46 protein-coding genes are annotated in these 49,878 nt (G+C 71.8%); 32 read left to right on the top strand and 14 right to left on the bottom strand.

Going from position 1 to position 49,878, the window contains the following annotated elements; translation table 11 throughout:
• Positions 1–319: 319 nt before the first annotated feature.
• Positions 320–817 carry a hypothetical protein gene (locus AB0J87_RS42160; RefSeq protein ID WP_363975773.1) on the bottom strand — a complete coding sequence of 166 codons (498 nt, stop codon included), beginning with the start codon at positions 815–817 and terminating at the stop codon, positions 320–322.
• A gap of 184 nt (positions 818–1,001) precedes the next feature.
• Between AB0J87_RS42160 and AB0J87_RS42165 the strand changes: the two genes are divergently transcribed.
• The 3 genes from AB0J87_RS42165 (at position 1,002) to AB0J87_RS42175 (ending at position 4,334) form a co-directional block, all read left to right on the top strand.
• On the top strand, positions 1,002–2,309 hold the full coding sequence (locus AB0J87_RS42165) for a hypothetical protein (RefSeq protein ID WP_363975776.1): 1,308 nt from the start codon (positions 1,002–1,004) through the stop codon (positions 2,307–2,309).
• 311 nt (positions 2,310–2,620) lie between these two features.
• Complete coding sequence (locus AB0J87_RS42170; RefSeq protein ID WP_363975779.1) at positions 2,621–3,148, top strand: hypothetical protein; 528 nt, start codon at positions 2,621–2,623, stop codon at positions 3,146–3,148.
• A complete protein-coding gene (locus AB0J87_RS42175; RefSeq protein WP_363975782.1) occupies positions 3,141–4,334 on the top strand; it encodes an MAB_1171c family putative transporter in 1,194 nt (397 codons plus the stop codon). The genes AB0J87_RS42170 and AB0J87_RS42175 overlap by 8 nt, the downstream gene beginning before the upstream one ends.
• Here AB0J87_RS42175 and AB0J87_RS42180 read toward each other — a convergent pair.
• The gene (locus AB0J87_RS42180; RefSeq protein WP_363975785.1) at positions 4,285–4,728 is read right to left on the bottom strand and encodes an XRE family transcriptional regulator; all 444 of its coding nucleotides are present in this window, start codon (positions 4,726–4,728) and stop codon (positions 4,285–4,287) included. The genes AB0J87_RS42175 and AB0J87_RS42180 overlap by 50 nt on opposite strands.
• Before the next feature lie 158 nt (positions 4,729–4,886).
• Here AB0J87_RS42180 and AB0J87_RS42185 point away from each other — a divergent pair, with 158 nt between their 5' ends.
• The 11 genes from AB0J87_RS42185 (at position 4,887) to AB0J87_RS42235 (ending at position 17,434) form a co-directional block, all read left to right on the top strand.
• Entirely contained in the window at positions 4,887–7,109 is a 2,223-nt protein-coding gene (locus tag AB0J87_RS42185; protein WP_363975788.1) for a BTAD domain-containing putative transcriptional regulator, read from the top strand.
• A gap of 288 nt (positions 7,110–7,397) precedes the next feature.
• On the top strand, positions 7,398–8,711 hold the full coding sequence (locus AB0J87_RS42190; RefSeq protein WP_363975791.1) for an extracellular solute-binding protein: 1,314 nt from the start codon (positions 7,398–7,400) through the stop codon (positions 8,709–8,711).
• A gap of 7 nt (positions 8,712–8,718) precedes the next feature.
• Positions 8,719–9,618, top strand: a complete 900-nt coding sequence (locus AB0J87_RS42195) for a sugar ABC transporter permease (RefSeq protein WP_350735945.1) — start codon at positions 8,719–8,721, stop codon at positions 9,616–9,618.
• Positions 9,615–10,496, top strand: coding sequence for a carbohydrate ABC transporter permease (locus tag AB0J87_RS42200; RefSeq protein ID WP_363975795.1), 882 nt, complete (start codon positions 9,615–9,617; stop codon positions 10,494–10,496). Before AB0J87_RS42195 ends, AB0J87_RS42200 begins: the two co-directional genes overlap by 4 nt.
• A gap of 18 nt (positions 10,497–10,514) precedes the next feature.
• Positions 10,515–11,882, top strand: a complete 1,368-nt coding sequence (locus AB0J87_RS42205; protein WP_363975798.1) for a carboxylesterase family protein — start codon at positions 10,515–10,517, stop codon at positions 11,880–11,882.
• On the top strand, positions 11,882–13,021 hold the full coding sequence (locus AB0J87_RS42210; RefSeq protein WP_350735937.1) for an ROK family transcriptional regulator: 1,140 nt from the start codon (positions 11,882–11,884) through the stop codon (positions 13,019–13,021). The genes AB0J87_RS42205 and AB0J87_RS42210 overlap by 1 nt, the downstream gene beginning before the upstream one ends.
• Before the next feature lie 25 nt (positions 13,022–13,046).
• Entirely contained in the window at positions 13,047–14,591 is a 1,545-nt protein-coding gene (locus AB0J87_RS42215) for a GMC oxidoreductase (protein WP_363975801.1), read from the top strand.
• Positions 14,588–15,196, top strand: a complete 609-nt coding sequence (locus tag AB0J87_RS42220) for a nucleoside deaminase (RefSeq protein ID WP_363975804.1) — start codon at positions 14,588–14,590, stop codon at positions 15,194–15,196. Before AB0J87_RS42215 ends, AB0J87_RS42220 begins: the two co-directional genes overlap by 4 nt.
• A complete protein-coding gene (locus AB0J87_RS42225; RefSeq protein WP_363975807.1) occupies positions 15,193–16,152 on the top strand; it encodes a sugar phosphate isomerase/epimerase in 960 nt (319 codons plus the stop codon). The genes AB0J87_RS42220 and AB0J87_RS42225 overlap by 4 nt, the downstream gene beginning before the upstream one ends.
• A 109-nt stretch (positions 16,153–16,261) precedes the next feature.
• Positions 16,262–16,588, top strand: coding sequence for a hypothetical protein (locus tag AB0J87_RS42230; protein ID WP_350735925.1), 327 nt, complete (start codon positions 16,262–16,264; stop codon positions 16,586–16,588).
• 3 nt (positions 16,589–16,591) lie between these two features.
• Positions 16,592–17,434 (top strand): hypothetical protein, encoded by an 843-nt coding sequence (locus tag AB0J87_RS42235; RefSeq protein ID WP_363975810.1) that lies wholly within the window; start codon positions 16,592–16,594, stop codon positions 17,432–17,434.
• A 17-nt stretch (positions 17,435–17,451) separates the two neighbouring features.
• Here the strand turns inward: AB0J87_RS42235 and AB0J87_RS42240 are convergent, their stop codons facing one another.
• Together AB0J87_RS42240 and AB0J87_RS42245 are read right to left on the bottom strand one after the other, a co-directional pair.
• Positions 17,452–18,399 carry an aldo/keto reductase gene (locus tag AB0J87_RS42240; protein WP_363975813.1) on the bottom strand — a complete coding sequence of 316 codons (948 nt, stop codon included), beginning with the start codon at positions 18,397–18,399 and terminating at the stop codon, positions 17,452–17,454.
• Between the two features lie 9 nt (positions 18,400–18,408).
• Positions 18,409–19,638, bottom strand: coding sequence for a cytochrome P450 (locus tag AB0J87_RS42245; RefSeq protein ID WP_363975816.1), 1,230 nt, complete (start codon positions 19,636–19,638; stop codon positions 18,409–18,411).
• Between the two features lie 247 nt (positions 19,639–19,885).
• On the opposite strand from AB0J87_RS42245, the gene AB0J87_RS42250 reads away from it, so the two are divergent.
• Genes AB0J87_RS42250 through AB0J87_RS42270 form a run of 5 tightly spaced genes read left to right on the top strand, consistent with a single transcriptional unit; the run spans position 19,886 to position 28,330 of the window.
• Positions 19,886–21,421 (top strand): FAD-dependent monooxygenase, encoded by a 1,536-nt coding sequence (locus AB0J87_RS42250; RefSeq protein WP_363975819.1) that lies wholly within the window; start codon positions 19,886–19,888, stop codon positions 21,419–21,421.
• Complete coding sequence (locus AB0J87_RS42255) at positions 21,418–22,290, top strand: phytanoyl-CoA dioxygenase family protein (protein WP_363975822.1); 873 nt, start codon at positions 21,418–21,420, stop codon at positions 22,288–22,290. The genes AB0J87_RS42250 and AB0J87_RS42255 overlap by 4 nt, the downstream gene beginning before the upstream one ends.
• Before the next feature lie 36 nt (positions 22,291–22,326).
• A complete protein-coding gene (locus AB0J87_RS42260) occupies positions 22,327–23,376 on the top strand; it encodes a ketoacyl-ACP synthase III family protein (protein ID WP_350735908.1) in 1,050 nt (349 codons plus the stop codon).
• 47 nt (positions 23,377–23,423) lie between these two features.
• Positions 23,424–24,482, top strand: a complete 1,059-nt coding sequence (locus AB0J87_RS42265) for a ketoacyl-ACP synthase III family protein (RefSeq protein WP_363975825.1) — start codon at positions 23,424–23,426, stop codon at positions 24,480–24,482.
• Entirely contained in the window at positions 24,482–28,330 is a 3,849-nt protein-coding gene (locus tag AB0J87_RS42270) for an acyltransferase domain-containing protein (protein ID WP_363975828.1), read from the top strand. The genes AB0J87_RS42265 and AB0J87_RS42270 overlap by 1 nt, the downstream gene beginning before the upstream one ends.
• Before the next feature lie 47 nt (positions 28,331–28,377).
• Here the strand turns inward: AB0J87_RS42270 and AB0J87_RS42275 are convergent, their stop codons facing one another.
• Positions 28,378–31,512 carry a type 2 lanthipeptide synthetase LanM family protein gene (locus AB0J87_RS42275; protein ID WP_363975830.1) on the bottom strand — a complete coding sequence of 1,045 codons (3,135 nt, stop codon included), beginning with the start codon at positions 31,510–31,512 and terminating at the stop codon, positions 28,378–28,380.
• Positions 31,505–31,654: a hypothetical protein gene (locus AB0J87_RS42280; RefSeq protein ID WP_319719248.1), complete on the bottom strand. Its 150-nt coding sequence runs from the start codon at positions 31,652–31,654 to the stop codon at positions 31,505–31,507. The genes AB0J87_RS42275 and AB0J87_RS42280 overlap by 8 nt, the downstream gene beginning before the upstream one ends.
• Before the next feature lie 227 nt (positions 31,655–31,881).
• Between AB0J87_RS42280 and AB0J87_RS42285 the strand changes: the two genes are divergently transcribed.
• On the top strand, positions 31,882–32,163 hold the full coding sequence (locus AB0J87_RS42285) for a LacI family DNA-binding transcriptional regulator (RefSeq protein ID WP_363975834.1): 282 nt from the start codon (positions 31,882–31,884) through the stop codon (positions 32,161–32,163).
• A 261-nt stretch (positions 32,164–32,424) separates the two neighbouring features.
• Here the strand turns inward: AB0J87_RS42285 and AB0J87_RS42290 are convergent, their stop codons facing one another.
• Positions 32,425–33,198: an SDR family oxidoreductase gene (locus AB0J87_RS42290; RefSeq protein ID WP_363975837.1), complete on the bottom strand. Its 774-nt coding sequence runs from the start codon at positions 33,196–33,198 to the stop codon at positions 32,425–32,427.
• A gap of 131 nt (positions 33,199–33,329) precedes the next feature.
• Here AB0J87_RS42290 and AB0J87_RS42295 point away from each other — a divergent pair, with 131 nt between their 5' ends.
• The 4 genes from AB0J87_RS42295 (at position 33,330) to AB0J87_RS42310 (ending at position 36,925) form a co-directional block, all read left to right on the top strand.
• Positions 33,330–33,875 carry a helix-turn-helix domain-containing protein gene (locus AB0J87_RS42295; protein ID WP_363975839.1) on the top strand — a complete coding sequence of 182 codons (546 nt, stop codon included), beginning with the start codon at positions 33,330–33,332 and terminating at the stop codon, positions 33,873–33,875.
• A gap of 112 nt (positions 33,876–33,987) precedes the next feature.
• Complete coding sequence (locus AB0J87_RS42300) at positions 33,988–35,517, top strand: AMP-binding protein (protein WP_363975842.1); 1,530 nt, start codon at positions 33,988–33,990, stop codon at positions 35,515–35,517.
• A gap of 134 nt (positions 35,518–35,651) precedes the next feature.
• Positions 35,652–36,356 carry a hypothetical protein gene (locus tag AB0J87_RS42305; protein ID WP_363975844.1) on the top strand — a complete coding sequence of 235 codons (705 nt, stop codon included), beginning with the start codon at positions 35,652–35,654 and terminating at the stop codon, positions 36,354–36,356.
• Positions 36,356–36,925, top strand: coding sequence for an XRE family transcriptional regulator (locus AB0J87_RS42310; protein WP_363975902.1), 570 nt, complete (start codon positions 36,356–36,358; stop codon positions 36,923–36,925). The genes AB0J87_RS42305 and AB0J87_RS42310 overlap by 1 nt, the downstream gene beginning before the upstream one ends.
• Here AB0J87_RS42310 and AB0J87_RS42315 read toward each other — a convergent pair.
• Both AB0J87_RS42315 and AB0J87_RS42320 read right to left on the bottom strand, forming a co-directional pair.
• The gene (locus AB0J87_RS42315) at positions 36,900–37,223 is read right to left on the bottom strand and encodes a LysR family transcriptional regulator substrate-binding protein (RefSeq protein WP_363975846.1); all 324 of its coding nucleotides are present in this window, start codon (positions 37,221–37,223) and stop codon (positions 36,900–36,902) included. The two genes, AB0J87_RS42310 and AB0J87_RS42315, sit on opposite strands and share 26 nt — an antisense overlap.
• Entirely contained in the window at positions 37,184–37,363 is a 180-nt protein-coding gene (locus AB0J87_RS42320) for a hypothetical protein (protein ID WP_363975908.1), read from the bottom strand. The genes AB0J87_RS42315 and AB0J87_RS42320 overlap by 40 nt, the downstream gene beginning before the upstream one ends.
• A 22-nt stretch (positions 37,364–37,385) precedes the next feature.
• Between AB0J87_RS42320 and AB0J87_RS42325 the strand changes: the two genes are divergently transcribed.
• Both AB0J87_RS42325 and AB0J87_RS42330 read left to right on the top strand, forming a co-directional pair.
• Positions 37,386–37,625 (top strand): hypothetical protein, encoded by a 240-nt coding sequence (locus AB0J87_RS42325; protein WP_363975848.1) that lies wholly within the window; start codon positions 37,386–37,388, stop codon positions 37,623–37,625.
• An 83-nt stretch (positions 37,626–37,708) separates the two neighbouring features.
• Positions 37,709–38,875 carry an alpha/beta hydrolase gene (locus AB0J87_RS42330; protein WP_363975851.1) on the top strand — a complete coding sequence of 389 codons (1,167 nt, stop codon included), beginning with the start codon at positions 37,709–37,711 and terminating at the stop codon, positions 38,873–38,875.
• Between the two features lie 61 nt (positions 38,876–38,936).
• Here AB0J87_RS42330 and AB0J87_RS42335 read toward each other — a convergent pair whose 3' ends face one another.
• From AB0J87_RS42335 to AB0J87_RS42345, 3 genes are read right to left on the bottom strand one after another with little or no spacing between them, the layout of a single operon-like run.
• Positions 38,937–40,139, bottom strand: coding sequence for an MFS transporter (locus AB0J87_RS42335; RefSeq protein ID WP_363975854.1), 1,203 nt, complete (start codon positions 40,137–40,139; stop codon positions 38,937–38,939).
• A 43-nt stretch (positions 40,140–40,182) separates the two neighbouring features.
• The gene (locus AB0J87_RS42340) at positions 40,183–41,088 is read right to left on the bottom strand and encodes a hypothetical protein (RefSeq protein WP_363975857.1); all 906 of its coding nucleotides are present in this window, start codon (positions 41,086–41,088) and stop codon (positions 40,183–40,185) included.
• 45 nt (positions 41,089–41,133) lie between these two features.
• Positions 41,134–42,096: a helix-turn-helix domain-containing protein gene (locus tag AB0J87_RS42345; RefSeq protein WP_363975860.1), complete on the bottom strand. Its 963-nt coding sequence runs from the start codon at positions 42,094–42,096 to the stop codon at positions 41,134–41,136.
• A 70-nt stretch (positions 42,097–42,166) separates the two neighbouring features.
• Between AB0J87_RS42345 and AB0J87_RS42350 the strand changes: the two genes are divergently transcribed.
• Positions 42,167–43,603 carry a pyridoxal-dependent decarboxylase gene (locus AB0J87_RS42350; protein WP_363975863.1) on the top strand — a complete coding sequence of 479 codons (1,437 nt, stop codon included), beginning with the start codon at positions 42,167–42,169 and terminating at the stop codon, positions 43,601–43,603.
• 100 nt (positions 43,604–43,703) lie between these two features.
• On the opposite strand, the gene AB0J87_RS42355 is transcribed toward AB0J87_RS42350, so the two are convergent.
• On the bottom strand, positions 43,704–46,073 hold the full coding sequence (locus AB0J87_RS42355) for an ExeM/NucH family extracellular endonuclease (RefSeq protein ID WP_363975866.1): 2,370 nt from the start codon (positions 46,071–46,073) through the stop codon (positions 43,704–43,706).
• Positions 46,074–46,393: 320 nt separating this feature from the next.
• Here AB0J87_RS42355 and AB0J87_RS42360 point away from each other — a divergent pair, with 320 nt between their 5' ends.
• Positions 46,394–46,612 (top strand): hypothetical protein, encoded by a 219-nt coding sequence (locus AB0J87_RS42360; RefSeq protein WP_363975869.1) that lies wholly within the window; start codon positions 46,394–46,396, stop codon positions 46,610–46,612.
• Here AB0J87_RS42360 and AB0J87_RS42365 read toward each other — a convergent pair.
• Positions 46,588–46,740 carry a hypothetical protein gene (locus tag AB0J87_RS42365; RefSeq protein ID WP_363975872.1) on the bottom strand — a complete coding sequence of 51 codons (153 nt, stop codon included), beginning with the start codon at positions 46,738–46,740 and terminating at the stop codon, positions 46,588–46,590. The two genes, AB0J87_RS42360 and AB0J87_RS42365, sit on opposite strands and share 25 nt — an antisense overlap.
• 43 nt (positions 46,741–46,783) lie before the next feature.
• On the opposite strand from AB0J87_RS42365, the gene AB0J87_RS42370 reads away from it, so the two are divergent.
• From AB0J87_RS42370 to AB0J87_RS42385, 4 genes are all read left to right on the top strand, one after another.
• Positions 46,784–47,470, top strand: a complete 687-nt coding sequence (locus AB0J87_RS42370; protein ID WP_363975875.1) for a dihydrofolate reductase family protein — start codon at positions 46,784–46,786, stop codon at positions 47,468–47,470.
• 67 nt (positions 47,471–47,537) lie between these two features.
• On the top strand, positions 47,538–48,491 hold the full coding sequence (locus tag AB0J87_RS42375) for an aminoglycoside phosphotransferase family protein (protein ID WP_363975878.1): 954 nt from the start codon (positions 47,538–47,540) through the stop codon (positions 48,489–48,491).
• A 23-nt stretch (positions 48,492–48,514) separates the two neighbouring features.
• The gene (locus AB0J87_RS42380) at positions 48,515–49,315 is read left to right on the top strand and encodes an AraC family transcriptional regulator (protein ID WP_363975905.1); all 801 of its coding nucleotides are present in this window, start codon (positions 48,515–48,517) and stop codon (positions 49,313–49,315) included.
• A gap of 57 nt (positions 49,316–49,372) precedes the next feature.
• The coding region (locus AB0J87_RS42385; protein ID WP_363975881.1) for an NADH-quinone oxidoreductase subunit H at positions 49,373–49,878 on the top strand (506 nt) is incomplete at its 3' end.

Genomic DNA, 49,878 nt, shown 5'->3' on the forward strand with positions numbered 1-49,878 from the left:
GGGACGGGCCCCGGAGGAATCTGTGGCGGCTCAGGGGTATTCATGCGCCGCTCCGCGAGGTAGTCGTCCGGTTCGACAGGAGACGGCCCGGCGGCGGACAGCGCCACCTGCCCTGGTCGGTCGCCATGCCGCCGACGATACGCCGCGCTGACGGCCCGATCGAGAGGGACCCTGGCGGCGGGTGTTCAGGTTCGTCATGCCCGGGCCCCGGCGCGTCGGCGCACGATGAGGCGCTCTCGACCGCCTTCGTCGCCCCCGTACAGGGACGAAGTGCGGGCCGGGCCGGATGCGACCGAGGCGGCCCGGCCGTTCATGGCCACTAACGGATGCCTCGTTGACGATTGGGCCGCCTGCCGCAGTCGCCGAACGATCCCCAACCGCCGGAGGCTCGGATCGCGGATCCGGGAGAGCTGATCGTCCCCTGGAACCTGACGCACTTGCCGTGGGCATTCGCCTTCACCGGCCCCGCGTAGTATTTGAAGTTTCCCGAATCCTCGTATTTGAGGGGGCCGGCGAAGGCGATGTTCTTCACGAGGAGGGTCGCCGTGGTGTTGGTGGGCGTGCCCACGAAATCGGACTTGCTGGTGACGACGCAGTGCTCCCCGGTGGACGCGTTGTAGAGCAGGTGGACCTGGCCCCGGACGGTGTTCGTCTGGTCGGTCACCGGCATGGTGCCCAGCGCCACCCTGCGGAAACCGCTGCCGCACACCTGCTCGGGGGTGGAGCCGCTCGCGGCGCCGGCGGGCGCCGGTAACCCGGCGAGTGCGGTGGCGAGCAGGGTCGCCGAGGCGAATCGCGTGATGACGTTACCGGTCATGGATTTCCTCACTCGGGGTCGGCAGGACAGCGGCGGATGGTGATCACCCGGCGTCTTCGAGGCTGGCGGGTCCGGCGTTTGTCCGGAAGCAGCCGATGCGAAATCCGGACAATGAGTTGTCCGCGGACAATGCGTTCTGTTGACTTGATCATCGGCGGAGGATGCGGGGGAGGGGACGGCCGCGATGAACCGCAAGGCGGGCAGGCCCCAGGGCGGCCCCCGTGGCAGCACGCAGCAGGCGAACGCGCTGGCGGAGTTCCTGCTGACGCTCACCGTCGGGATGACCGTCCGCGAGCTCGCCGCGCGGTATCACGTGGGCAAGACGCTCTGGGGCGAGTACCGTTCAGGCCAGAAGATCATCCCCTTGGAGTTGCTGAAGCGGCTGGTCCAGGACCACACGCCGGACGAACGCACCCGCCACGTTCACCTGGAGACCGCCGCCCGGCTGCACGCGGCGGCCCTTGAGGCGGCCCGCCACGAGCCCGCCCCGGCGGCCCTCGAACCGGCGATCGCACCGGAACCAGCGGCTCTCGAACCGGCGGCCGCGCCGGAACCAGCGGCTGCGAACCCCGGGGCGGCGCCTGCGGGAAGGCGGCGTCCACGTCCCCTCCTGCTCGCCGGCGGTGGCACCGCGATCGCGGTCCTCACGCTGATCGTCCTGCTGGTCGGATGGGGTCCTCCACGCGGGGACGCCGTGTTCGCCGTGGGGCCGGACGGCGCCGGCATCTTCCGCTGGGACGGCGCGGACGCGGCCGGGTGGACCAGGATCGGAGACGGTGCCAAGCGCCTCTACTCCGGGCCCGCCGGCCTGTTCGCGACCGGGATCGACGATCGGCTCTACCGGTATGAAGGCCGCCCCGGCCGCTGGTCGCTGATCAGTGAGCCGGGCGGCGATTTCGCGATCAGCGGCGCGCACATCTTCCGGCTGGCCGCCGACCGCCAGTCCGTCGACGTGTGGAACGGGCAGGGCACGTCGTGGACCAGCGTCGGCGGCCCGGCAGCGCGGTTGTACGGCGGCGAGCCGGGCCTGTTCGCGACCGATCCGAAGGACGGCCGGATCTTCCGATACTCAGGCCCCTTCGACTGGGAGTGGATCGGGACGGCGGGAGCCTCGTTCGCGCTCACCGACCGTGACCTGTACGGCCTCACCCCGGAACGCGCCATAGTGAACCGCTGGCTCTCGGAGGAGACATCGCCACCCTGGCCGCCCTGGATCTACGCGGCAGGCCCGGCGGCAGAGCTCTACGGAGGACCCGCCGGGCTCTTCTCCACCGACCCCTCGCGCGTACGGCTGCGCGTCCTCGCGGACTCGTCGACCGCCGCCGTGAGCCAGAGCTGGCAGGACATCGGCCCGACGGGCGCGGAAGTGGCGGTCGGCCGGGAGGCGGTGTACGTCCTGACCGAGGACCGCTCGCGGATCCTGCGCTGGTCCGCCGGCTCCGGCACCTGGCAGTACATCGGCGGACCCGCCCAGACCCTGACGGCAGGCTGATGCCCGGCCTCCCGACCCCTTCAAGGTCTTCTGGCCCATCGGGACAGGGCGCCGGCCAAGAACGCGGCGCCTGCGGGATGCCGATCATGTACGGGTGGGCCGTGTCCCAGGCGGTGAAGTCGAGCCGGAGCCCGGCGAAATGTCAGCGACACAGCCAACGCCTCCTGCGCTCCTGGTGAAGGGAGCGGGCGTGGTGATGAACGAGGAGATCACTCCGCGGTCGTGCCGGTGCGCGACCCCGCGCCGTACGGAGCAGAATCTTTGACAAGCCCGGATAACGTCGTGCGGTTGAACCGGTCAAGAAGGAGACCATGGATCTGGCCCGCGTGCGAGACCGTTGTGAGCAACAGATTCGGCGCCTGCGGATCTCGTCGCCGTTGAATGTCGTCGCACTGTGCGAGGACCTGGCCAGGGAGCGCGACCGGCCGATCCGCCTTCTCCCGCTGTCCTCGCGGCCGTCGAACCCCTCCGGCCTGTGGGTGTCCGCGAAGACCGCCGACTACATCTTCTTCGAGGAATCCGCCGGCTCGGTGCATCGCGAGCACATCATCCTGCACGAGATCGGCCATCTGGTGTTCGGCCATTCGGGCGTCGCGGACCTGGACGACCTCACCGCGCGCCTGCTGGCGCCGAACCTGGATCCGAAGGTCGTGCGGCGGCTGCTGTGCCGGGGCAAGTATGACGACGTGGACGAGCAGGAGGCCGAGCTGTTCGCCACGCTCGTGCTGCTGCGGGCCGATTTCCAGGTCGTTCCCGTGCGGGGCCCGGACATCATCGACGATCCTTCCGGGGTGCTGGCGAAACTGAAGGCCGTGCTCGGGGGAGACGACCATGCTTAGGGCCTTCCACCTCGCCGTGATCGCGCTGGCGTGGATCGGCGTCGGCTACAAGCTCATCGACCTGCGCCGCAGGCCGAACGACCTCGGGCGCCTCGCACTCTGCGCGGCGCTGCTGTTCCTCGCGTTGGCGTTGACGGTCGGGCTGCCGCCGCTGTACCAGCGCATCCCCTTGTTCGCCGGGTCCCCGAGCCTGGTCCGGCTGGTCCAGCACAGCCTGGTCGTGCTGGCCGCCTTCTCGACGCAGCTGCTCGTCGTCCATCTGGCCTCGCCGCCCGGCCGGACGGCGGCCAACGTCCGGGTACGCGCGGTGGTCATGGCGGTCTTCCTGACTGCGATGATCGTCTTGTTCGCGGCGGCGTCGCCGGGTGACGCCGCGGAGGACTTCGTCGCCGCGTACGCCACGTGGCCGTTCGTCACCGAATACCTGCTGACCTTCCTGGGCTTCGTCGCCGTGGTGATGGCGGACATCTTCCGGCTTTCGCTCCGGTTCACCCGCCGCGCCACGGCGGGGTTCCTCCGGGCCGGGCTGTGGTTGTGGGCCGGGGCGAGTTCGGCGGGCTTCGCGTTCGCGGCGCACAAAGCCGCCTACGCCCTCATGACGCGCTTCGGGAACAAGCCGCCGTGGCCGGAGGGGCCGGTTTCCACCACGCTCGCCGGCCTGGTGCTGGCCCTGTTCGTCGCGGGGCTCACCGCGTACGGCTGGGGCCCGCGGATCGGCGCCGCGGGACTGTGGTGGAGCCGTTATCGGACCTATCGCGCGCTTCTTCCGCTCTGGAAGGCGTTCTACGAGGTCATGCCGGACATCGTGCTGAGGTTGCCGGCCACCCGCCGTGCCCCCGTCGATCTGCGGCTCTACCGGTGCGTCATCGAGATCCTCGACGGACGGCTGGCGCTGCGGGCCTACTGGGACGGCGAGGTCGCGCGGGCGGCGCGGGAACGAGCCATGGCGGCGGGGCTGACCGGGCCGCGGCTCGATGCCGCGGCCGAGGCCGCCGCGCTCGCCGCCGCGCTGGAAGCGCGCGAACGCGGCCACGTGACCGGGCAGGAACCGCCGGTGATGCCTGATCTCGGCCCTGATGCCGGCATGGCAGAGGAGATCCGCAGGCTCGTCCTGACGGCCCGCGCCTATCGCCGGATCACGACTCGTCGCGCGGGGGAAGCCCTTCCAGCGTCCGTACGCGCTTGATCACCTCGGTGATCGTGTCCAGGCTTTCCACCGACAGCCCGGACGCGCGCAACGCGACATCCCGGACCCCGGCGTCCCTCAGCGCGACGACCAGGGCGAGCTCGCCCTCCACCTCGTCGCGGATCCGCTCGTCGAAGAAGTAGGCGGGGGGCACTCCGAAGAAGGTGGCCAGCGCGGTGAGGTGCTTGAGGGTCGGGTTGTCCCGCTGGCCGGTCCGCAGATACCAGATGTAGGAGGCGGAGATGCTCACGTCCTGGTCCCGCGCGATGGCGGCGGCGACCTCCTCGTTGCTGTATTCCCGGCGGCCGGGCTCCCGGACCGTGCGGAACAGGTATTCCAGCTTCTCGGCCAGGCTCCGTTGCGATGCGGGCTCTTCTGCGCTGGAGCTCTCCATTGTCCACCTACTCGCTTGACTGCTGTGGACGTAACCACGGCGATCTTCACCACCGTTGACAGTGGCGCAGGGGTTGAGTTTAACTGACACCGTCTTGACTGGTGTGGATCGGACGGGGACTTGCCATCCACATCAGTCCAACGGGGTTGGGGGAGCTGATGGTTGTCCGGTTCCGGGTTCTGGGGCCGCTGGAAGTGGTGAGGGACGGTGGGGCGCCGATCCGGCTGCTTTCCGGAATGCAGCGGATCGCGCTGGCGACCCTGCTGCTGTATCCCAATCAGCCCGTGGTCGCCGACGGTCTGATCGAGCGGATGTGGGGGGACGACACCCCCGATGACCCTCGCGGGGCACTGCACACGCATCTGACCAGGCTTCGGCGTACCCTCTCCAAGGACCTGATCGAGAGCAGCGGAGGTGGTTATCTCCTTCGCGCCGACGAGGATTCGCTGGACCTGATCAACTTCCGTGATCTGGTCGCCCGGGGGCGGCGGGACGGCGCCGCCGAGAAGAGCCTGCTCACCCAGGCGCTGGCGCTGTGGCGGGGGCCCGCGCTGGCGAACGTCGACTCGGACGCCCTTCATCGTGACGAGGTCGCCGCGCTGGAGGAGGAGCACCGGCACGCGCAGGAACGATGGTTCGAGCTCGCCCTGCGGGCGGGGGAGGGGCCGGCGATCATCAGCCGCCTCAAGGCGGCGGTCGTGGCCTCCCCGATGAGCGAGCGGCTCAGCGGTCAGCTCATGATCGCGCTCTACCAGGCCGGTCGCCAGGCGGAGGCCCTGGAGGTGTACGAGGGACTGCGGGTGACACTGCGGGACGAGCTCGGGCTGGAGCCGGGGCAGGGGATCCGGCAGGCGCACGCGCAGGTCCTGAGCCAGGACGTACCCCGGCTCGGCGGGGATCTGCCAGGGGATCGCGAGCAGGTGGCCGTCGCTCATGTGCCCGTACCGGCGGAGCTGCCGGCGAAGGTGGCGACTTTCACCGGGCGGCACCACCAGGCGCAGGCGCTGCTCGACTCGCTGCGCGACGGGCGCGCGACGGTGGCCGCCATCTCGGGGCCGGGCGGCATCGGCAAGTCGGCGCTGGCCCTGCACGTCGCGCACCGGCTCGCGGCCGGTTTTCCCGACGGGCAGCTGTACCTGGACCTCAACGGCTCCACCTCCGACGTCCCTCCGCTGGAGCCGGCGCAGGCTCTCCGGCGGCTGCTCCGCTCCCTCGGCGTCGTGCCGGCCGCCGTGTCCGCGGAGCCGGGGGAGGCCGCCCGGCTGCTGCGCTCGCTGACCGCCGGCCGGCGCATGCTCTTCCTGCTGGACAACGTGCGCGACGTCGCCCAGGTGCGCGATCTGCTGCCCGGCGGCGCCGGTTGCCGCGTGCTGCTCACCAGCAGGCGGCTGCTCGCCGACCTCGACGGCGCCGAGCACGTCCAGCTGGACGTCTTCTCTCCTGAGGAGTCGTACGAGTTGCTCGAACGGCTGGTCGGCGGGGCGCGCCTGGCCGCGGAGCCGCAGGCCGCCGCCCAGGTGGTGCGGCACTGCGGCGGCCTGCCGCTCGCGGTGCACATCGCCGCCACCAGGCTCGTCTCACGCCCGGCCTGGCCGATCTCGGTCCTGGCCGACCGGCTCGCCGCCCAGCACCGGCGCATGAACGAGCTGAGCGCGGGCGATCGTGCCATCCGGGCCACCTTCACCACCAGCTACCAGCAGCTACAGACCGAGCGCCACGGTGCGGCGGCCACGCGGGTGTTCGACCTGCTCGGCCTGTTCGACGGCGCCGACCTCGGCACCGACACCGTCGCCGCCCTGGCCGGCCTGCCCGCCGAACGCGCCTGGGAGTTGCTCGAACTCCTCGCCGACGTCCGGCTCCTCCAGACCCATGAGCCCGGCAGGTACCGGATGCACCACCTGGCACGCCTGTTCGCCCGCGAACGCGCGGCAGCCCGTGGCCCCGACGCCCTGCAGGCCGTGCGGCGGGTCCTGCATCACTTTCTGGCCACCGCCCGCCGGGCCGTCCGGTTGCTCAACCCGCATCCCGAGTGGCCGGTCGCCGTCGCTCCCCTGGCGGCTGTCCACGCCGGATCGCAGCTGGCCGGCCCCCGGGCCGCCCGGGAATGGGCCGACGCCGAGGCGCCCAACCTGGTGGCGGTGGTCCGGCAGGCGGCCGAGAGCGGCGACGACGGCCTCACGATCGGCCTGGCCTCATCCTTCTCCCACCTGATGCTGGACCGCGGCCGATGGGACCAGGTGCGTCAGATCCGCCGGGTGGCCGCGCACGTGCTCCAGCATCCGGCGGCCGAACGGGCCGGCCTCGGCGTCCCCCTGTCCTCCAGAGCCCACCTCGCCGTCGCGTCGCGCGTCCTCATGCCGGACAAGGCGTCGCTGGGCTGATCGCCTCGCCCCGAACGTCACTCAGCGTGATTCCGGCGCCCGTGGCTGATCGCCGACCCTGATCGACCAGGCAGGCGAGTGGAAGACGGCCGCCACCATGCGTGATCAACCTATTTTGCTACAAGTTCCGAAATTGTTCCGTGACGGGTCCGCTGCACGGCCGAAACACGCCCTACCTACCGTCCTGAACAGCTGCATAGGCGCCATCCGGCCCCTCTGATTAAAAAAGCTACTTTCGCCGGAAATCCCCCCACTGTGATCAGCGCCTTCGTGTGACAGGAGCCCCGAGTGTCCAACCTCTCCCGACGCGGTGCCCTAAGGCTGACCGCCGGCATAGCTCTCAGCCTCACCCTCTCCCTGGCAGGCTGCGGACGCAGTGACGACGCCGCCGCGACCGACGCCGCCGCGACCGGCACCGCCAAGCCCATCGACGCCTCCCCGGCCACCGGCACCATCAACGTCTGGGCCGCCCAAGGCGACGCCGACGTGCTCGACAAGGTCATCGAGCCGTTCAAGGCCGCGAACCCGGATGTCACCGTGAAGTTCACGCTGATCCCGAACGCCGAGTACTACACCAAACTCCAGTCGGCGATCGCGGCGGGCAAGGGGCCCGATGTCGCCCAGTTCTTCCCCGAGTCGCAGGCGCAGTTCCTCGATCCGTCGATCCTCCGGCCCGTGCCGGACGGCCTCGTCGATTCCGGCGGCTTCTTCAAGAGCCTCTGGGACGCGGGCGTGGCCAAGAACGTCGCCTACACGGTGCCCTGGTACGCCTACACGTACGCGCTCGTCTACCGCTCCGACCTGGCGGAGAAGGCGGGTGCCAAGGCACCGGCCACGTGGGACGGCATGGTGCCGTTCCTGAAGGCGCTCCAGGGCGCCGGCGCCGGGCACGGCCTCGGAGCCGACATCGGCTGGGACATCTTCAACGGCCAGGACGTCGCCATGTACGCCTGGCAGGCGGGCGGCTCGCTGCTCTCCTCCGACGGCAAGTGGACGCTCGACACGCCGGCGATGGCCGACGCGCTCAAGTACAACGCGTCGTTCTTCACCTCGGGCGTCGCCGACCCCAGCGGGCCCACGTTCCTCGACTCGCAGCCGTACTTCGTCGACGGCAAGACCGCCGCCATGATCACGGGCCCGTGGGTCATCGGTCAGCTCGACACCGCCGCGAAGAAGCCCGGCTGGACGGCGTCCCACGTCGCGACCGCACCGCTGCCGGCCGGGCCGTCGGGCGGCACCTCCTTCTCCGCGGGCGGCAGCTGGGGCGTGCTCGCCACCAGCGGCAACGCGGCCGCGTCGTGGAAGCTCGTCCGGCACCTCTCGCAGCCGGGCACCCAGGTCGCGCAGTACAAGGCGTACAGCTCGCTGCCCGCCGTCATGTCCGCCTGGGAGGACCCCGCCATCAAGGGCCAGCCGCTCCTCGGCGCCTTCCTGACCCAGCTGAAGAACACCCGGACGTTCCCGCAGGTGAGCACCTGGCAGCAGGTCGCGACCCGGCTGGGGAAGGAGATGGAAGCAGTGGCCAAGGGCAAGGGCACCGCCGAGCAGGCCGCCGCGAGCGTCCAGGCGTACGCCGAGAGCCTCGGCACGGGTACGCGGTGAGGCGCACATGACCACCACCGTCGCACGCCGGCCCCGGGGCTCCCGCCGGACGGGTGTCGCCTGGCTGTTCCTCGCGCCGTTCGCCATCGTGTTCCTGCTCTACACGGCTGTCCCCACCGTCGCCGCGCTCGGGTTCAGCCTCACCGACCTGCGGGGCACGGATCTGCGCGATCCGTTCGCCGTCGACTTCACCGGCCTGGAGAACTATCTCCGCCTGTTCCAGGACGAGAGCTTCCTGCGGGACATCCTCAACACCGCGCTCTTCGTGGTGGTCGGCGTGCCGCTGACCATGGGGATCGGGTTCGCCCTGGCCTTCGCGCTCAACACCGGCATCCGGCGGCTGCGCGGCGTGTTCCGCGTCGTCTTCTTCGCACCGGTCGTCACGAACATCGTGGCCGTCGCGCTGATCTGGCAGTACGCCTTCAACGCCGGCGGCACCGTCAACAAGGTGCTCGGCGCGGTCGGATTCGCCGGACCGAACTGGCTGGACGACCCGAATCTGGCCATGCCCGTGGTCATCCTGCTCGGGATCTGGCGCAACTTCGGCACCGCGATGGTGCTGTTCCTCGCGGGCCTGCAGGCGGTCCCGCAGGACGTGTACGAGGCCGCCGCCCTCGACGGGGCCGGCCGGTGGCGGCAGCTGAGGAACATCACCCTGCCGCTGCTGCTGCCCACCACGCTCATGGTGTCGGTGCTGCTGACCGTCTTCTACCTCCAGGTGTTCGACGAGCCGTACCTGCTGACGAACGGCGGCCCGCTGGGCTCCACCGAATCGGTGGCGCTGTACACCTACCACCAGTTCGGGTCGGGGGCGCTCGGGACGTCCTCGGCCGCGTCCTTCGTGATGCTCGTCCTCGTGATGCTGGTGAGCGTCGTCCAGTTCCGGCTGCTGAGGCCCCGCGCATGAGCACCATCGCCACGGTGCGGGACACCGAAATGATCAGCGCCCGGGTCGCCGTGCGCCGCCGGTCCGTCACCCGGCCCCTGCTGTACGGCGCGCTGGTGCTGTGCGCGCTGCTCACCATGCTTCCGTTCGTCTGGGTGATCAGCGGCTCGCTGCGCAGCCTCGACGAGATCCGCTCCGACCCCGGCGCCTGGCTCCCGGCCCACGTCACCCTCGGCAACTTCACCCGGCTGTTCGCCACCGAGGGATTCGGCGGGTACATGGTCAACAGCATCGTGGTCGCGATCATCGTGGTGGCGGGCAATATCGTGGCCGCGTCGGCCGCCGGCTACGCGCTCGCCAAGCTCGACTTCGCGGGCAAGCGGCTCGCCTTCGGCGCCGTCATGGCCGCGATGATGGTGCCGTTCACCGCGGTGTTCGTCACGCAGTTCGTGATCACTGTCGACCTGGGTCTGGCGGACACCCTCGCCGGCATCGCGCTGCCCGGCGTGGCGATGCCGATGTCGGTCTTCATCATGCGGCAGTACGCGATGTCGATCCCCGGCGAACTGCTCGAAGCGGCCCGCATCGACGGCGCCGGCGAGTTCCGGATCTTCTTCCGGATCTTCCTGCCGCTGGCCGGCCCCGCCGTCGCGACGATCACGATCATGTCGTTCCTCGCCTCCTGGAACAACTTCATCTGGCCGCTCATCGTCGCTCAGAGCATGTCCAGCTACACGCTCCCGGTCGGCCTCGCCGCCACCAGCCAGGCCGCGTCGCACGTCACCGACTACGGGCTGCTCCTCGCGGGTGCGATCGTCGTGATGCTGCCCGTGCTGGTGCTCTTCCTGTTCCTGCAGCGCTACTTCGTTCAGGGCGTCGCCGGAACGGGGATGCGGTGAGCCGTGTTGGATGATCGGATGGACTCATACGACGCGCCCGGCGAGCCGGTCACCGTTCATGCCCCCGCGGGCACGATCATCGGCCGCCGCGCCGGCCAGGTAAGGCGCTTCCTCGGCATCCCCTACGCCGAAGCACCCACCGGAGTGCGGCGGTTCGCCCCGCCGGTCCCGCGTGGCCGGTTCCCGGAGCCGTTCGACGCGTCCCGGCACGGCGCCACCTCGCAGCGCGTGCCGCTGTTCGCCACGACGACCATCCCGGAGCCGTCGATCCCGGGCGACGACGTGCTGAACCTCGGCATCGTCACCCCGGCCCCAGACGACGACCGCGGGCCCCTCCCCGTCATGGTGTGGATCCACGGCGGCGGTTTCCTGGCCGGGAGCCCGGCCAGCCCGTGGTACGACGGCCGCGCCTTCGCCCGCGACGGCGTCGTCTGCGTCACCGTCGGCTACCGGCTGGGCGTCGACGGATTCGCCCCGCTGGACGGCGTTCGGCCGAACCTCGCGCTGCTCGACCTGCTGCTCGCCCTGGACTGGGTGCGGGAGAACATCGCCGCTTTCGGCGGCGATCCCGACCGGGTCACCGTCGCCGGCCAGTCGGCCGGGGGCGCGGCGGTGCTCGCGCTGCTCTCCTCACCCGCGGGCAGAGGCCGCTTCCACCGCGCGGTCAGCCTGTCCGGCGGCCTCTTCGGCGGAGACGCGGACGCCGCCCGCGACCTCCTCGAACGGCTCGGGCGCAGGCTCGGCGTCCCGCCGACGGCCACCGGATTCGGCAGCCGTACCGTGGAGCAGATCCAGCAGGCGGTCATCGACCTGCGGGACGAAGGCGGCGGCGGGCTCGTGCTCGGGCCGTGCGTCGGCGACGACCTCCTGCCGGTGCCCGTCGCCGACGGGCTCGCCGCCCATGGGCACGACGTGCCCGTGCTGCTCGGCGCGACGGCCGACGAGTTCGACGGCGGCGCCGAGCAGGAGGCGAGAGCCGCCGCCCGCGCGGCGGGCACCCGCGTGACGGACGCCCTGTTCCGCTCCGCCTGCGCGCGCACGGCGGCCGCCCGCCGCCAGGCCGCCGCCGGGACCTGGCTGTACTCCTTCGAATGGCCGTCTCCCGTGCTCGGCGGTGCCGCGCACTGCGCCGACCTGCCGTTCTTCTTCGACGTGCTCGACGCGCCCGGCGTCCCCCAGGCGCTCGGACCGAACCCGCCCGCCGACCTGGCCGCGCTGATGCACGCCGATCTGGCCGGGTTCGTGCATGGCCGGGAGCCGGCCTGGGCGCGGGCGACCGGCGGGCCCGGCGATCCGGCGCGCGAATACGGCCGGCCCGGAGCGGCCCTCGCGGCCGACACCACCGGCGTGTACGACCCCGTCGTACGGGCGGTGGAGGGGTGCTGATGCCCGGGATGAACCAGAGCGCCGTCCGGCGGGTCAACACCTCGGTCACCCTCCGGGCGCTGGCCGTGTCGGCCGGGCCGATCACGCTGGCCGAGCTCGCCGAGCAGACCGGGCTGTCCCGCCGTACCATCGAGCTCATCCTGGACTCGCTCGTCGAGGCGGGCTGGGTGACCGAGCTGGACCGCGTGCCGACCAGCGGCTACGCCGGGCGCCCCGCCCGCCGCTACGAGCTGCGGGCCGAACACGCGCTGCTGGCGGCCGTCTGCGTCACCACCTCCGACGTGTCCGCGGTCATCGCCGACGTGCGCGGCCGCATCGTCGGCCGGGCGCACCGGCTGCTGCGCTCCTACCAGGATCCGCAGGCCACCCTCGACGACACGGCGGCGCTGGTGCTGGCGGCGCTCGACGACGCGGGCGGGTCGGCGGACCGGCTGCGCGCCGGCGCGGTGGCCAGCGGCGGCGCGATCGACGACGACGGGGTCGTCCGGCGCCTGGTCCACACGACGCGCTGGGAAGGCGTGCACCTACCCGAACAGCTCAGGCAACGCATCCGGATCCCCTGGTTCGCGGACAACGACACCAACCTCGGCGCGCTCGCGGAGCGCTGGCGGGGCGTCGCCAACGACCACGACAACGTCGTATGGGCGATCCTCGGGAACCGGGCGGGCCTCGGCATCCTCATCCGCGGAGCCGTGCACCGCGGTCTGGACGGCGCCGCGGGTGAGATCGTCGAAGCGCGGTCGATACCGACCGGCTCCATCGAGAACCGCCCGGTGGCCTGGCTGACCTCACCGGAACCGGCCGAACGCAGCGTCGCTCTCGGCCGCTTCGACGCCGCTCGGGCCGGTGACGCGACCGCGCTGGCGGAGGTCGACGAATTCGTGGAGAACATCGCCTCGATCCTCACCACCTTGTCGTGGACCATCGCACCGTCGCTCATCGTGCTCGGCGGCGGCCTGGAGGACGCGGCCGACGTGCTGCTGCCCCGGGTGCGCGCGGCGATGCGCGACGCTCGCGCCCCCGCGGTCGAGTTGCGCGCCACCGGCCTGGGCCGCGACGCGCCGCTCGTCGGCGCGGTCAAGCTGGCCCTCGACCGGATGGACACCGAACTGTTCGGCCCACTCACCCCGAGTCAATGATCCGGCACGAGCTTGGAGTCTCACTGTGACCGACACCCCCTGCACCGATGTCCTCATCGTGGGCAGCGGCATCATGGGATCCGTCGTGGCCCGGCTGCTGCGCGAGGCCGATCCCGCGCTGGACATCACGATGGTCGACGGCGGCAACGCGATCGGGGAGGCCCCCGGCCTGCACCTGCACGACCTCGACGACCCGGTCCTCTGGTCGCGCTACAACGACCGGGTCGCCACCGGCATCCAGGGCATGTACACGGGCGCCGAGGTGGTGCGCGAGGTCGCGGGCGGCCTAGCCGACCTGACGCCCGGCATGTTCCACGCGCTCGCCTTCGGCGAGGACGCCGAGGCGATGCCGGCGACCGCGCTCGCGTGGAACGCGGGCGGCATGGGCGTGCACTGGACCGCCGCGACGCCATGGCCCGCCGGAGCCGAGGTGTTCGACTTCGGCGACCCGGACCGATGGGCGGCGGACCTGGACACCGCCCGCCGGGTGCTCGCCGTCACGCCGTCCGCGATCGGCCCGACCGAGGTCGGCCGGACGGTGCTCGACGTCCTGCGCCGGCGCTTCGACGGCGTCGGACCGGGGGACCGGCGACCGCAGCCGATGCCCATGGCCGTCACCGCGACGGCGTCGGGTCCCATGCCGCGCACGGCCCCGGGGACGATCTTCCCCCCGATCGCGGCGGGCGGGGACCCGGGATTCACCCTGGCGACCGGCACGCTGGCCACGACGCTCCTCGTCTCCGGCGGGCGGGTCACCGGGGCCCGGCTGCGCCGCGTCGCCGACGGTGCCGAGTGGGAGCTCCTGGCGGACGCCGTGGTGGTGTGCGCCGACGCGCTGCGCACTCCGCAGCTGTTGTTCGCCTCGGGCATCCGGCCCGCGGCGCTGGGCCGCTACCTCAACGAGCACGCGTTCATCACCGCCCGGGTGCTCCTCGACCTCGACCGGTACGGCCTCGGCCGCGGCGACCTGCCCCTGCCGCGCCCCGGCGAGTTCAGCACGGACTCGCTCTGGCTGCCCCAGAACGGAGCGGCACAGCCGTTCCACGGACAGATCATGAACCGCACGTACGTGGACGAAGGCGGCGACGCCCTCGCGTACTCCGTGGGCCTGGGACTGTACGCCCCCGTCGAGTCCCGCCCCGAGAACCGGCTCGTGTTCTCGGAGACCCGGACCGACCTCGCCGGAATGCCCCGGATCACCGTCGAGTTCGGCTACTCCGACGCCGACCGCGCGCTGATCGGCCGCGCGCTCGACGAGGTCCGGTCGATCGCCGAGGAGTTCGGCTCGTTCGATCCCGCGACCGAGCGCGCGCTGCTGCCGCCCGGCTCGTCGCTGCACCAGACCGGCACGGTCCGCGCCGGTCTGGCCGACGACGGCACGAGCGTGTGCGACCCGGATGGCCGGGTGTGGGGCTTCGACAACCTGTACGTTGCGGGCAACGGTGTGATCCCCACCGCGATGGCCGCCAATGTCACTCTGACCGGCGCGGTTACCGCGGTGCGGGCCGCTCGCGCCGTCGCAGGACGACACGCGGCGCCGGCCGCACACCGAGAGGAAGCACGATCGTGATCGACATCGCCAAGGAATACCGCGTTGCGCTGCCCGCGTGGATCGACGACGAACTGGCCGCCGTGCCCGCCCTCGTCCCCGGCCGCGACGACCGGATGCGCCTCGTGCACCGCCTCGCCGACCGCAACTGGCGCGAGGGCAACGGCGGCCCGTTCGCCGCGATCGTCGCCGAGCCGGAGTCCGGCCGGATCGTCTCGGTCGGCGTGAACGTCGTGCTCGCCTCCGGCGTCTCCAGCGCGCACGCCGAGGTCGTCGCGCTCGGACTCGCCCAGCGGGCGGTCGGCGGCTGGGACCTCGGCGGCGACGGGTCGCCCGCACACGAGCTGGTCGTGAACTGGCGTCCGTGCATCCAGTGTTACGGCGCGGCCATGTGGTCCGGGATCCGCGGCCTCGTGGTCGCCGGCGAGGGCCCCGAACTGGAGGAGATCACCACGTTCGACGAGGGCCCGCTCGGCGCGGACTGGGCCGAGCAGTTCGAGGCACGCGGCATCCGGGTCACCCGGGACGTGCTCCGGGACGAGGCGCTGGCCGTGTTCCGCGACTACCGCAAGGCCGTCGACAGCGGCGGCGTCACCGTCTACAACGCCCGCGGAGGCACCGAATGACGCTGGGGACCACCTCCGAACCCCGCTTCGCCACCGACATCATCACCTTCTACCACCCGGGGTTCTGGGGACTCGACTCGGCCGACGCCTTCCGCGAATGGGCACTCAAGAACCCCGACCGGTTCTGGGAGCGGGTGCTGGACGCGCTGGCCGAGGCCGGTGTCAGCGGCATCGAGCTGACCTTCGCGCCCGGCGACATCGACTCGGCCCTGCGGGCCTTCGGCGACGCGCCGTCGTTCCGCCGCGAACTCCAGGCTCGCGGCCTGTCCGTCGTGAGCGCCTTCATGGCCGCGAGCGAAGCACCCGACTGGCGGGACGGCGACAACCTGCCCGCGATCGTCGCCGACGCCGAGCGGCACGCCGCCTTCCTCGCCGACGTGGGCGCGGAACTCCTCGTCGCCGGGCTGCCCATGCGCCAGACGTTCGGGACGCGCCCGCCCTTCTTCGTCGACGCCGCGTACATGACCCGGATGGCCGACATCGCCCACGTGGCCGGCGAGGCCGTCGCCCGGCACGGTGTGAAGCTCGCCTTCCACACCGAGTCCAACAGCACCCTCTGGTACGAGAGGGACATCGACCTGTTCATGGCGTTGACCGATCCCCGCTACGTGTGGCTCTGCCCCGACTCCTGCCACATCGCGCTCGGGGGCGGCGACCCCGTCGCCGTCGCGCGCCGCCACGCCCAGCGCATCGCGCTGGCGCACTGGAAGGACGCGGTCAAGCCCATCGACGTCGAGCTCACCATCGACGAAACCGTCTTCGCCCAGCAGCAGCCCTACATGACCGAGCTGGGAACGGGCATCGTGGACTGGCGCGGGTGGGCCGAGGAGATGGCCCGCACACCCGGCGCCGGCATCGTGCTCATCGAGCTGGACGAGGCGGCCGACCCCGTCGCCGCGCTCCGGGCCGGGACGGCCGTCGTGCGCGCGGCCAGGACACGGCCGTCTCCGGCCTGACCTGGGCGTCGAGCCGGCCGACCGCAGGAATGACAACGGGTGGTCGAGCCGACATTGACACCGGCTACCGGCTGTCGCAAGGTGAGCGCAGGCTGACAGAAGGGTTCCCATGTCGTCTGAGCGCCTTCCGGGACCGTCGAACGTCCCTCCGCCTCCACGCCGGGGCGACAGCTCGGTGCACGACCTGTCGAGGGCCACGGGTGAGGACGGCGGGGGCTCCGCGTTCCGCCGTGCCCTCGGCTCGCCCCGCACCCACGAGACCGTCCGGGCGCTGGTCGACGCCGGCGGCCAGATGCGCATCGCGGACCTGCAGGACCGGGCTGGGCTGTCGTTCCTGCAGTTCACGGCGGTGCTGGCCGAGCTGACGGAAGAAGGGTTGGTGACGGTCAAGGGGCCTCCCGGCGACGAGGTCGTCCACCTGTATCGCGAGGTGTGAGCCATGTGGGCGCCCTTTCTCGCGGTCGTCCTCATCGGCGCGCTCGTCGCGCTGGCCGAGCTGGTGTCGCGGTATCGCGACAACCCCGCCGGGGCGCTGTGGTCGGTGCCGGCGGCCTTCTACGTCGCCGTCAACGCGGGCGGCGCGGCGGCGGCGCTGTGGACGGTCACGCAGTTCGGGTGGACCTTCGGCGCCACGGGGGAGAGCGTCACGTTCACGCAGGTGCTGGCGGCGGGGTTCGGGTCGGGGGCGCTGTTCCGCAGCTCGCTGTTCAACGTCACGGCGGGCAACCAGGTGATCGGGGTCGGGCCGAGCGCGGTGCTCACGGTGATCCTGTCGGCCGCCGACCGGGCGGTGGATCGGGGGCGGGCCAGGATCCGGTCCAAGGGGGTCGGCGAGATCATGGGCGGGTTCCCGTTCGAGCGGGGCGCGGACGCGCTGTTCCATTACGCGGTGGCGGCGCTGCAGAACTTCACGCCCGCCGAGGTCAAGGTGGTCGAGGATCGGATCGCGTCCCTGCGCTCGGGACGGGAGGCCACCCTTCCCGAGCAGGTCAAGTCGTACGTGCTGGGTCTGTCGTTGCAGGCGCTGATCGGTGAGAAGGTCCTGCGGGAGCTGGTGGAGTCGTTGCGGCCCGCCTTCGAGCAGGCGCCGCCCGCCGAGCAGGTGCTGCTGGACGTGCTCCGCGCCAACGGCACGTCCGAGCTGCGCAAGCTTCAGGCGTTGTCGGGGCTGCAGCTGTTCGAGTTCTCGCGGGTGCTGGACGGGCTCGTCGCGGCGGGGCGGGTGGCCGTGGACGGCGGGTCGGGCCAGGAGATCGCGAGCTTGGCGAAAATGACGCCTTGATTCGAGGGCTCGCGCCGTCAAGCCGCCGCGAGGAGCGGCATCAGCCCGGTGATCTCGGCGAGTTCCTCGGTGGTCGGTTCCCAGTCGCCGGCGGCCGCGTTGGCCCGGACCTGCTCCGGGGCGGTCGCACCGGCGATCACCGAGCCGCAGCCGGGCAGCGCGGCCAGCGCGCCGATGGCCACGTCCAGGAGGGACCGGTCGTGCTTGTCGGCCCAGGACGTCAGCGCCTCCACCCGGTCCAGCTTCTCCGGCGTGACGAGGTGGGGACGCTCCGCGAGCCGGCTCCCGGCCGGCGGCTCGTGCCCGCGCCGCACCTTCCCCGTCAACAGCCCGTGGGCCAGCGGGAAGTACGGCAGCACGCCGACCCCGTAGTGCAGGGCCGCCGGCACCACTTCGCGTTCGGCGCCGCGCTCCAGCAACGACCAGTGGTTCTGCGCCGACACGAACGGTGCGCATCCCCTCGCGCGGGCCACGTGCGCGGCCTCGGCGATCTGCCAGCCGGCGAAGTTGGAGCTGCCGACGTAGCGGACCTTGCCCTCGCGCACGAGCTCGGTCAGGGCCTCCAGCGTCTCCTCGATCGGGGTGACGCCGTCGGGGAAGTGGTACTGGTAGAGGTCGATGTAGTCGGTACGCAGGCGGCGCAGCGACCCCTCCACCGCGCGCCGGATGTACGACCGGCCGCCCAGCGTTCCGCACGCCGCACCCTGGTCGCCAGGTCTGCCGAACTTGGTGGCCAGCACCACCTGGTCCCGCCGGCCGGCCAGCACCTCGCCGAGGATCTCCTCGGAGGCGCCGTGCACCGCGCCGTACGCCTCGGCGGTGTCGAAGAGCGTCACGCCCTCCTCGATCGCCGCGTCCACCACCTCCCTGGTACGGGTCACGTCGATCCGCGAGCCGATGTTGTTGCAGCCCAGACCGACCACCGACACTCGCAGGCCGGAATCGCCCAAGGTCCTGTAACGCATGATCCGAAGTCACCCTTCGCTCGAACGGTCCGCCGGGGCGGCGCCCCAGGTCACCGGCAGGCGGTCCACCCCGTACACCGCCATGCGGTCGCGGGTCGGCACCTCGGCCGCCGGAACGGCCAGGCGCAGGTCGGGAAAGCGCTCGAAGAGCGCGGTCAGCGCGATGCGGAGCTCGGCCCGGGCGAGATGCTGGCCGAGGCACTGGTGGATGCCGTGCCCGAAGGCCAGATGCCCGGTCGCGGAGCGGGCCAGGTCCAGGGTGTCCGGGTCGGGGAAGCGTTCCGGGTCCCGGTTCGCGACCGGCAGTGCCAGCACCACGGTCTCGCCGGCCGCGATGACCTGGCCGCCGAGCTCGACGTCCGTCAGCGCGGTGCGCCGTACGTCGAACTGGAGGATCGACAGGTACCGCAGGAGCTCCTCGACCGCCGGTTCGGCGAGCTCCGGGTCCGCGGCCAGGCGGGCTCGCCGGGCCGGGTCCGCCAGCAGGACGAAGGTCGCGAGCGCGAGCATGCTCGACGTGGGCAGATGGCCGGTGGCCAGCAGCACCATCCCGAGGTTGGTGAGTTCGTCGTCGCTCAGGCCGCCGGTCGCCACGGCGTGCGCCAGCAGCCCGTCGTCCGGCGAGGCTGATCCGGCGCGCAGGCTCTTGAGGAGGCCGCGTACCGTCTCCGTGATCGACATCACGGCCTCGGCGGTCTGGCCCGGTGTGGAGTCCAGGTCGTTCATCACTCCCGTGGCCGCCTGGATCACGTGCCGATCCTGCGCGGGGACGCCGAGCAGCTCGCAGATGACCAGCGCCGGAACCGGAACGGCGAACGACGCGACGAGGTCGGCGGGCGGCCCGGCGGCCGCCATGGCGTCGAGCGCCTGCGCGGTGTACCGCCGGATCGCGGGCGCCAGCTCGGCGACGCGGCGAGGGCCGAAATGGCGGCTCAGCAGGCGGCGGTACCGGGTGTGTTCGGGTGGGTCCATGTGGGGGAAGATCCCCGGCTCGGCCGGCGTCGGCCGCTGCTGCGCGCGCTCGCGGCCGACCGGCTGGTGCAGCAGCTCGCGCCGGGTGCTGAAGCGTGGGTCCGCCAGGATGGCGCGGGTGACGGCGTACCCGGTCGCCACCCAGCCCACGTGCCCGTCAGGATAGGCGAGCCGGCTGAGCGGGGCTCGCTTCCGCAGCTCGACGGGCGGGTCGAAGGGATTGGGCCGGTCGGTCTCCAACGGCTGGGCCTTCCGACCATCACTCATCCGGCAACCTCCCACCTGCGCGCCGGCCCGGCACGCCGTTGATCATCGGCGCTGATGATTATGCATGGTGAGTCCGAAAAATGACACCACTAGTCATTTATGGATCATCCGATTAGCATCGGCGCTGACCGCCCGGAGGCACATCTGTCAACACTCACGTTGCGAACCGCCGTGAGTATCGCCGGTCTGTAGTGGCGACCCGGCAGCTTTTTCAGCAGTCTCTTTCTCTCCTCCAGCAGAGGTGTTAATGGCGTATCTGGATGCGCAGGTCGCAGTTGTCGGTGCGGGACCGGTGGGGCTCATGCTCGCGTGTGAGGTGGCCCTCCACGGCGTTCCGGTGGTGGTGCTCGAACGGCTGCCCGCGATCGAATGGCGCCCGAAGGCCGAGGGCATCACCGGACGGGCCATCGACATCATGGACCGTCGCGGTCTCATGATCGGGGTGACCGAGGCGCCTGCCGCGCCGCTGACGTCCGAGCAGCAGGATCGCATCGCCGAGGGGGAGCGGCGGCCGGACAGCCTGCTCCCCAAGGCGTTCCCCGGCGCGCGGCATTTCGCCACCATGTTCCTGCTCCGCCCGGAGTCCCCCGACCTGCTGGTGCCCCAGCAACTCCTGGAGGAGGACCTGGCGCGGCGCGCGGCGGACCTGGGCGTCGAGGTACGGCGCGGCCACACGGTCACCGGTTTCGTCCAGGACGACGACCGGGTGTGTCTCGACGTCGAAGGCCCGGACGGGCCGTACCGGATGGAGGCGGAATGGCTCGCCGGCTGCGACGGCGGCCGGAGCGTGGTCAGGAAGCTGTCGGGCATCGCCTTCCCGGGCACGGACGGCGTCACGGCCGGATACCGTGCCTTCGCCGAGATCGACGACCCGGAATTCCATCTCCCCGGCTGGTTCCGCAAGGACGGGGGGCTCCTCGTGTACGAGGAGGGACCGCCCCGGTTCATCACGCTGGAGTTCGACGGCCCGCCGGCGAACCGGGACGCCCCCATCACGCTCGAGGAGTTCCAGGAGTCGCTGCGCCGGCTCAGCGGCACCAAGGTGACGGTCACCGAGGTCAAGAAGATCACCCGATTCACCGACAACGCGCGGCAGGCCGAGACGTACCGCAGCGGGCGGGTGCTGCTCGTCGGCGACGCGGCACACGTCCACTCGCACTGGAGCGGCCCGGGACTGCGGCTCGGGCTGGGAGACGCCCTCAACCTCGGCTGGAAGCTCGCCGCGGTCGCGCGCGGCTGGTGCCATGAGGACCTGCTCGACACCTACCACTCCGAGCGGCACCCGATCGGCGAGCAAACGCTGGAGGTCCAGCGTGCCTCGATCGCGCTGATGCGCCCCGGCCCGTACGTCGACGCGTTGCGCCGGCTGCTCACGGAGCTGCTGCTCCGCGACGAGGCGAACCGGCAGCTCACCTCCCTGATCGACGACCTGCACATCAGCTACGACATGGGCGACCCGTCGCTGACCGGTCCGCTGGTCGGGCGCTACAGCCCGGATCTGCGGCTGCGGTGCGCCGACGGCCCCGTACGGCTCGCGGAGCTGCAACGCACCGGGCGGCCGCTGCTGCTCGACCTCGGCGCCGGCCCCGAGCCGCGGGCACTCGCCGAACCCTGGGCCGACCGGATCGACGTGGTCACGGCCGAATGCGCCGAGGCCCCGGCGGACGCCCTGCTGATCCGCCCGGACGGCTTCGTCGCCTGGAGCACGCCCGGCGACCCGGCGTCGCTGCAAAGAGCCCTCACCCGATGGTTCGGCCGCCCAGGACAGGAGGCTTCGCGATGAGTGACCCCAAGCTGACCACGCTGCCCGGGTCGGCGCCGCTCGCCGAGGCGATCGACGTCGTCGAGCGGGACGGAGCGGTGATCATCGAGGACTTCGTCGACGCCGGCACGCTCCGCGGCCTGTGGGACGACCTGGGCCCGGACCTGGAACGCCAGGCGGACGGCGACGGCCGTCTGGTCGGCGAGAAGACCCGGATCCTGCCGGGTCTGATACGCCGGAGCGGGCACTCGATCGCGATCATGCGCCAGCCGCACCTCCTCGGCTGTGCCCGGCACTTCCTGCAGCGCCCGGTGAAGGCCTGGCTCGGCGAGCAGCGCGTGGAGCTGGTCCCGACGATCCAGCTCGGCATATCGCGGGCGATCCAGATCAGGCCCGGCGTGTCGCTCCAGGGGCTGCACCGGGACGACACGGCCCACCTCCGTACCCACCCGGGTCCGGAGAGCCGGGTGCAGGTCATGGTCGCCGCGAGCGAGTTCACCGCGCGCAACGGCGCCACCCGCGTGATCCCAGGCAGCCACCGGTGGGACGACGAGCGGGCGCCCCGCGACGACGAGGCGGTGCCCGCCGAGATGCGGCCCGGCGCCGCGTTGCTGTGGCTCGGCAGCACCTACCACGGCGCCGGCGTCAACGCCTCCGACGCGCCGCGCACCGGCCTGTCGTACGCCTACGACCTCGGCAACCTCCGCCAGGAGGAGAACCATTACCTGTCCCTGCCGCTGGACACGGTCCGCGGCTACCCCGAGGACATCCAGCGGCTCCTCGGCTACGAGGCCTGCCCTCCCATGTGCGGGCTGTACGAGCTGAGCGATCCGATGCTGCTGCTCCGCGACGGGGCGGAGAACCCCGCCGCGACGGCGGGCCCCCAGTGAGGCCCGACGGCCTTTCGCACCGCTGAAGGAGGACGCATGCGAACACCCGACATTTTCCTGCGCAGTATCGGCGTCCATCTGCCGCCGGTGGTCAGCGTCGAGACGGCCGTCGCCGAGGGCCGCTACCCGGCCGACGAGATGGAGTACTTCCGCCTCGGCGGCGCCGCGGTGGCCGGCGACGTACCGGCTCCGGAGCTCGCGCTCCGCGCGGCCCGGCACGCTTTCGAGCGCTCCGGCGGGATGTCACCCCGCGACCTGGACCTCATGCTGTACGCCGACGTCTGGCACCAGGGGCCGGAGGGCTGGCAGCCGCAGTACTACCTGCAGCAGCACCTCATCGGCGGCGACGTCCTGTCTGTCGAGCTGCGGCACGGATGCTGCGGGCTGTTCAGCGCCCTGCAGCTCGCCGCCGGGTATCTGCGGCCGGGCGGCAGCGCGCTGCTGGTCGGCGCCGACAACCACGGCACCCCGCTCGTCGACCGGTGGCGCATGATCGAGGGCAACGTGATGGGCGACGCCGGGTGCGCGCTCCTGCTCACCACGGACACCGGCTTCGCGGAGCTGCGCTCGGTCAACGTGGTCGTGCTCCCGGAGGCCGAGTCGGTCAACGACGGCGGCGTGCCGATGTTCCCGCCGGACGCGACCGTCGGCCGGCCGCTCGACTTCGCCGCCCGCAACCGCGAGTTCCGCAAGCGGCTTTTCGCCCGCGACGGCGCCGACGTCATGCTGGCGATCCAGACGACGCTGATGGGGCTGGTCGACCGCACGCTCAAGGAAGCGGGGATCACCCTCGACGAGGTGGCGCGCGTGGCCTTTCCGCACGGGCGCTGGGACGACCTGGAGCACCGGGGGGTGAACTGGTTCGGGCTGACCTTGGCCGACACCACCTGGGACTACGGCGCGAGCGTCGGGCACCTCGGGGTCAGCGACCAGTTCGTCGCCCTCGACCACCTGATGGCCGCCGGGGCGCTGGCCCGCGGCGACTACCTGCTGCTCGTCGGGCTGGGCGCCGGCACCACCATGGCCTGCGCCGTCCTGCGGATCCTCGACGTCCCCCAGGAGTACGCCCCCGGCGGGCCCGGCTGAGCAGGCGCCCGCATCGAGGATCGAGTTCGACGAGCCCGGGAGGCGGCATGGAGACGGCGGACATGTACATCAGCGGGGTCGGGTCGTACCTCCCCGCCACGGTGAGCGTGGAGCAGGCCGTGGCGGCGGGGTGGTATTCGGCCGAGGAGGTCGAGCTGCACCGGCTCGCCGCGGTCGCGGTGGCCGGTGACGTCCCGCCACCGGAGATGGCGTTACGGGCGGCGCGGAGCGCGGTGGCCCGCAGCGGGCGTTCCCCGACCGAGCTGGACCTGCTGCTGTACGTCTCGACCTGGCATCAGGGCCCGGAGGGCTGGCCGCCCCAGGCGTACGTGCAACGCCATCTGGTCGGCGACGGCGTCCTGTCCACCCAGCTCAAGCAGGGCTGCAACGGCATGTTCGCGGCCCTGGAGCTGGCCGCGAGCTACCTGCGCGCGGCGCCCGGCCGCCAGGCGGCGCTGCTGGTCGCCGCCGACAACTACGGCACCCCGCTCGTCGACCGGTGGCGGATGCTGCCCGCGGCCGTCGCCGGTGACGCGGGCAGCGCCCTCGTGCTCGACACCGAGCCGGGGTTCGCCCGGCTGGCGTCGGTGTGCACGATGTCGGTGTCGGAGGCCGAGGAGATGCACCGCTGCGCCGAGCCGCTGTTCCCGCCCGGCGTCACCGAGGGCCGCACGGTGGACTTCGGGGCGCACAACGACGTGTTCCGGCGGCGCGCGGTCGTCGAGGGCGACGGCACCGGGGTGCTCGTGACGCTGGACGAGCGGATGGCCGAAGTGATCGACCGGGCCCTGTCGGAGGCCGGGATCAAGCCGGACGACGTGACCCGGGTGGCGTGCATGAACACCTCCCAGGAGATCGCCGACCAGATCTGCGAGCACCGGCTGGGCATCCCGGCGTCCCGGTCGGCCTGGGACTTCGGCCGGACGATCGGCCACTGCGGGGCCAGCGACCAGATCCTCGCGCTGGAGCACCTGGTCCGCGACCATGCCCTCCAGCCCGGCGACCACCTGCTGATGTTCGGCTTCGGACCGGGCGTGACGATCTCGGCCGCCGTCGTGGAGATTCTCGAGTCGCCCGTGTGGGCGCGGATGCGGAGTGACGTGTGATGGATCGACCGGTCGAGATGATCGCGCTGATCGGGATCGGCTGCCGCCTGCCCGGCGGCGTCGGCTCGGCGGAGGAGTACTGGAACCTGCTGTGCGAGGGACGGGACGCCAGTGGACCGGCGCCCGCCGACCGCTGGCGCGACTACGCCGACCGCGGCCCGTCGTACGCGGCGGCGGTACGCCGCACCCTCGCGCACGGCAGCTTCCTGGACGGGGTTGCCGACTTCGACGCGGAGTTCTTCGGGCTCTCGCCGCGCGAGGCGGAGCTGATGGACCCGCAGCAGCGTCTCGTGATGGAGACCGCGTGGGAGGCGCTGGAGCACGCCGGGGTGTCGCCGGACGCGCTGGCCGGCACGGACGCCGGCGTGTACGTGGGCGTCTGCACCGGCGACTACGGGCATCGGCTGCTGGAGGACCTGCCCGACATCGAGGCGTGGACCGGGATCGGCGCCGCCGGCTGCGCGGTCGCCAACCGCGTGTCGTACGCGCTCGACCTGCGCGGCCCGAGCCTGGCGGTGGACACGGCCTGCTCGGCGTCGCTGGTGGCCGTCCACCTGGCCGTGCAGGCCCTGCGGGCCGGCGAGACCGACGTGGCGCTGGCCGGCGGGGTCAACCTCATCCTGTCCCCGGGCGAGACGCTCACCCTGGACGCCGCGGGCACCCTGGCACCGGACGGGCGCAGCAAGTCGTTCGACGCCGCGGCCGACGGGTACGGGCGGGGCGAGGGCTCGGTGGTCGTGGTGCTCAAGCGGCTCGCCGACGCCGTACGCGACGGGGACCGGATCCTCGCGACCATCCGCGGCAGCGCGGTCAACCAGGACGGCCGCACCGCGGGCATCATGGCGCCGTGCGGCCAGGCGCAGGAGCACGTCATGCGCCGCGCGCTGCGACAGGCGGGCGTCGAGCCGGGCACGGTCGGCTACGTCGAGGCGCACGGCACCGGCACCGCGGTCGGCGACCCTCTCGAAGCGGGCGCGCTGGGCGCCGTGTACGGGGCGGGCCGGCCGCCGGAGCAGCCGTGCCTGATCGGCTCGGCCAAGTCCAACATCGGTCACCTCGAGGGTGCCGCCGGCATCGCCGGCCTGGTCAAGGCCGTTCTGGCGCTCGAACGCGGCGAGATCCCGCCGAGCCGGCTCGACACCCCCACGCCGGCCGTCGACTGGGAGGGCACCGGGCTGCGGGTGGTCGGCGCGCCGACGCCGTGGCCCGGCTCCGCGCATCCGCGCCGGGCCGCGGTCTCCGCCTTCGGCTACGGCGGCACCGTCGCCCATGTCGTCCTCGAAGAGGCGCCGCCGGCCCGGCCGTCCGCAGAAAGGACCGCCGGGCCATCCGCCGAAGGGATCGCGGGACTTTCCGCCGAGGGGGCCGCAGAGCCGTCCGCCGAAGGGATCCTGGGACTTTCCGCCGAGGGGGCCACGGGCCGGCTGTTCCCGGTGTCCGCCGCGTCGCGGGCGGCGCTGCGGCAGGCCGCCGGCAACCTCGCCGACGTCGCCGGTAGCCTGCCGGCGGCCGACGTCGGGCACACGCTCGCCCTGCGCCGGGCCCACCTGCCGCACCGGGCGGTGGTGGCGGCACACAATCCGGCCGCGCTGGCCGTGCGGCTGCGCACCCTGTCGGCCGGCACCCCGCACGACGCCGTGACCACCGGACGGGTGCTCATCGACCCCGGCCCCGGCCCGGTGTTCGTGTTCTCCGGACACGGCTCGCAGTGGGCCGGCATGGGCCGGGAGCTGCTGGAGACCGAGCCGGCGTTCGCCGCGGTGATCGACGAGCTGGAGCCGGTGTTCTCCGTCGAGATCGGCTTCTCGCCACGGAAGGCGCTCACCGAGGACGAGCTGATCGACGTGGACCGGATCCAGACCATGATCTTCGCGATGCAGCTCGGCCTCGTCGAGCTGTGGCGTGCGTACGGGGTGCGTCCGCACGCGGTCATCGGCCACTCGGTCGGCGAGATCGCCGCCGCCGTGACGGCCGGGGCGCTGAGCCGCCTCGACGGGGCCCGGTTGATCTGCCGGCGGTCCAGGCTGCTGCGGCGGGTCGCCGGTCGCGGCGCGATGGCCATGGTGCAGCTGCCGTTCGATGAGGCGGCGCGGCTGCTGGGAGACCGTACGGACGTGGTCGCCGCGATCGCGTCGTCACCCGGCTCGACGGTCGTCTCCGGCGATCCGGACGCCGTCGCCGAGGTGCTGGCCGGCTGGCTCGAGGAGGGGATCCCGGCCCGCCGGGTCGCCTCGGACGTGGCCTTCCACGGGCCGCAGATGGATCCGCTGCTGGCCGACCTGACCGCCGCCGCGGCCGACCTCACGCCCGGCGCCCCCGGCATCCGCGTCTACTCGACGGCGCTGGACGATCCGCGGGCGGAACATGGCTTCGCCGGCACGTACTGGGCGGCCAACCTGCGCCGGCCGGTGCGCCTGGCCGACGCCGTCGCGGCGGCCGCGGAGGACGGATACCGCGCGTTCGTCGAGATCTCCCCGCACCCTGTCGTCACCCACTCGGTGCTGGAGACGCTGGGCGCGGGCGGGCACGAGGAGGTCTTCGTCGGCGCGTCGCTGCGGCGCAACCGTCCCCCGAGCGTCACCCTGCCGGCCAGTGTGGCCGCGGCGCACTGCGCCGGCCTCGAGGTGGACTGGCAGCGGCTGCAGCCGGCCGGCGGTCCGGTCGTGCTCCCCTCCTACCCGTGGCAGCACCGCAGGCACTGGCGTACGCCGTCGGCCCCGGACACCGCCGGGCGCGGCCACGACCCGGACACGCACACGCTGCTCGGTGACGGCATCGATCTCGCGGGCACCGACGTACGGCTCTGGCGGACCGGCGTGGACGACCAGACGCGGCCCTATCCCGGCAGCCACGCCATCGAGGGCGTGGAGATCGTGCCGGCCGCGGTGCTCGCGGCGACCTTCTTCGCCGCCGCCGGAGGTCAGCTGCTCGGCGAGGTGACGATGTCGGCGCCGCTGCTGACCGCCGACCGCCGCGAGGTCCAGGTCGTGCGGCAGGGGAGCGAGCTGCGGCTGGCCGCCCGTGCTGCGGGCGAGCCGGACGCCGCCTGGCAGCTGATCGCCACCGCCACGGTGCCCTCGACGCCGGGGGAGGCGCCCGTGCCACCGGCGCGGCCGCTCACGCCGGTGGAGCCGGGCCTGGTCGGACAGCGGCTCGCCGCCGTCGGCGTACCGGAGACCGGGTTCGACTGGCAGGTCGAGGAGCTGCTGCGCGGCCACGGCGCGCTGCGCGCCCGGGTACGGTGCGGGCCGTCCGCCACGTGGGCGCCCGTCCTGGACGCGGCGATGTCGGTGGCGCCGAGCGCGTTCCCCGGCGACCCGTTGCTGCGCATGGTGACGCACGTCGATCGGCTGGTCACGCTCGGAGAGCCGCCGAACACGGTGGACATCGAGGTGTGGCTCGATCCCGTGCGCGCCGACACGGTGCAGGTACGGTTGACCGACGGTGCCGGCGCCGTCGTCGGCTGGCTGTCGGGACTGCGCTACCCGGTGATCGACGTGCCGGCCCCCGCCGAGAACGGCGCCGACGGCGTGCGGCCCGCCGAGTCGATCGCCGACCTGGGACCGGCGGAGCTGCGCGCGTTCCTGCTCGAAGAGGTCGGCGCGCAGATCGCCAAGGAGATGCGGCTGGCCCCTGCCGACCTGTCGCCGTACCGGCCGCTGGTCGAGCAGGGGCTGGACTCGGTGCTGACGGTGGTGGTCCGGCGGCGGCTGGAGAAACGGTTCCGGTGCTCGCTGCCGACGACCCTGCTGTGGCGGCAACCGACCGTCGCCGCGGTCTCCGACTACATCGCCGGGCTGGTGTCCGCCTCAAACGGCAACGGCAACGGCAGCGCCGAGGCGAGCTGAGGAGTCACCTCGGGTGGTAACGGGAGCGCCGAGGCTGGCCGAAGCAGTCACCTCGGGCGCTCCAGGGCGATCACGGCGGGAACGCGGTCCGGGCTTGCGGCGCGGAGCATGCCGTACCCGATGCCGGCGAGTCCGGTCATCAGGCCCGGCACCTGGACCCCGCTCACCGTGCCGCACGCCCACTCCTGCCGGGCGGCGGAGGCGTGCGCCAGGCCGGCGGCTTCCGCGCGCAGCTCAGGATCGTTCCTGAGCTGCGCCGTCTGCAGGAGCAGTTCGAGGTTGCCGAAGTCGCCGTGGCACAGGCACTGGCTGCGCCCGAAGCCGTGCGCCCTGGTGAGCGTCAGGGCCGCGTCGACCTCGGCCCGCGCGAGTGACCCCGGCAGCCATCGGGAGGCCAGCACCCGGCTGAGGCCGATGCCCATCGCGCCGTAGCACCAGAACGTGGTGGGCGGCGCGTCGGCGGGAAGGTCGATCGCGGAATGGTCGCGCAGCTCCGTGAAGGTTCCTGTGCCGGGGTCGAAGCTCTCCTGCTCGTACCGGATGGCCTCGACGCCCGCGCGTACGTAGGCGTCCTCCGCGAGCAGCTCCCCCGCCAGCCCCAGCGCCCACCCCATGCCGCCCGTTCCGTGGGAGAAGCCCGAGATGGGGCGGTCCGCGTGGCCTCGGAGGGAATCGGAGAACCAGCTCGGTCCGGTACGGCTGTTCACCAGGTGCCGGGCCGCCTTGTCCATGACCTCCAGCACGCGCCGATCCCCGGTCAGGGCGTGCAGGCTGGGCAGACAGGCGAGCACGCCCGCGCAGCCCCCGACGATGTCGTACTCGCGGTCGGCCTCGATCGCGGCACTCAGCGGATCGAGCAGGCTCGTCGCGCGGCCGAGCAGGCGGTCGTCCTGCCACAGGGCGGCGAGGTGGCTGAGGGCGTACACGAAGCCGCCGTACCCGATCATCCCGAGATCCCGGCCCAGCAGGCCGCGCCCGACCTGCTCCAGGGCGGTCTCCAGGGCGGCGCGCGCCAGCCCGGTGTGCCGGTCGTCGCCGCTCAGCGCGCCGAGGTGCGCCAGGAACAGGGAGATGCCGCTCAGCCCGTGGAACAGATCGGGCCGCAACCTCCCGAGCGACCACTGGCCGTCCGTGGTGGCGTTGACCCCGAACCACTGAGCGCCTCCCTCCGCCGTGATCGCGAGCTCGTGGAGGTGCTCACCGATGCGTACGGCGGCGCTCATGAGGGCGTCAGGTTCTCCCGTGGCAGGTTCGAGCCGGTAGGACGGCATGACCTGGAGGCTGTGGTCGTTCGCGGCGGCCAGGCCGATGGTGCCGTGCACCAGCCAGCGCTGCCTGGCGTAGTCCTCGGGCCCGAGCGTGCGCAGGCGTTCGAACACCGCGTCCATCGCGGGCCGCACCGAGATTCCGGGCACCGGCTCGTCGCCACTGCCCAGCAGCGCGTCGCCGTCGGTGATGGCGCTGAAGTACGGCACGTCGTTGTTCCAGAGGTCGCGGCGCTCGGCCGCGATGCACGGGTCGAGCGCGGGCAGGTACGGCGACTCCCGCCACAGCGCGTCGAAGTGCCGGTCACGGTCGGAGCCGTCGCCCAGCAGCGCCGGGTGGAAGGCGGTGCGCAGGATGGCGTCGTACAGGATGGTCGGACGGACGATCACCCTGACCCGGTCGCCTCGGAACATCTCCAGCACGCCCGCGAGCGACTCCCGCTCGCGTTCGCAGATCCGGTACGCCTCGGTGAACCCGTCGAGCACGTCCTGGCGGAACTCGTTCAGGTCGAGCGGGACGTCCGGCGCGACGGGCCGGTGGCCGGGCGTCTCCATCGGCTTGTGCGCCAGCTCGATGCGCATGGTGTCCTTGCCCAGGTCCACCAGGAACGGAACGGGCATCGGGGTGTTCAGGTCCGTGGGGTGGCCCATGCCGGACACGTCGACCAGCGTGCCGTCCTCGGCCGTCCAGGCCGGTTGCGGCAGCAGTCCGACGGCCAGCACGGACCCGAGGGTGAGGCGGCCCATGGCGTGCTCGACCGCCGTCACCCTCGTGTCGCGCAGCGGCAGCTCAGGGGCCAGCAGCGACTCCAGGTCCACCAGCACGGGCTGGTCGCCCGCGGCGATCAGGTTCTCCGCGTGGAAGTCGGTGGCCCGCAGCAGGTGCAGCAGCGCGAGCAGGAAGCCCTGCCGGTGGTAGAAATCGCGCAGCGCCTCGCGGCTCGCGCACGGCTCCGGCCGCACGTACTCCACCCAGCCGTACTCCCCGCGGTCCAGCACCTCAAGGGTCCGCAGCGGACGGCTCGCGCCGTGCTCATCGAACCAGCGGACCAACTGCTGGAAGTGCGCGTCCACCGAGAGCGGCCGCGGCTTGTACATGATCTGGAGACCGTCGTGGAAGCGCAGCCTGCACACGCTGAACCCGCCCCTGTGCCGGTCACCGAGGCCGCTGTGCAACTCGGCCAGGGGGCTCGTCACCCCGAGGGCGTCCGCGTCGGCCACCAGCCGCTCGGCAAGCAGCGCGCTGGTGCGCACCCAGTTCCGGACGGCGACGGCGAGCTGGCGGACGAGCACCGGATACCTCTCCAGCAGCCGCGCCCGCCCCTCGGCCTGCTCGTAGCCGGCCAGGAAACGGCGGAACCGCTCCTCGCTGCCACCCCCTCCGAGCGCGCCCGCGTCGCGCGCCTCCCGCAGCTCCACCACGGCGGTACGCGCCACGAGGCGATGGAGGAGCTCCGTCAGCGGCCCGAACGCCTGCTCCAGGAACACCCCGTCCTCGAACAGCGCGCCGCCGAGCCCGTCGAGCCGTGCGCGCAGCAGCTCGCGGCCGTGCCGCGGCAGCGGGGCCACCAGCGTCGAAAGCAGGTTGATCTGGGTCAGTTCCCAGTCCGCGCCGGGGCCGCCGTCGAGGAGGAAGCCGCTCTCGTGGACGATGTCCATCCACTCCGGCTGCTCGCCGGTGTCGCCGGGACCCGCCAGCAGGGCGAGCAGGCGGTCCTCGTCCAGGCCGTCGGCCGCCAGCCGCCGCTGCCAGAGCCCGGGCGTGTCGAACGGCTTGGCGGAGCGCCATCCGGCCAGCCGCCGTCTGGCGTCCTCGCCCGGCGGGCCGGGGGAGGGGTCCCGGAGGCGTTCGGCCAGCGGAGCCGCACGTAAAGGGGCGGGTACGCCCGCGAGGGCGTACCCGGAAGGATCAGGCACAGCAGGACACCGTTCCGGAGCAGATCCGCGTGACCGCGCTGATGGTGGCGCTGGCACGGTCCTCGCTGAGCGTGTTCACCTTGAACGCCTGGTCCAGCTCCAGAGCGGGGTCGCCGGCGAATCCGGCATACGACTGGTTCATGACTACCTCCCGATATCTCTCCGTGGGGTCGACCGCCCTCGCCACGCGCGTGGGACGGCGCCGCCGTTTACCTCTGCCACGAAACCAGCCGCACCTGTCGGGAGCCTGTCGGCTGCCTGTCGTGGGTTACGGATGCGTTGCAGACTCTTGACGTGTGTCTCCCGGCCTGCGCAGTCACATGATTGACCTCGACAGACATGAGGTCGGCTCCCGTCGGGAGAGTGGCCATGACACGAGAGGTGAGGCGGGGCGGAAACGCTCCCATGCCGCGGGCCGTGGACGTGGCACGCCTGGCGGGCGTCTCGCAGAAGACCGTGTCGAGGGTCCTCAACAACGAGCAGTACGTCTCGGCCGAGGTGCGCCGGCGCGTCCTGGCCGCCGCCGAGGAGCTCGGCTACCGGCTCAACAACGCGGCCCGCGCGCTCGCCTCCGGGCGGAGCTCGTCCGCGCCGACGTGCCCGTCCTCGTCTACGGCACTCCGCTGCCCTTCTCCGCCCCACGCGTGGTGACCGCGGGCGTCGGCTCCGGCGAGCCGGCCCACGCGGCCACCGAGCATCTGCTGGATCTGGGGCACGCGACCGTCCACCACGTCGCCGGTCAGCAGCGCTGGTACGCCGCAAGGGAGCGGCTCGCGGCGTGGCGTGCCGCGCTGGCGGCCCGCGGCCAAGGCGGGGACGAAGTTCAAGCTCGCCGGGGTCTTCGACGACCCGCCGCTGACGTGGGATTCGGCCACCGTACGTTGATCGGAGGCGAGGAGTGGGCCGTGGCGGTCAGGCGCGCATGTTCGCGCCGCCGTCGATGGCCCACACCTGGCCGTTGATCCATTCGGCGTCGTCGGACAGCAGGAAGGCCACGACCGCGGCCAGGTCGGCCGGGCGGCCCAGCCGGGTGGTGGGGACGTGCTCCAGGAACATCTTCTGGAGCTGGACGTCGTTCTGCGCCGCCTGCGTCTCGCCCATGACCAGGCCGGGCATCACTCCGTTGCAGCGCACGCCCTCGGGGCCGAAGCGACCGGCGATGTGCCGGGTCAGCGCGTTGACCGCCGACTTCGAGGCCCCGTAGGCGGGGCGCTTGCGGTCGCTGGCGCTGACCGCGGCGCCGGAGGAGCAGTTGACGATGCCGCCGCCGCCGTTGGCCAGCAGGTGCGGCAGGACGGCGCGAGCGGTGCGGACGTAACCCAGGACGTTGACGTCCAGAGTCCGCTCCCACACGTCCAGGTCGGTGTCGAGCAGCGACTTGTCACGCCCGAGGGTGCCCGGCGACAGGTCCGCGCCGACGTTGAACAGGCCGTGCACGGCGCCGAACTCCTCGATGGTCCTGGCGACCATCGCGTTGACGGAGTCCTCGTCGGCGAGGTCGAAGTGCACCGCGATCGCCGAACCGCCGGCCTCGGTGATCTTGGCGGTGGTGGCCTGCGCGCCGGAGAGGTTGATGTCGCCGACGACGACATTGGCGCCTTCCTCGGCGAGCCTGATCGCGGTCGCCGCGCCGATGCCGGTCGCCCCGCCGGCCACGATGATCGCCTTGTCCTTCAAACCGCGCATTGTCCGCTCCGATCGGCTGGGGCGATCCCATGGCCGCCCAAACCGTACACATGTGTACGTTTCTGTCGCCGCTAAACGTACAATCCTGTACGGTTCGTGGCAAGTTAGGGTTGGACCGTGCAGGAAAGCGGGTGCCAGTGACACGGAAGGACGCCGTCCGCAACCGGGACCGGCTGCTCGCCGCGGCGCGGCGGATGTTCGCCGAACACGGCCACGACGTCGCGCTGGAGGAGATCGCCAGGGTCGCCGGGGTGAGCCGCACCACGATCTACCGCAACTTCGCCACCCGCGAGGAGCTCGCGGCCACGGTCTTCGCCGACAACGTCGCCCAGATCGAGCACCATGCGGCCGGACTGCGGGGACGACCGGACGGCGCGGTCACGTTGTTCGACTTCGTCCTGGACATGCAGCTGGACAATCGCGGCCTCGCCCAGGTCCTGTCCAGCGCCGACCTGCAGTGGTTCATCGAGCATGCCCGCCGCATCGCGGCCTGCTTCGAGCCTCTCCTCGACGCCGGCCGCGCGGCCGGCATCGTCCACCCCGTCGTCGACGTCGACGACCTGATGCTCGCCATCTCCATGGGGGAGAGCGCCGTGGCCACCAACGACGCCGCCCAGCGCGACAACCGTCACAAACGCGTACGAGAGATGCTGCACCGAGCCCTCTTCACCCGCTGACCTCGACACCTTCGGCGTGGACTGGCAGATCTCTTGTACTTCGGAGAGCATGACGGAGTTTCCATACTCAGAGACGAACGGTACGAGAGTCGGGAGAGCGATGCGGGTTCCGATGACGATTGCGGACTTCCTGGACCGGGCCGAGCTGGGGTTCGCGGACAGCCCCGGAGTGATCGACGAGCCCGATCAGCCCGCACCGCCCGTGACGGCGTCCACATACGGGCGGCTGGGTGAGCGGGTGCGGGCGTGGCAGGCCGGGCTGGACGCACTCGGCACGCGCGAAGGCGACCGGGTGGCGGTGATCAGCCACAACTCCGCCCGCCTGCTGGAGCTGCTGTTCGCGGTGCCGATGAGCGGCCGCGTCTGCGTCCCGGTCAACTTCCGCCTGAAGGCCGACGAGATCGATTACGTGGTACGGCAGAGCGGAGCCTCGGTCGTGCTGGTCGACCCCGAGCTTCGCGAGGTGACCGCGGGGATCAAGACGGACCACCGTTTCGTCCTGGGAGAGCAGACCGAGACGGAGCTGATGCGGTTCGACACGGAGCCGCGTCCCTGGTCGAACCCGGACGAGGACGCCACCGCGACGATCAACTACACCTCCGGGACGACGGCCCGCCCCAAGGGGGTTCAGCTCACCCACCGCAACATCTGGGTGAACGGACTGACCCTCGGCCTGCACACACGCGCCTGGGAGCGGGACGTCTACCTGCACACGCTGCCGATGTTCCACTGCAACGGCTGGGGCATGCCGTTCGTGACGGCCGGGCTCGGCGTCAAGCAGGTGGTGCTGCGCAAGGTGGACGGAGCGGAGATCCTGCGTCGCGTGGACGAGCACGGCGTGACCCTGATGTGCGGTGCGCCGGCGGTGTGGAGCCTGGTGCTGGACGCCGCGGCCGGCTGGGAGGGGGAGATCCCGGGCCGTGACCGCGTACGGATCGTGTGCGCCGGGGCGCCGCCCCCGAGCCGGTTGATCCAGCGGGTGGAGGAGGAGCTGGGCTGGGAGTTCATCCAGATCTACGGTCTGACGGAGACCTCGCCGCTCCTGACCGTCAACCGCGCCCGGCCGCAGGACGACGACCTGCCGGGAGATCGACGGGCCCGGAGGCTTTCGCGGGCCGGGCTCCCGGCGCTGGGGGTCAGACTGCGGGTCGCCGAGTCCGGGGAGGTGCTGGCGCGGTCGAACGTCGTGTTCGACGGCTACTGGGAGAAGCCTGAGGAGACGGCGAACGCGCTGAACGACGGCTGGTTCCACACCGGCGACGGCGGCGACATCGACGACACGGACGGGCACCTGACGATCTCCGACCGCAAGAAGGACGTGATCATCACGGGAGGCGAGAACGTGTCCTCGATCGAGGTCGAGGACACCATCTTCAGCCATCCCTCGGTCGCCGAGGTGGCGGTCATCGGAGTGCCGGACGCCAAGTGGGGGGAGACTATCAAGGCGCTGATCGTACGGGCCGAGGGCGCGGCGGTGAGCGAGGCGGAGATCATCACGTACTGCAAGGAACGGATGGCCGGATACAAGGCGCCGACGAGCGTGGAGTTCCGGGACACGATCCCGCGCACGGCGACCGGCAAGATCCAGAAGTTCAAGCTGCGCGAGCCCTACTGGGCCGGGCACGACCGAGGTGTCAACTGACGTCAGGCACGGCCGACGGCTCGCGGCCGTCCAGGAGCCGGGCGAGACAGGCGGTCGCCCGGCTCCGGTAGGCCGCGACCGTCTTGTCCGCACCACATCCAGGCGTTCGTTATAGTGAACATATCGTTTAGCGCATGGAGAGTGTGATGCAGGTCAGGGCTTATCTCGATGACACCTACGCGGAGCAGGCCGATACCCGGGTGATCGCTGTGGGGCGCCAGGAGGGGCGACCCTGGGCGGCCGTGGAGCATTGCCTCTTCCATCCGCAGGGTGGTGGTCAGCCCGCTGACCGGGGGTGGCTGGAGGAGGTCGAGGCCGTACCCGTGTGGGATGAGCAGTCCGGGCTGATCGTGGCCGTGCCCGCCTCCGAGGAGGCCGGGTGGCCGGTGTTCGCCGAGGGGCAGCGGGTGCGGGCGCGGATCGATCTGGGGACACGGATGGCGCACGCGGCCTTGCACACGGCCGGTCATCTGATCGAGGCGGCGGGCCGTGCCCAGGGGTGGGAGCTGGCGGGGAACAACCACTTCCCCGGCCAGGCGCGCATCGAGTTCACCGCCCCGCGGACTGATCCGCGGCTGGCCGATCCTGAAGGCCGGGAGGAGGTCATCGCCGAGCTGCGGAAGGTGGTGGCGGCGGCCATCGCCGAGGACCTGCCGGTGACCGCGGAGACGGGCGAGCACGGGCGACGCGTGGTCCGCCTGGACACCCTGCACGCCGCGCCCTGCGGGGGGACCCATGTGCGCAGTCTCGGCGACCTCCACGATGTGGTGCTGCCGGCGCTGAAGGTCAAGCGGGGCCGCATCCGTGTGTCGTATGCCGCCGCTCACGGGCCGCGATGATGGCCGCGGCATCCGGGCGGTCGACGAGCAGCAGCGCCGCGGCGGTGGGAGCGCAGATCCGTCGCCGTCGTGAACAACGTGGGATGAGCGGCTCCGAGCTGGCGCGGCGTGCGGGCCTGAGCAAGGCGACGCTGTCGCAACTGGAGGCCGGCAAGGGCAATCCGACGATCGAGACGCTCGACGCGCTCGCGATCGCGCTCAGGATCCCGCTGACCGACCTGCTGGCCCGCGACACCGACCCCGGCCCGGTGTTCGTCCCCGGCACCGAGATCGCCGAGGGCGAGGTCGGCCGGGAACTGCTACGCCGGATCAGCAGCGGCCACAGCCTGGAGATCTGGCGGTTGCGGATGCCCGCCCACACCGATCTGACGGGTGTGCCGCACGCGACCGGCACGGTGGAGCACCTGCTGGTCGCCTCGGGTCGGCTGACCGCAGGACCCGCCGACGCCCCGCGCCTGCTGGGGTCGGGCGATCTGCTCGCCTTCGCCGGAGACGCCCCTCATCTCTACCGCACCGACGCCGAACCGGCGGACGTCACCGTCGTCATCGCCTCGCCCATCGTCGGCTGAAAGCCACCCGGAAGCCAGGCCCGCACCATGAGCATCGCCGAGCGGCACCTTTCCCTAGCGGTGAGCGGAGATACCACGCGGGCCCGAACCCCACGCCGAGCCCGGCGCTGACCATCTCGATGCCCGTGGTGGCCTCGTCGATCTCACAGGCGAGCACCAGTTCCAACCCGGCCTGGGAAAACAGCCGCTCGGCCGGCGTGCGCTGCCAGATCCCCGGCCGGGTGGTGACGACGGGTTCGCCCGCGAGGTCGGCCATGGTCACCTCGCGCCGACCGGCGAGCCGGTGCCCGGGCGGCACGGCGAGCAGGACCTCCTCGCGGACCAGCTCCTCATGGTCCAGCCCCGCCCGTCAAGCACCTCGGACGCCAGGCAGAAGCCGACCTGGCCCTCGCTCAGCCGCTCGGCCATGACATCCGGGGTCAGCTGGAAAAGACGCACGGCGACATCTGGATGCTCGGCGATGAAGCTCTTGACCGGTTCGGTGATCGTGAGCAGCGTCTCCGAGGCGAGCGAGACGCTGCCGCGGGCCAGGCCGGCGGCGTCGGAGCTGGGCGACGCGGAGCTCCTCGGCCGCCCCGCTGATGTGCTCGTGGCGCGCCACGACCTGGAAAAGGCGCAGCGACAGCAGATCCATTATGCCTCTGGAGCTATGAACTTATGGGAGAACTGGTCTTGGACAGCATATAGCGGCCCTGCCTAGGGTCGTCCGCGTGGATACTGCCGGCGCCGCCCAACCATAGTACCGCAGACGTGGTGTTCGATGTTTAGATCTTTGGAGGCTCCGTGCCCTTCGGGTATCTGTTCCCTGTAGCGCTTGTCGCGATCGGCACGCTGTTCGCGTTACGGCCGGTGCCGTTCTCGCGCCCGCTCGGCCCTACGAGCTACTACTTCGGTCTGGCCGCCAACGAGCTGCCGTTCGCGGCCTTCTTCTGGATGTTGCTGCTCCCGACGGCGCTGGCGTTCGCCGAAGGTGACATTGACTCGGCGGGCGGCTGGGCGGTCGTCGCCCTGGCCGCCGTGAGCGCGATCGGGCTCGTGCCCATCGCCTACCGCGCGATGGGCGAGCGGGCCAGGATCGAGCGCGCGATGGACCTTGGGCTGGGCGCGGGATGGCGCGCCGCCATCGATGCCGACCTCAGCGCCGGGCTGCGGCGCCGTCGCCCGTGGGCCCGCATCCTGTTCCTGCCCATCTTCAAGCGCCGCCCGGACGTCCGGCGCGTGGCCAACCTCTCCTACGGCGACGCGGGCCGCCGCAACCTGCTCGACCTCTACCACCACCGCTCGCGCCCGTCCGGCGCGCCCGTGATGATCCACCTGCACGGCGGCGGCTACTCCGGCGGCCACAAGAACAGCCAGTCGCTGCCGCTGCTCTACCGGCTCGCCGGCCAGGGCTGGGTGTGCATCAGCGCCAACTACCGGCTACGACCGCAGGCCCAGCACCCAGACCACCTGATCGACCTCAAGAAGATCATCGCCTGGGTACGCGAACACGCCCACGAGTACGGAGCCGACCCGTCCACGGTGTTCGTCGCGGGCAGTTCGGCGGGCGGGCACATGGCGGCACTGGCCGCGCTCACCCAGAACGACCCCGCCTTCCAGCCGGGCTTCGAGGACGCCGACACCTCCGTGACCGGCGCCATCTACCTGAACGGCTGGTACGGCACCTACTTCGGCCAGGGCCCCGAGTCCTCGCCCCTGGCCCACATCACACCGGACGCACCGCCGTTCCTCGTGGCCCACGGCGATCTGGACCCGCAGGTGCCCGCGGCCGATGCCCGGCACTTCGCCGACCGGCTACGCCAGACCTCGGCCGCCCCCGTCGTCTACGCCGAGCTGCGCGGCGGGAACCACGCCTTCGACCTGTACCACTCGCTCCGCTTCGAGGCCGTCATCGACGCGATCGAGGCCTTCACCGCCTGGGTGAGATCACGGGAAAGGAAAGCCGTTTGAACGCCTCGCCGTGGCCAGGACGGTCCATTACGCCCGGATCAGCCGACATCCCCGCCGAACGTCAGGGAATCCGGGAGCGTACGTCGTCGTGGTCGGCGGAGCGGCGGCGGGTGTCGACGGCGGGAGCCAGGAAGACGGCGGAGGCGACGAAGGCGAGCACCGCGAGCATGGCCGTGCGCAGGCCCCAGTGGTCGCCGAGGAAGCCGAGGCCGGGCGGGCCGACGAGGAAGGCGACGTAGCCGATGATGGCCACCAGGCTGACGCGGGCGGTCGCGTTCGGTCCGGTCTCTCCCGCGGCGGACAGCGCGACGGGGAAGCCCAGCGATGCGCCGACCCCCCAGAACAGGACGGCGGCCCCGGCCAGCACCGCGTTGTCCGAGAAGATCACCAGGATCAGACCGAGCGCCCCCGAGACGGCGCTGGCGCGGATGACGGTGGTGCGGCCGAAGCGGTCGAGGAAGAAGGAGCCGCCGAAGCGGCCGATGGTCATGGCCGCGGCGAAACCGGCGTAGACGAGAGACCCGGAAGTGGCGTCCAGGCCGTGCCCGTCGACCATGAGCAGCGGCAGCCAGTCGTTGGCGGCTCCCTCGGCCAAGGCCATCGCCAGGACGATCGCCCCGATCAGGAGAAGCCTGCCGTCCTTCCAGACCTTCGATTCCGTGCCGCCGGACGCGGCCTGGCCTGGCGCGCCGATGCCGATGCCCGCGGGGAGGGCGCGCATGGCGTACAGGAAGAGCGCGGCTGCGATCAGGGTGACCGCGGCCAGATGCCAGTGCGCGGGAAGCCGGGCGGCGGTGGCCGCGATGCCGGTGCCGGCGCCCACGACGGTGCCCAGGCTGAAGCAGCCGTGCACGGTGGGCAGCGTCGTCCTGCCGGTGATGCGCTCGACGTCGGCGGCGTCGACGTTCACGGCGACGTCACCGGCCCCCATGCCCGCGCCGAACCCGCACAGGCCCGCCATGACCAGCGGTACGGACGACAGGAGGGTGCCGGCGCTGATGACGGCCAGGCTCCCGACGACCATCGCGGTTCCGACGCCGATGACGGGTCTCGTTCCGTACCGGGAGGTGAGACGTCCGGAGCAGAGGATCCCGATCATGGCGCCCAGCGACAGGCCGAACAGGATCCAGCCCATCTGGCCGGTGGAGGCTTCCAGCCGGTCGCGGATGTCGGGGGTGCGGGTCACCCACGACGACAGCGCGATCCCGGGGAGGAAGAAGAGCAGGAAGAGCGCCTGCCGGCGTCGGCGCGTGGCGAGGTCCATTGAGGATGGGTCTCCGTGGCGGTTGCGAATGGCTCGGCCGCGTCTACGCGTGATCGCGCATCCAGAGGTCGAGGAGTTCCTGGGTCTCCGCCGTACGGGGAGCGATGCTCTTCTCCCGGTGGTCCACCTCCACCTCGACCGGACGCAGGTCCGGCACTCCTCCGTCGTCCTGGCCGGGACGCCACCAGTAGACCTGCGAGCTGATGCCCTTGTCTCCTTGCTCGTTCATGGTCCGGGTGACCGCCTGCATGCTCTCCATCGCCGCGATGAGATGGACGTCGCCGATCTCGTGTACCAGCAGGTACTCCGGCAGCGGGAAGGAGACCAGCGCACCGTGGCGGGCAGGCCCGATGTGACGGCTGAGCACGTGGACATGGCAGCCGATGTAGCGCTGCGTCTCGCCGATGAACATGATCGGGACGCCCATGACCTCCTCGATCTTCGTGTAGTGCGGTTCCCGATGCAGAGAGGCGTGCAGCGCCGCGCCGAAGACCTGGTTCTCCGCTCGGCCGCCGAGTCGTTCGCGGCCGAGCGACATGATCGAGTCGGGCAGGTCGATGACCACGGTCTCCACCAGCCCCGGCGCGAGGGAACGGGTCACCAGGGAGTCACGGAGGCCGGGCGGCTCGGCGAGCGCGGCCTCGGAGTAGATGCGGATCCGCAGTGCTTCGCCGTCCAGGAGCTGCTGGATGTCAGCCGACGTGTCCGGCGCCTGAGCCATCTTCCTCCGGTATCCCCGGGCGAATCCGCCGGCGAAGTCCGCGGCGAACGCGGGCAGTTCAGCGTGGGGGAGACCGCCGGCCTCCGCGAGCACGTTGCCGATGTCGGCGGTGAAGTCGGCGGCCCCCGGGAAGCTGACGCTGAGGGTGGTGGGGGCGACGAACCTGGCGGGAAAGCCTTCGGCCGCGAAGGCTTCTACCAGGGCTGCGCCGATGGCGTCGTGGCTCATCCGTACGTCCGATCATGTTTAGGTTAGGGCCAATAATCCCATTACTTACTCGCGCAAAGCCCCTCGGTACGTACGCCGGTACGCCGACGGCGTGGTCCCCAGATACCGGGTGAAGTGCTGACGCAGGCCGGTGCCGGTGCCGAGCCCGCAGCGCTCGGCCACGACGTCCACGGGCAGGTGGGTGGTCTCCAGGAGTTCGCGGGCCCTGATCAGCCGTTGCTGGTTGAGCCACCGCATCGGCGGCAGGCCGACCTCCTGGCGGAACCTGCGTACGAACGTCCTGGTGCTCATCGAGGCGTACTCGGCCAGGCCCGGGACGGTAAGCGGCGTCTCCAGCCGCTCCAGCGCCCACTGCAGCACCGGCGCCAGACCCCGGTCACCAGTGACGGCGGGGGCGGGTGCGACGTACTGGGTCTGGTCGCCCTCGCGGTGCGGCGCGATCACCATCCGGCGGCCGACCTCCGCGGCCACCGCGGCGCCGAAGTCGCGCCGGACGATGTGCAGGCACAGGTCGATGCTCGCCGCCGTGCCCGCGCTGGTCAGGATGTCGCCGTCGTCGACGTACAGGGCCCGCTCGTTCACGGTGACGCGGGGGTGGAGCCTGCGCAGGTCTTCGGCGTGCATCCAGTGCGTGGCGGCCTCCCGGCCGTCGAGCAGGCCGGCGGCGGCCAGGACGAAGGCGCCCGTGCACAGGGCGGCAATCCGGGCACCCCGCTCGTGCGCCTCGACCAGCGCCTCGAGGAGCTTCTCCGGCGGCCGGTAGGAGGCGTCGACACAGGCGGGCACCACCACGAGGTCGGCGTCGCGCAGGACCGACAGGTCGCCGGGCGCGCGCAGCCACAACCCCGGCAGCGACTCCTGTTCTCCCGGCGTGCTGTTGCAGAGGGTCAGGTCGTACCAGTCGGGGGTCAGGTCGCGCCGGTCCCGGCCGAAGACCTCGCACGGCACCGCCAGCTCGAACAGCGGGCATCGGTCCAGCACAGGTACGGCCACCTGGATCGACGTCATGGCATAAATCTAGCGGAACGCGACATTTCTGCCACTAGTGAGAAGCCCGGGAGCTCACGACAGTGGTCCCATGAACGAGGAGACAGGAACGCTGGACGTCGGCACCCAGGAGGGATCCCGGCTGCTCACCGCGGCCGCGGAGCTGGTCGTACGGCATCTGGGCACGGTCGCGGACGGGCCCGTCGCACCCGCCGGGCCGGGAACCGAGCAGCTCCGCGACTGGCTGGTCGGCCACGACTTCGCCCGCCCCGCACCGGCGGCGGACACGCTGGCCGAGGTCATGGGGATGCTGCGGCAGTGGGGTGTGCACACGACGCATCCGCGCTATTTCGGGCTGTTCAACCCGACCCCCACCTGGTGGGGCATCGCCGGCGAGCTCCTGGCGGCCGGTGTCAATCCGCAGCTGGCCGCCTACAGCCACGCTCCGGCCGCCGTGGAGATGGAGCGGCACGTGCTGCGCTTCGTCGCCGGCCGGCTCGGCCTGCCCACCGCCGAGGGCAGCTTCACCGTGGGTGGCGCGGAGGCGAACCTGACCGCCGTCATCGTCGCGCTGACCCGCAGGTTCCCGGCCTACGCGGGCGGCGGCCTGGCCGGTCTGGCGCGCATGCCGGTGCTGTACGCCTCGGCCGAGAGCCATCTGGCCTGGCTCAAGATCGCCCACATGACAGGGCTCGGCCGCGACGCGGTACGGCTCGTACCCACCGATTCCCGGCACCGCATGGACCTGACGGCGCTGCGCGAGACGCACCGAGCCGATCTGGCCGCGGGGTTCGAGCCCTTCCTCCTGATCGGCACCGCCGGCACCACGGCCGGGGGCGCGCTGGATCCGCTGCCGGAGCTGGCGCGCCAGGCCGGCGAATGGGGCCTGGACTTCCACGTCGACGCCGCCTGGGCGGGAGCTGTCGCGCTGTCCGACCGCCTGCGCCCGCTGCTGGACGGGGTGGAGCTGGCCGACAGCGTCACCGTGGACGCGCACAAGTGGCTGTCGGCGCCCATGGGCGCGGGCATGTTCCTCACCCGGCATCCGGACGCGCTCGCCGGCAGCTTCCACGCCAGCACCTCCTACATGCCCGCGCAGAGCGGCCAGGCTCCCGATCCGTACGCGACCAGCGTGCAGTGGTCGCGCAGGTTCGCGGGCCTGAAGGTGTTCCTCGCGCTGGCGATCGCCGGCCGACCGGCCTACGCCGAGCAGCTCGAACGCGACGTCCGCCTCGGTGAGCTGCTCGCTCGCCGGCTGTCCGAGGAGGGCTGGCCGCGCGTCAACGACACCCCGCTCCCGGTGGTCTGCGTCGCCGACCCCGAGGCGGAGTCGCAGGGGCCGGAGCACAGCGCCGCCTGGCACGCCGCCGTCGCCGACCACGTCGTGAGCGGCGGCCAGGCCTGGCTGAGCACCGTACGCCTGGCCGGGCGGCCCGCGCTGCGGCTCTGCCTGACCAGCCACCGGACGACCGTCTCGGATGTCGAGACCGCGGTCACCGCCCTCAACCAGGCCCGCAAGGCCGTTTGAGGGCGAATCCCGTGCTCCGGTCGGACCGGCGGTAGGAAGCGGCGTGCCCTGGCCGGACGGCGGGCCGCGGCGGTGTCGCCGCCGCGGCCCGCGTGCGGTCTCAGAGCTTCAGGCCCACCAGCAGCGGGTCGTGGTCGGAGGAGCGGAACGGGTCGGGCGCGTACAGGGAGGGCGGGTTGAACTCGGTGTTGTAGTCCATGAACCGGCCCTCGTCGGAGTTGATGTGCCAGATGGTGGCGCCGGTCACCAGCTTGCCCGCGCTTCTGTCGGCCAGCACGTGGTCGAGCTCACCGGACAGGCCGTCGAAGACGTAGCTGTAGCGGTCGTCCTTCTTGACGTACCTCTTGCTCAGGCTGGTCAGCCCGCCGTCCTCGAACGCGTGGATGGGGTCCTCCTCGCCGTAGGCGTTGATGTCGCCGAGGACGAGCACGTTCTGCAGTTTGAGGCTGTCGATCAGGGCCAGCACGGCCTTGGCCTGCTTGACGCGCTTGGCGTTGTAGCAGGACTGCCCGTCGCCCTGGTCGGCGTCGGCGCCGGAGGCCGCGCCGTCGGAGTCGGTGCAGCCCTTGGACTTGAAGTGGTTCACCAGCACCGTGAAGGACTTCCCGCCCCCGCCGGCCTTGGCGAAGGTCTGCACCAGCGGCGGCCGGTTGAAGATCGGGTCGGACGACGACCGCGCCGGACCGGTCGGGGTGACCTTGGCCGGCTGGTAGATCAGCGCGGTCTGGATGAGGTCGGTGCCCGGGTTGGGGTGCGTGATCGCCTGGTACGTGCCGGCGCCGGCCTTGGCGTTGAGCGCGTCGACCAGGGTGTTGAGCGCCACGTCGTTGTTGCGCTCGACCTCCATCAGCCCGGCCACGGCCGGGTTGAGCGTCGTGATGTTGGCGACCAGCTTGGCGAGCTGGCGGTCACGCTCCGCGGCGGTGGTGGCGCCGCGGGACTTGAGCGTGGTGAACCAGTTGAGCGTGTTGAGGCTGGCCACCTGGACGTCGCCGCCGACCTTGGCGGGCTTCGCGGGGCGGGGATTCTCGGCCTTGAAGACCACCGGCTTGGTCGGCTGGACGCGGTAGGCGTCGAAGCCGTACGTGAGGACGCCGGTCAGGTTCTTCACCTCGTCGCCGATGCGGACGGTGTTCGACCCCTCGGTGTGGTACGGCAGGGCGGGCGGGTTCTGCACGCCTGAGCCGTCGTCGAGGAGGACGGCGCGCCGCGCGTCCTTCTCGGTGTTCACACCCTCGCGGTCCGTCGGCTGCCACAGCCGGCCGCCGCCCGCGAGGGTGATCTCACCGAACCGGCCGAGGTTGTAGATCTCGGAGGCGGCGAGGTCGCCCTTGAACGTGACGAGCATGCCCTCGTAGCGCTCGAAGGTGACGCCTGGCTTGAGCGGCAGCTTCACCTTGGCCGGCTTGATCACGCCGGTGCCGCACACGGTCACCGCGGTGGCCGGTGAGATCTCGGTGAGGCCGTTGTACTCGATCGCCTTGCCGGAGACGAGCACCCGGTCACCGGTCTTGACCGGCGAGGAGGAGAACACGAACAGCCCCTCGGAGGTCGCCGGGTCGGCGTCGGGCTTGTCCGCCTGAACGTAGAAGCCGCCGAACTGGCCGGAGCTCTGGAAGGAGCCGGTGACGACGCCCTCGACCCGGACGTTCTGACCGGCGACCGGGCTGGACTCGCCGCTTCCCTGCACCTCGGAGATCCGGTGAGTGGGCGCGGTGTCGCAACTCTCGGTGGGCGTGACGGTCGGGGTGGGGGTCGGCGTCACAGTCGGCGTGACGGTCGGGGTGGCCGTCGGGGACGGGTCGCCGCCGCAGGGGGCCGCGGCGGTGGCGGTGTTGCGCGGCGCGGGGGCCGCGGCTTCGAAGTCGGCGCCGTTGTCGTCGGTGTCGGTGCAGCCGCCGCCCTTGCGGAACGCGCCGGTGGTGTTGGTGAGCGCGGGGGCGGGGGTGCCTTCGGAGAAGTTCGCGCTGCCGTACCCGACCAGGTCGGCGATCAGCGCGAGCTGGGCGTCGGCGCAGGGGGTGGAGGAGCCGTTGCAGGCCAGCCCGTCGCTCGAGCGGACCAGCGCCACCTTGCCCGCGGTGCCGCTCATGTTCACGGAGCCGACGCTGTCGGGCTTGGGCAGCGCGCCGCTGGGGGTGCTGCCGGCGGCGAGCTGTACGAGGTGGTACTGGCCGGGGGCGATGCTGCCGGAGAGGTCGGCCTTGTTGGAGGCGAAGTTCCCGGTGCCGGCGGCGCTGGTGTACTGCACGGACCAGCCGTCCAGGGACACGGGGGCGGCGCTGCGGTTGAACAGCTCGAGGTAGTCGTTGGTGAAGGGAGCTCCGGCGTTGCCGCCTCCGCCGTAGACCTGGCTGATGACCACGGTTCCGGGGGCCGCGGCCGAAGAGGGTGAGGAAAGGGCTGCGATCGAACCGGCGACAACGCCGGCCGCAACGAGGATCGCTGTGGCCCGGGACTTGACTGGCATGCGGGGGAGCGTAAACCGACAAACAGCCAAAAACTCTGTATTCAGCATGGATGGGTCATGAAATTTCAGGTGTTGATCCGTCAATGTGTGACAATCAGCCTCCTGGCCTGGTATCGCGCGCCGACACTGACGGGCTCGCCGTCGCTCGGCGGGCCCCATGACGCCGATCGAGCCCTCGCCCGGGGCGGGTCTCTCGGCTCCCCGCGATGCCCGCCGCCCGGCTTGAACTGATCGTGAACAGATTTGCTGAACGCTTGTGTTTGGATGCGTCCTTCCAGCATGATCTTGGTGTATCGCTCCCGGGTTTCAAGGAGGAACGGATGCGTCTTCGTGCAGGGCTTCTGGTAGCCGGCATGGCCGCCGCGATCGTCAGCGTGGTCGGCACCCCTGCTTCCGCTCAGGCGGCCGCCTGGACGTATATCGGCGTGTACACCAGCAAGCACAACTGCGTCGACGCCGGCCAGATGTGGGTCCGTGAGGGTTGGAACGAGTACGAGTGCTCAGGGAGCGCCACCTACTGGGAACTCTGGGTCCGGTAGCACTTGACGCCGTCGCTCTGCCACACCGAGACCGCGGCTGCGGTGTGCTTGGCGACGCCGGCCAGCGGCCGGTGCGCGATGGCGGTCTGTTCGCGGCCGCCAAGGTCGTCGTCCCGAACGCGTTCCATGCGTGAGCGATGAGTTCGGGCGGCGGGTCAGGTCTGCCCTGGTATGACTCGAATCATCGCGGACATCTCGGTCTCCCTCGACGGCTTCGTCACCGGGCCTGACCCCGGCCCCGACAGCGGTCTGGGCATCGGCGGCGAGGCCCTGCACACGTGGGCGTTCTCCGACGACCCCGACGACCGCCGGGTCCTGCGCGAGGCGACCGCCCGCTCGGGCGCCGTCGTCCTCGGTCGTCGGCTCTTCGACGTGGTCGACGGGCCGGACGGCTGGAACGACGACCGCGGCTACGGCGCGGGCGAGGTCGGCAAGCCCGCGTTCGTCGTCGTGACGAACGCGCCGCCGGACTCCGTGCGGCTCACCGACCTCGATTGGACGTTCGTCACCACCGGCCTGGCCGACGCCGTCGCCGCAGCGCGTGAGCGGGCGGAGGCGGCGTCGGCGCACCGCGGCGAGGACCTCGACGTCGTCCTCATGGGCGGCGGCGCCACGGTCGGCTCGGCGCTCGAGGCCGGGCTGGTCGACGTGCTGACGCTGCACCTCGCACCCGTCGTACTGGGTGCGGGTACGCCGCTGTTCACCGGCGGAGCGCCGCGCACGCTGGTGCAGCGGAGCGTGATCTCGACATCGACCACGACGCACCTGACCTACGACGTCGTAGGTCAGCTCAGGAACCAGCAGCCGCCGGAACGGGCTTCCCGCCAGGGGGAACACGGACCGACCCCGCAGGGTTGAGTATGCGTTGAACGGCATCCTCGTCGTTCGTCCTGCGTGGATGGCGATCCGGCTACTGTTGATCCGCATGACGCACACCGAGATCGAGATCACCGCGGAGCTGGTACGGGATCTGCTGCGCGACCAGCACCCCGACCTGGCCGATCACCCGGTGCGGCTCGGCGCGCGTGGCTGGGACAACCAGCTGTGGCGGCTCGGCGACGACCTCGCCGTCCGGTTGCCCTGGGCGACACAGAACGCGGACGAGCTGCTGCGCAAGGAGCACAGCTGGCTGCCCGCTCTCGCCCCGCGCCTCCCGCTGCCGGTTCCCGTCCCGCAGCGCCTCGGCGAGCCCTCCGAGCTGTTTCCACGCCCCTGGATCGTCACCACCTGGGTGCCGGGCGAGCCCGCCGACCGCGCCCCCGTCACGCGCGCCGCGGAGGCGGCCGACGCCTTGGCCACCTTCCTGACGGCCTTGCACCAGCCCGCCCCCGACCAGGCTCCCACCGGCCGGGACCGCGGAGGGCGGCTGGCCGCCTACTCCGGAGGTTTCGCCAAGCAGCTCGCCTCGGCCACCGAGATGGGGCTCATCCCCGACCCGGACGCCGTCCGCGCGGTCTGGGAAGACGCCGCCGCCGCTCCCGACTGGGCGGGCCCGGCGCTGTGGGTCCACGGCGACCTGCATCCGGCCAACGTCCTCACCGCGGACGGCACCGTCTGCGGCGTGATCGACTTCGGCGACCTCTTCGCGGGCGATCCGGCCTGTGACCTCGCCGCCGCCTGGATTCTGCTGCCGGACGGCACCGCCGGCCGCTTCCATGCCGCCTACCAGCCGGCCCCGGACGCCGCGACCCTGCGCCGCGCCCGCGGATGGGCGGTGCTGCGCGCCCTCAGCGGCATCCTCATCGGTGAAGCGGGCGTCCGCGGCCGCCGAGGCGGCAAGGCCACGTGGGGCCCGCCCGCCCACGCCGCGCTGCGGCGCCTCATCGCTGATCGATCGCTTCCCCAAGGGCAAGCCGGGATCGACTTGCCAGTGGCGTGAGATAGGGCAGGCTTGCCGGTGTGATGGCGATTCATTCGCTGCCCACGCAGCCACAGGCGGAGCCGTACGAGATGCTCACCCGCCTGCCACCGCCCCACCTGCGTCCGTACGTGCTGGGGTGGGCCGGCTTTCGCACCCGGGCGGGAGAGCCCGCCCACCCCAGCCGGATGCTGCCGCTCAACGCGGCCACCCTGATCATCGACTTCACCGGCATGGGCCCGATCGTCACCGGTCCCCGCGCCACCGCGACGTTCTCGGCCCACACCCCGTGGCGTCACGGGGTCGCGGTCGGGCTCACGCCCGCCGGGATGTCGGCGCTGACGGGGACGCCCCTACGCGAGGTCGCCGGCACGAGCGTGCGCCTGGAAGACCTCCTCGGCACCCGTGCCGGGGAGCTGACCGGCCGGTTGATAGCGTCGGCGAGCTGGGCCGACCGCTTCAGGCTGCTGGAGGAGCGGCTGACGGTGTGGCTGCGTCCCGACGCCGGCCCCGACGGCCTGATCATGCACGCCTGGCGGCGGCTGCAGGAGCCGGCCGGCCCGCCCACCATCGCGTCCCTCGCCGGTGAGCTGGGCGTCAGCCGTCGTTACATCGAGCTCGGATTCCGCCGGGTGGTGGGCTTGTCGCCCAAGACGGTGGCCCGGATCGCCCGGTTCCAGCGGACCGTGGACACGTGGAGACGGCCCTCGGCCACCCTGGACGAGGCCGTCGCCTGCGGTTACGCCGACCAGCCGCACCTCACCCGCGAGATGCGGGCGATGGCGCAGATGACGCCGAAACAGCTGTTCGCATTCGTTCAATACACCGATCGGCTCACCGGCTAGCGTGACCTTCCGCTCCGGACCGAACGGGTGCCGGGGGAGAGGAAGGGGCAACACGTCATGGCAGGCGTTCTCGCGGCCGATCCCACCCTTGCCGACTTCGGCCGGGACCCGCTGTGGATCACGATCATCAAAGCCGTGATGCTGTTCCTCTTCCTGTCGCTGGGGGTCGTCTTCGGGGTCTGGTTCGAGCGCAAGCTGATCTCGCGGATGCAGAACCGGTACGGCCCCAACCGGGCCGGTAAGTTCGGCCTCCTGCAGTCGGTCGCCGACGCGATCAAGATGGGCTTGAAGGAGGACCTCTTCCCGCGCACGGTGGACCGGGGGCTCTACCTGCTGGCGCCGGTCATCATGGTGGTCCCGGCGATGCTGGCCTTCTCGATCGTGCCGTTCGGGCCGGTCGTGAATCTGTTCGGGGTGCAGACGCCGCTGCAGCTGGTGGACCTGCCGGTGGCGGTGCTGTTCATGCTGGCCATGGGCGCGGTGTCGGTCTACGGCGTGGTGCTGGCCGGATGGTCGTCGCGCTCGCCGTACGCACTGCTGGGCGGTCTTCGGTCGGCGGCGCA

Source organism: Nonomuraea sp. NPDC049625 (assembly GCF_040675285.1).
Classification (GTDB): Bacteria; Actinomycetota; Actinomycetes; order Streptosporangiales; family Streptosporangiaceae; genus Nonomuraea; species Nonomuraea angiospora_A.

Excerpts from the sequence above, each read along its gene's own strand:
- AB0J87_RS42235 (WP_363975810.1), top strand. The coding sequence starts at position 16,592 with ATGTGGGCGCCCTTTCTCGCGGTCGTCCTCATCGGCGCGCTCGTCGCG.
- AB0J87_RS42185 (WP_363975788.1), top strand. The coding sequence starts at position 4,887 with ATGGTTGTCCGGTTCCGGGTTCTGGGGCCGCTGGAAGTGGTGAGGGAC.
- AB0J87_RS42310 (WP_363975902.1), top strand. The coding sequence starts at position 36,356 with ATGGCCGCGGCATCCGGGCGGTCGACGAGCAGCAGCGCCGCGGCGGTG.
- AB0J87_RS42245 (WP_363975816.1), bottom strand. The coding sequence starts at position 19,638 with ATGAGTGATGGTCGGAAGGCCCAGCCGTTGGAGACCGACCGGCCCAAT.
- AB0J87_RS42360 (WP_363975869.1), top strand. The coding sequence starts at position 46,394 with ATGCGTCTTCGTGCAGGGCTTCTGGTAGCCGGCATGGCCGCCGCGATC.
- AB0J87_RS42270 (WP_363975828.1), top strand. The coding sequence starts at position 24,482 with ATGGATCGACCGGTCGAGATGATCGCGCTGATCGGGATCGGCTGCCGC.
- AB0J87_RS42285 (WP_363975834.1), top strand. The coding sequence starts at position 31,882 with ATGACACGAGAGGTGAGGCGGGGCGGAAACGCTCCCATGCCGCGGGCC.
- AB0J87_RS42160 (WP_363975773.1), bottom strand. The coding sequence starts at position 817 with ATGACCGGTAACGTCATCACGCGATTCGCCTCGGCGACCCTGCTCGCC.
- AB0J87_RS42165 (WP_363975776.1), top strand. The coding sequence starts at position 1,002 with ATGAACCGCAAGGCGGGCAGGCCCCAGGGCGGCCCCCGTGGCAGCACG.
- AB0J87_RS42370 (WP_363975875.1), top strand. The coding sequence starts at position 46,784 with ATGACTCGAATCATCGCGGACATCTCGGTCTCCCTCGACGGCTTCGTC.
- AB0J87_RS42195 (WP_350735945.1), top strand. The coding sequence starts at position 8,719 with ATGACCACCACCGTCGCACGCCGGCCCCGGGGCTCCCGCCGGACGGGT.
- AB0J87_RS42355 (WP_363975866.1), bottom strand. The coding sequence starts at position 46,073 with ATGCCAGTCAAGTCCCGGGCCACAGCGATCCTCGTTGCGGCCGGCGTT.
- AB0J87_RS42265 (WP_363975825.1), top strand. The coding sequence starts at position 23,424 with ATGGAGACGGCGGACATGTACATCAGCGGGGTCGGGTCGTACCTCCCC.
- AB0J87_RS42255 (WP_363975822.1), top strand. The coding sequence starts at position 21,418 with ATGAGTGACCCCAAGCTGACCACGCTGCCCGGGTCGGCGCCGCTCGCC.
- AB0J87_RS42345 (WP_363975860.1), bottom strand. The coding sequence starts at position 42,096 with ATGACGTCGATCCAGGTGGCCGTACCTGTGCTGGACCGATGCCCGCTG.
- AB0J87_RS42280 (WP_319719248.1), bottom strand. The coding sequence starts at position 31,654 with ATGAACCAGTCGTATGCCGGATTCGCCGGCGACCCCGCTCTGGAGCTG.
- AB0J87_RS42170 (WP_363975779.1), top strand. The coding sequence starts at position 2,621 with ATGGATCTGGCCCGCGTGCGAGACCGTTGTGAGCAACAGATTCGGCGC.
- AB0J87_RS42225 (WP_363975807.1), top strand. The coding sequence starts at position 15,193 with ATGACGCTGGGGACCACCTCCGAACCCCGCTTCGCCACCGACATCATC.
- AB0J87_RS42305 (WP_363975844.1), top strand. The coding sequence starts at position 35,652 with ATGGAGAGTGTGATGCAGGTCAGGGCTTATCTCGATGACACCTACGCG.
- AB0J87_RS42240 (WP_363975813.1), bottom strand. The coding sequence starts at position 18,399 with ATGCGTTACAGGACCTTGGGCGATTCCGGCCTGCGAGTGTCGGTGGTC.
- AB0J87_RS42350 (WP_363975863.1), top strand. The coding sequence starts at position 42,167 with ATGAACGAGGAGACAGGAACGCTGGACGTCGGCACCCAGGAGGGATCC.
- AB0J87_RS42380 (WP_363975905.1), top strand. The coding sequence starts at position 48,515 with ATGGCGATTCATTCGCTGCCCACGCAGCCACAGGCGGAGCCGTACGAG.
- AB0J87_RS42200 (WP_363975795.1), top strand. The coding sequence starts at position 9,615 with ATGAGCACCATCGCCACGGTGCGGGACACCGAAATGATCAGCGCCCGG.
- AB0J87_RS42375 (WP_363975878.1), top strand. The coding sequence starts at position 47,538 with ATGACGCACACCGAGATCGAGATCACCGCGGAGCTGGTACGGGATCTG.
- AB0J87_RS42230 (WP_350735925.1), top strand. The coding sequence starts at position 16,262 with ATGTCGTCTGAGCGCCTTCCGGGACCGTCGAACGTCCCTCCGCCTCCA.
- AB0J87_RS42205 (WP_363975798.1), top strand. The coding sequence starts at position 10,515 with ATGGACTCATACGACGCGCCCGGCGAGCCGGTCACCGTTCATGCCCCC.
- AB0J87_RS42335 (WP_363975854.1), bottom strand. The coding sequence starts at position 40,139 with ATGGACCTCGCCACGCGCCGACGCCGGCAGGCGCTCTTCCTGCTCTTC.
- AB0J87_RS42260 (WP_350735908.1), top strand. The coding sequence starts at position 22,327 with ATGCGAACACCCGACATTTTCCTGCGCAGTATCGGCGTCCATCTGCCG.
- AB0J87_RS42210 (WP_350735937.1), top strand. The coding sequence starts at position 11,882 with ATGCCCGGGATGAACCAGAGCGCCGTCCGGCGGGTCAACACCTCGGTC.
- AB0J87_RS42325 (WP_363975848.1), top strand. The coding sequence starts at position 37,386 with ATGAAGCTCTTGACCGGTTCGGTGATCGTGAGCAGCGTCTCCGAGGCG.
- AB0J87_RS42175 (WP_363975782.1), top strand. The coding sequence starts at position 3,141 with ATGCTTAGGGCCTTCCACCTCGCCGTGATCGCGCTGGCGTGGATCGGC.
- AB0J87_RS42340 (WP_363975857.1), bottom strand. The coding sequence starts at position 41,088 with ATGAGCCACGACGCCATCGGCGCAGCCCTGGTAGAAGCCTTCGCGGCC.
- AB0J87_RS42180 (WP_363975785.1), bottom strand. The coding sequence starts at position 4,728 with ATGGAGAGCTCCAGCGCAGAAGAGCCCGCATCGCAACGGAGCCTGGCC.
- AB0J87_RS42300 (WP_363975842.1), top strand. The coding sequence starts at position 33,988 with ATGACGATTGCGGACTTCCTGGACCGGGCCGAGCTGGGGTTCGCGGAC.
- AB0J87_RS42290 (WP_363975837.1), bottom strand. The coding sequence starts at position 33,198 with ATGCGCGGTTTGAAGGACAAGGCGATCATCGTGGCCGGCGGGGCGACC.
- AB0J87_RS42365 (WP_363975872.1), bottom strand. The coding sequence starts at position 46,740 with ATGGAACGCGTTCGGGACGACGACCTTGGCGGCCGCGAACAGACCGCC.
- AB0J87_RS42250 (WP_363975819.1), top strand. The coding sequence starts at position 19,886 with ATGGCGTATCTGGATGCGCAGGTCGCAGTTGTCGGTGCGGGACCGGTG.